The 55832-nt window shown below is 61.0% G+C and carries 55 protein-coding genes and 1 tRNA gene (2 of these 56 cut by a window edge); 20 read left to right on the forward strand and 36 right to left on the reverse strand.

Annotation, left to right across the window (positions count from 1 at the left end; translation table 11 throughout):
• Nucleotides 1-87 carry the start of an amidase gene (locus ACSOSP_RS17715; RefSeq protein WP_455308605.1) on the reverse strand. It extends 1290 nt beyond the left edge of the window, so only the first 87 of its 1377 coding nucleotides appear in the window; its start codon is at nt 85-87; the stop codon falls past the left edge of the window.
• Nucleotides 88-470: 383 nt separating this feature from the next.
• On the opposite strand from ACSOSP_RS17715, the gene ACSOSP_RS17720 reads away from it, so the two are divergent.
• Both ACSOSP_RS17720 and ACSOSP_RS17725 read left to right on the forward strand, forming a co-directional pair.
• Nucleotides 471-722, forward strand: coding sequence for a DUF4160 domain-containing protein (locus ACSOSP_RS17720; RefSeq protein WP_455308606.1), 252 nt, complete (start codon nt 471-473; stop codon nt 720-722).
• The gene (locus ACSOSP_RS17725) at nt 706-1173 is read left to right on the forward strand and encodes a DUF2442 domain-containing protein (protein WP_455308607.1); all 468 of its coding nucleotides are present in this window, start codon (nt 706-708) and stop codon (nt 1171-1173) included. Before ACSOSP_RS17720 ends, ACSOSP_RS17725 begins: the two co-directional genes overlap by 17 nt.
• A 73-nt stretch (nt 1174-1246) precedes the next feature.
• On the opposite strand, the gene ACSOSP_RS17730 is transcribed toward ACSOSP_RS17725, so the two are convergent.
• The 3 genes from ACSOSP_RS17730 to hemN form a co-directional block, all read right to left on the reverse strand.
• A complete protein-coding gene (locus tag ACSOSP_RS17730) occupies nt 1247-4462 on the reverse strand; it encodes an efflux RND transporter permease subunit (protein WP_455308608.1) in 3216 nt (1071 codons plus the stop codon).
• 14 nt (nt 4463-4476) lie between these two features.
• A complete protein-coding gene (locus ACSOSP_RS17735; protein ID WP_455308609.1) occupies nt 4477-5652 on the reverse strand; it encodes an efflux RND transporter periplasmic adaptor subunit in 1176 nt (391 codons plus the stop codon).
• Between the two features lie 115 nt (nt 5653-5767).
• Nucleotides 5768-7141 carry an oxygen-independent coproporphyrinogen III oxidase gene (hemN, locus tag ACSOSP_RS17740; protein WP_455308610.1) on the reverse strand — a complete coding sequence of 458 codons (1374 nt, stop codon included), beginning with the start codon at nt 7139-7141 and terminating at the stop codon, nt 5768-5770.
• 148 nt (nt 7142-7289) lie between these two features.
• On the opposite strand from hemN, the gene ACSOSP_RS17745 reads away from it, so the two are divergent.
• The 3 genes from ACSOSP_RS17745 (at nt 7290) to ACSOSP_RS17755 (ending at nt 9120) form a co-directional block, all read left to right on the forward strand.
• Nucleotides 7290-7583, forward strand: a complete 294-nt coding sequence (locus ACSOSP_RS17745; protein ID WP_455308611.1) for a YkgJ family cysteine cluster protein — start codon at nt 7290-7292, stop codon at nt 7581-7583.
• Between the two features lie 37 nt (nt 7584-7620).
• Complete coding sequence (locus tag ACSOSP_RS17750) at nt 7621-8208, forward strand: DUF1439 domain-containing protein (RefSeq protein ID WP_455308612.1); 588 nt, start codon at nt 7621-7623, stop codon at nt 8206-8208.
• Between the two features lie 78 nt (nt 8209-8286).
• Nucleotides 8287-9120, forward strand: a complete 834-nt coding sequence (locus ACSOSP_RS17755) for an undecaprenyl-diphosphate phosphatase (RefSeq protein WP_455308613.1) — start codon at nt 8287-8289, stop codon at nt 9118-9120.
• A gap of 147 nt (nt 9121-9267) precedes the next feature.
• Here the strand turns inward: ACSOSP_RS17755 and trmB are convergent, their stop codons facing one another.
• From trmB to ACSOSP_RS17780, 5 genes are all read right to left on the reverse strand, one after another.
• Nucleotides 9268-10008, reverse strand: a complete 741-nt coding sequence (gene trmB / locus ACSOSP_RS17760) for a tRNA (guanosine(46)-N7)-methyltransferase TrmB (protein WP_455308614.1) — start codon at nt 10006-10008, stop codon at nt 9268-9270.
• A gap of 116 nt (nt 10009-10124) precedes the next feature.
• Nucleotides 10125-10198, reverse strand: a tRNA-Gly gene (locus ACSOSP_RS17765).
• Nucleotides 10199-10298: 100 nt separating this feature from the next.
• Nucleotides 10299-10871 (reverse strand): YggT family protein, encoded by a 573-nt coding sequence (locus ACSOSP_RS17770; RefSeq protein ID WP_455308615.1) that lies wholly within the window; start codon nt 10869-10871, stop codon nt 10299-10301.
• A 108-nt stretch (nt 10872-10979) separates the two neighbouring features.
• Nucleotides 10980-11303: an EthD family reductase gene (locus ACSOSP_RS17775; RefSeq protein ID WP_455308616.1), complete on the reverse strand. Its 324-nt coding sequence runs from the start codon at nt 11301-11303 to the stop codon at nt 10980-10982.
• Nucleotides 11304-11613: 310 nt separating this feature from the next.
• Nucleotides 11614-12531 (reverse strand): Rossmann-like and DUF2520 domain-containing protein, encoded by a 918-nt coding sequence (locus tag ACSOSP_RS17780; RefSeq protein ID WP_455308617.1) that lies wholly within the window; start codon nt 12529-12531, stop codon nt 11614-11616.
• A gap of 217 nt (nt 12532-12748) precedes the next feature.
• Here ACSOSP_RS17780 and ACSOSP_RS17785 point away from each other — a divergent pair, with 217 nt between their 5' ends.
• The 3 genes from ACSOSP_RS17785 (at nt 12749) to ACSOSP_RS17795 (ending at nt 14812) form a co-directional block, all read left to right on the forward strand.
• A complete protein-coding gene (locus tag ACSOSP_RS17785; protein WP_455308618.1) occupies nt 12749-12910 on the forward strand; it encodes a hypothetical protein in 162 nt (53 codons plus the stop codon).
• Nucleotides 12911-13305: 395 nt separating this feature from the next.
• Entirely contained in the window at nt 13306-13626 is a 321-nt protein-coding gene (locus ACSOSP_RS17790) for a hypothetical protein (protein ID WP_455308619.1), read from the forward strand.
• Between the two features lie 220 nt (nt 13627-13846).
• A complete protein-coding gene (locus tag ACSOSP_RS17795) occupies nt 13847-14812 on the forward strand; it encodes a threo-3-hydroxy-L-aspartate ammonia-lyase (protein WP_455308620.1) in 966 nt (321 codons plus the stop codon).
• Between the two features lie 10 nt (nt 14813-14822).
• Here the strand turns inward: ACSOSP_RS17795 and ACSOSP_RS17800 are convergent, their stop codons facing one another.
• The 3 genes from ACSOSP_RS17800 to ACSOSP_RS17810 form a co-directional block, all read right to left on the reverse strand.
• Nucleotides 14823-15500: a LysE family translocator gene (locus tag ACSOSP_RS17800; protein ID WP_455311026.1), complete on the reverse strand. Its 678-nt coding sequence runs from the start codon at nt 15498-15500 to the stop codon at nt 14823-14825.
• 114 nt (nt 15501-15614) lie between these two features.
• Nucleotides 15615-16637, reverse strand: coding sequence for an asparaginase (locus tag ACSOSP_RS17805; RefSeq protein ID WP_455308621.1), 1023 nt, complete (start codon nt 16635-16637; stop codon nt 15615-15617).
• Nucleotides 16634-18241 carry a UbiD family decarboxylase gene (locus tag ACSOSP_RS17810; protein WP_455308622.1) on the reverse strand — a complete coding sequence of 536 codons (1608 nt, stop codon included), beginning with the start codon at nt 18239-18241 and terminating at the stop codon, nt 16634-16636. Before ACSOSP_RS17810 ends, ACSOSP_RS17805 begins: the two co-directional genes overlap by 4 nt.
• Nucleotides 18242-18881: 640 nt before the next feature.
• Between ACSOSP_RS17810 and ACSOSP_RS17815 the strand changes: the two genes are divergently transcribed.
• Nucleotides 18882-20039 (forward strand): transglycosylase SLT domain-containing protein, encoded by a 1158-nt coding sequence (locus ACSOSP_RS17815; protein WP_455308623.1) that lies wholly within the window; start codon nt 18882-18884, stop codon nt 20037-20039.
• 155 nt (nt 20040-20194) lie between these two features.
• Here the strand turns inward: ACSOSP_RS17815 and ACSOSP_RS17820 are convergent, their stop codons facing one another.
• The 4 genes from ACSOSP_RS17820 to ribBA are packed head-to-tail and all read right to left on the reverse strand — an operon-like array spanning nt 20195 to nt 23576.
• Nucleotides 20195-21397: a pyridoxal phosphate-dependent aminotransferase gene (locus ACSOSP_RS17820; RefSeq protein WP_455308624.1), complete on the reverse strand. Its 1203-nt coding sequence runs from the start codon at nt 21395-21397 to the stop codon at nt 20195-20197.
• A gap of 20 nt (nt 21398-21417) precedes the next feature.
• Nucleotides 21418-21855: a transcription antitermination factor NusB gene (gene nusB / locus ACSOSP_RS17825; RefSeq protein WP_097261694.1), complete on the reverse strand. Its 438-nt coding sequence runs from the start codon at nt 21853-21855 to the stop codon at nt 21418-21420.
• Nucleotides 21852-22355: a 6,7-dimethyl-8-ribityllumazine synthase gene (ribH, locus tag ACSOSP_RS17830; protein WP_031359198.1), complete on the reverse strand. Its 504-nt coding sequence runs from the start codon at nt 22353-22355 to the stop codon at nt 21852-21854. The genes nusB and ribH overlap by 4 nt, the downstream gene beginning before the upstream one ends.
• A gap of 48 nt (nt 22356-22403) precedes the next feature.
• Nucleotides 22404-23576: a bifunctional 3,4-dihydroxy-2-butanone-4-phosphate synthase/GTP cyclohydrolase II gene (gene ribBA / locus ACSOSP_RS17835; RefSeq protein WP_455308625.1), complete on the reverse strand. Its 1173-nt coding sequence runs from the start codon at nt 23574-23576 to the stop codon at nt 22404-22406.
• A gap of 462 nt (nt 23577-24038) precedes the next feature.
• Here ribBA and ACSOSP_RS17840 point away from each other — a divergent pair, with 462 nt between their 5' ends.
• Nucleotides 24039-24266, forward strand: coding sequence for an AbrB/MazE/SpoVT family DNA-binding domain-containing protein (locus ACSOSP_RS17840; protein WP_047896196.1), 228 nt, complete (start codon nt 24039-24041; stop codon nt 24264-24266).
• A complete protein-coding gene (locus tag ACSOSP_RS17845) occupies nt 24263-24646 on the forward strand; it encodes a type II toxin-antitoxin system death-on-curing family toxin (RefSeq protein ID WP_455308626.1) in 384 nt (127 codons plus the stop codon). The genes ACSOSP_RS17840 and ACSOSP_RS17845 overlap by 4 nt, the downstream gene beginning before the upstream one ends.
• Nucleotides 24647-24771: 125 nt before the next feature.
• Here ACSOSP_RS17845 and ACSOSP_RS17850 read toward each other — a convergent pair whose 3' ends face one another.
• The 9 genes from ACSOSP_RS17850 to hemL all read right to left on the reverse strand — a co-directional run bounded on the left by ACSOSP_RS17850 (nt 24772) and on the right by hemL (nt 32071).
• The gene (locus ACSOSP_RS17850; protein WP_455308627.1) at nt 24772-25533 is read right to left on the reverse strand and encodes an ATP-binding cassette domain-containing protein; all 762 of its coding nucleotides are present in this window, start codon (nt 25531-25533) and stop codon (nt 24772-24774) included.
• Nucleotides 25530-26504, reverse strand: coding sequence for an ABC transporter permease subunit (locus tag ACSOSP_RS17855; protein WP_455308628.1), 975 nt, complete (start codon nt 26502-26504; stop codon nt 25530-25532). Before ACSOSP_RS17855 ends, ACSOSP_RS17850 begins: the two co-directional genes overlap by 4 nt.
• Before the next feature lie 89 nt (nt 26505-26593).
• Nucleotides 26594-27574 (reverse strand): ABC transporter substrate-binding protein, encoded by a 981-nt coding sequence (locus ACSOSP_RS17860; RefSeq protein WP_455308629.1) that lies wholly within the window; start codon nt 27572-27574, stop codon nt 26594-26596.
• A 436-nt stretch (nt 27575-28010) separates the two neighbouring features.
• The gene (locus ACSOSP_RS17865; RefSeq protein ID WP_455311028.1) at nt 28011-28301 is read right to left on the reverse strand and encodes a GNAT family N-acetyltransferase; all 291 of its coding nucleotides are present in this window, start codon (nt 28299-28301) and stop codon (nt 28011-28013) included.
• A gap of 50 nt (nt 28302-28351) precedes the next feature.
• On the reverse strand, nt 28352-28519 hold the full coding sequence (locus ACSOSP_RS17870) for a hypothetical protein (protein WP_455308630.1): 168 nt from the start codon (nt 28517-28519) through the stop codon (nt 28352-28354).
• Nucleotides 28519-28794 (reverse strand): type II toxin-antitoxin system TacA family antitoxin, encoded by a 276-nt coding sequence (locus ACSOSP_RS17875; RefSeq protein WP_455308631.1) that lies wholly within the window; start codon nt 28792-28794, stop codon nt 28519-28521. Before ACSOSP_RS17875 ends, ACSOSP_RS17870 begins: the two co-directional genes overlap by 1 nt.
• A gap of 165 nt (nt 28795-28959) precedes the next feature.
• On the reverse strand, nt 28960-29601 hold the full coding sequence (locus tag ACSOSP_RS17880; protein ID WP_455308632.1) for a riboflavin synthase: 642 nt from the start codon (nt 29599-29601) through the stop codon (nt 28960-28962).
• A 38-nt stretch (nt 29602-29639) separates the two neighbouring features.
• The gene (gene ribD / locus ACSOSP_RS17885; RefSeq protein ID WP_455308633.1) at nt 29640-30776 is read right to left on the reverse strand and encodes a bifunctional diaminohydroxyphosphoribosylaminopyrimidine deaminase/5-amino-6-(5-phosphoribosylamino)uracil reductase RibD; all 1137 of its coding nucleotides are present in this window, start codon (nt 30774-30776) and stop codon (nt 29640-29642) included.
• 11 nt (nt 30777-30787) lie between these two features.
• Nucleotides 30788-32071: a glutamate-1-semialdehyde 2,1-aminomutase gene (gene hemL, locus ACSOSP_RS17890; RefSeq protein WP_455308634.1), complete on the reverse strand. Its 1284-nt coding sequence runs from the start codon at nt 32069-32071 to the stop codon at nt 30788-30790.
• Between the two features lie 368 nt (nt 32072-32439).
• Between hemL and ACSOSP_RS17895 the strand changes: the two genes are divergently transcribed.
• Nucleotides 32440-33663 (forward strand): Bcr/CflA family multidrug efflux MFS transporter, encoded by a 1224-nt coding sequence (locus ACSOSP_RS17895; protein WP_455308635.1) that lies wholly within the window; start codon nt 32440-32442, stop codon nt 33661-33663.
• 130 nt (nt 33664-33793) lie between these two features.
• Here ACSOSP_RS17895 and ACSOSP_RS17900 read toward each other — a convergent pair whose 3' ends face one another.
• Nucleotides 33794-35929, reverse strand: coding sequence for a prolyl oligopeptidase family serine peptidase (locus ACSOSP_RS17900; RefSeq protein ID WP_455308636.1), 2136 nt, complete (start codon nt 35927-35929; stop codon nt 33794-33796).
• 251 nt (nt 35930-36180) lie between these two features.
• Here ACSOSP_RS17900 and ACSOSP_RS17905 point away from each other — a divergent pair, with 251 nt between their 5' ends.
• Nucleotides 36181-37023: a hypothetical protein gene (locus ACSOSP_RS17905; RefSeq protein ID WP_455308637.1), complete on the forward strand. Its 843-nt coding sequence runs from the start codon at nt 36181-36183 to the stop codon at nt 37021-37023.
• 72 nt (nt 37024-37095) lie between these two features.
• Here the strand turns inward: ACSOSP_RS17905 and ACSOSP_RS17910 are convergent, their stop codons facing one another.
• The 4 genes from ACSOSP_RS17910 to ACSOSP_RS17925 all read right to left on the reverse strand — a co-directional run bounded on the left by ACSOSP_RS17910 (nt 37096) and on the right by ACSOSP_RS17925 (nt 41532).
• Nucleotides 37096-38214, reverse strand: a complete 1119-nt coding sequence (locus tag ACSOSP_RS17910) for an ABC transporter ATP-binding protein (RefSeq protein ID WP_455308638.1) — start codon at nt 38212-38214, stop codon at nt 37096-37098.
• 117 nt (nt 38215-38331) lie between these two features.
• The gene (locus ACSOSP_RS17915; RefSeq protein ID WP_062087516.1) at nt 38332-39189 is read right to left on the reverse strand and encodes a carbohydrate ABC transporter permease; all 858 of its coding nucleotides are present in this window, start codon (nt 39187-39189) and stop codon (nt 38332-38334) included.
• Nucleotides 39179-40102: a carbohydrate ABC transporter permease gene (locus tag ACSOSP_RS17920; protein ID WP_455311029.1), complete on the reverse strand. Its 924-nt coding sequence runs from the start codon at nt 40100-40102 to the stop codon at nt 39179-39181. Before ACSOSP_RS17920 ends, ACSOSP_RS17915 begins: the two co-directional genes overlap by 11 nt.
• A gap of 176 nt (nt 40103-40278) precedes the next feature.
• Complete coding sequence (locus ACSOSP_RS17925) at nt 40279-41532, reverse strand: ABC transporter substrate-binding protein (protein WP_031359217.1); 1254 nt, start codon at nt 41530-41532, stop codon at nt 40279-40281.
• Nucleotides 41533-42059: 527 nt separating this feature from the next.
• Between ACSOSP_RS17925 and zwf the strand changes: the two genes are divergently transcribed.
• From zwf to ACSOSP_RS17945, 4 genes are all read left to right on the forward strand, one after another.
• Entirely contained in the window at nt 42060-43520 is a 1461-nt protein-coding gene (gene zwf / locus ACSOSP_RS17930; protein ID WP_455308639.1) for a glucose-6-phosphate dehydrogenase, read from the forward strand.
• A 193-nt stretch (nt 43521-43713) separates the two neighbouring features.
• Nucleotides 43714-44436, forward strand: a complete 723-nt coding sequence (pgl, locus tag ACSOSP_RS17935) for a 6-phosphogluconolactonase (protein WP_455308640.1) — start codon at nt 43714-43716, stop codon at nt 44434-44436.
• Complete coding sequence (locus ACSOSP_RS17940; protein ID WP_455308641.1) at nt 44414-46339, forward strand: bifunctional transcriptional regulator/glucokinase; 1926 nt, start codon at nt 44414-44416, stop codon at nt 46337-46339. The genes pgl and ACSOSP_RS17940 overlap by 23 nt, the downstream gene beginning before the upstream one ends.
• 218 nt (nt 46340-46557) lie before the next feature.
• Nucleotides 46558-46851 carry a hypothetical protein gene (locus ACSOSP_RS17945; RefSeq protein WP_455308642.1) on the forward strand — a complete coding sequence of 98 codons (294 nt, stop codon included), beginning with the start codon at nt 46558-46560 and terminating at the stop codon, nt 46849-46851.
• A gap of 188 nt (nt 46852-47039) precedes the next feature.
• On the opposite strand, the gene ACSOSP_RS17950 is transcribed toward ACSOSP_RS17945, so the two are convergent.
• From ACSOSP_RS17950 to ACSOSP_RS17965, 4 genes are all read right to left on the reverse strand, one after another.
• Nucleotides 47040-48146, reverse strand: a complete 1107-nt coding sequence (locus ACSOSP_RS17950) for a porin (RefSeq protein ID WP_455311030.1) — start codon at nt 48144-48146, stop codon at nt 47040-47042.
• A 538-nt stretch (nt 48147-48684) separates the two neighbouring features.
• Complete coding sequence (locus tag ACSOSP_RS17955; RefSeq protein ID WP_455308643.1) at nt 48685-49464, reverse strand: ABC transporter ATP-binding protein; 780 nt, start codon at nt 49462-49464, stop codon at nt 48685-48687.
• A 32-nt stretch (nt 49465-49496) separates the two neighbouring features.
• On the reverse strand, nt 49497-50210 hold the full coding sequence (locus ACSOSP_RS17960) for an ABC transporter permease (protein ID WP_062087500.1): 714 nt from the start codon (nt 50208-50210) through the stop codon (nt 49497-49499).
• 128 nt (nt 50211-50338) lie between these two features.
• Nucleotides 50339-51028: an ABC transporter permease gene (locus ACSOSP_RS17965; RefSeq protein WP_455308644.1), complete on the reverse strand. Its 690-nt coding sequence runs from the start codon at nt 51026-51028 to the stop codon at nt 50339-50341.
• Between the two features lie 668 nt (nt 51029-51696).
• Here ACSOSP_RS17965 and ACSOSP_RS17970 point away from each other — a divergent pair.
• Nucleotides 51697-52395 carry a pirin family protein gene (locus tag ACSOSP_RS17970; protein ID WP_455308645.1) on the forward strand — a complete coding sequence of 233 codons (699 nt, stop codon included), beginning with the start codon at nt 51697-51699 and terminating at the stop codon, nt 52393-52395.
• Nucleotides 52396-52727: 332 nt separating this feature from the next.
• On the opposite strand, the gene ACSOSP_RS17975 is transcribed toward ACSOSP_RS17970, so the two are convergent.
• Nucleotides 52728-53309: a periplasmic heavy metal sensor gene (locus ACSOSP_RS17975; protein WP_455308646.1), complete on the reverse strand. Its 582-nt coding sequence runs from the start codon at nt 53307-53309 to the stop codon at nt 52728-52730.
• A 220-nt stretch (nt 53310-53529) separates the two neighbouring features.
• On the opposite strand from ACSOSP_RS17975, the gene ACSOSP_RS17980 reads away from it, so the two are divergent.
• Both ACSOSP_RS17980 and ACSOSP_RS17985 read left to right on the forward strand, forming a co-directional pair.
• Entirely contained in the window at nt 53530-54252 is a 723-nt protein-coding gene (locus ACSOSP_RS17980) for a response regulator (RefSeq protein WP_031362548.1), read from the forward strand.
• Nucleotides 54236-55588, forward strand: a complete 1353-nt coding sequence (locus tag ACSOSP_RS17985; RefSeq protein WP_455308647.1) for an ATP-binding protein — start codon at nt 54236-54238, stop codon at nt 55586-55588. Before ACSOSP_RS17980 ends, ACSOSP_RS17985 begins: the two co-directional genes overlap by 17 nt.
• A gap of 112 nt (nt 55589-55700) precedes the next feature.
• Here ACSOSP_RS17985 and ACSOSP_RS17990 read toward each other — a convergent pair whose 3' ends face one another.
• Nucleotides 55701-55832: the 3' portion of a double-stranded DNA-specific endonuclease gene (locus ACSOSP_RS17990; RefSeq protein WP_031362550.1), read on the reverse strand. The gene runs 132 nt beyond the window's last position; 132 of the gene's 264 nt are visible here — the last part of the coding sequence; its start codon lies beyond the right edge, outside the window — the gene reads right to left on this strand; it ends in the stop codon at nt 55701-55703.

Consider the following 55832-nt stretch of genomic DNA (forward strand, 5'->3'; position numbering starts at 1 on the left):
CAGCAACTCCCGGCTGGTCGTTTTACCGTCACGGAGCGCGGTGGCGAGTTGTGCGAGAGGCGCGAACTGAGGCGATGTGATGGGCATGATGTCGAGAGAAACCGGTGGCTTGACGGGCTGCAAAATGGGCAAGGACGGGCGTGCTGCACCGAGCGCGATGCGGCGCGGTGAGTGATCTTCGCACCGCGGCCTTGTGGCATTGCCGTACCAAAGGCCGATGAAACGCCTGATGTAACTTGCCCAAAAGTGGCTGTCATTCTAAGCCAGCCAAGTAATAAATACTCGACGCTGCACGCGTGGCCCTTGATAAACCGGGGTCCTCTCCCATTCGGCTGATAGCGCCATGAGTGCTTCCTGCCTAAGCTTGGCTGGTCCCTGCAGAGACGGTCTTTTGCGGTGGAAAACAACAGCCCTTCAAAAACCTAAGCGTTTGGGTTTACTTGCGCACAACTTACGGATAGAGTGACTGCATGCCAACGATTTTCCGCATCGGCGCTGCCCGCGTCGTGATTTATTTAAACGACCATCAACCTGCCCACGTGCATCTGCTTGATGGCAAGCAACACGCCATTTTCAACCTGCACTGTCCGGCGGGACCGCCGAGCTTGCAAAAGAATCACGGTTTCTCGCACGTTGATGTAAATACTTTCGCTCGCCGGATGCAAAACGTAGTCGGCTCGCTGTGCACTGAATGGAAAACACTTCATGACTGCTTTAGTTGATATCACCGAACACCAACTGCGCGAAGCCGAAGCGCGCATGAGCAAGCACGTTGCTGAAAATCCGGTCGCGACCTCTGCGTCGTTCAACCCGGTGGACGGCAGGGTGGCAATCGAACTGTCGAATGGCGCGTTGTTCGCGATTCCCGCACGGATTATTCAGGGTTTGGAAAATGCTTCGGACACCGACCTGATCACGATCGAAATCACGGCGTCCGGCACGGGTCTGTATTTTCCTGCCGTCGACGCCGACATTCTCGTGGCGCCACTACTTGCCGGCGTGCTGGGGTCGCGATCGTTCATGGCCAGGCGGCTGGGCAAGCAAGGAGGGGCCAGCCGCAGTGAATCCAAAGCGGCTGCGGCCCGCGCGAACGGCGCGCGTGGCGGGCGGCCCCGCAAGGTCAAGGTGGAAAGCGGGGAGAGTGGGGAAAGTGCGGCGCTCACAAAGAAATAGCCGGCGGTGAATGCGGCGACTTCGCCAACGCGACCTCGAACGTAAAGCGAATTCCCGCGGCGCCGCAATCGCGTCAAAGCACGCGGTCCACCTCGGCGGGAATATCGCGAGAACGTTCGGGAGGCGCAGGGTGTGTCTCCCCCTTCGCACCGCGCCGCCATTTTCTCGTCACCCATGCGCCGAAATCATCAAGGACCGTATAAGCCACCGGCACAACCACCAGCGTCAACAAAGACGAGGTGATTACGCCGCCAATCACCGTCTGGCCGAGCGGGCCGCGTTGTTCGCCGCCTTCGCCCAGGCCCAGCGCAAGGGGCAGCATGCCGAAGATCATCGCGAGCGTGGTCATCAGGATCGGTCGAAGCCTGACGCGTGCCGCTTCCAGCAACGCGTCGGTGCGGGTCATCGGGTGGCCTTTGCCCGTCGCGTCGAGCAGGCTGCCACGACGCGCCTGATTTGCGAAGTCGACAAGCAGGATCGCGTTTTTCGTGACAAGGCCCATCAGCATGATGAAACCGATGATCGAGAACATGTTGAGCGTGCTGCCGAACAGCAGCAACGCGAGCAGCACGCCCACCAGCGTGAGCGGCAGGGACGTCATGATCGCGAGCGGTTGCAGGAAACTGCCGAATTGCGACGCCAGGATCATGTAGATGAAGATCACCGCGAGCACCAACGCCTGGACCGCATAAATGAACGACTCGTTCATGCTTTTGGTCGAGCCGCCGAAACGGTATCGGTAGCCTGCGGGAAGGCGCATTTCGTCGAGGGTTTTCTTCACATCGGCGGCGACTTCGCCAGGCGATCGTCCCATGACGTTCGCCGAAATCTCGACTTCCCGCGACAAATCCCGCCGGCTGATCACATCGGGCCCGGTCGTCTCGGTGATCGCGGCGACCTGTCGCAAGGGCACGAGTATCGGCGCGCCGTTGGCGTCGGTGCGGCTGGTGGCAATCATGAGCTTTGACAGGTCGTCAACGTTGCGGCGTTGTGCTGAGGGCAAGCGCACGCTCACGTCGTAATCCTGATCGTCGGGCGCGCGCCATGTGCTGATGGCGTCTCCCGAAAGCAGCGGGCGCAGTGCCTGACCGACTTCGGCGACGCCCACGCCCAGGTCTGACGCGAGTTCGCGACGAACGTCGATGGCCACAACCGGTTTGTCGTCCTTCAGGCTCGCATCCAGATCGACGAGGCCGGGAATCTTCCGCAAGCGCTGTTGTGCTTCGGCGGACAAACGCCGGAGTTCGTCCAGGTTGTCGCCTTGCAGGCTGAACTGCACGGCTTTGGTGGACCCGGCGCCGTCGGGCATGCCGATCTCGGTCACCACGATCCCGGCAATGCGCTGCAGGCGCGTGCGGAACACCTGGTTCAATTCCTGCACGCCACGGGTACGTTCGCGCCGCTCTTTCAGGCGCACGGTGATCAGCGCGTTGTTCTTGCCTTGCGCGTTGCCGGAGTTGATGGTGGCGTAGCTATAACGCACTTCAGGGTATGACGCGAGCGCTGCTTCGACCTGCCGGACTTTGTCGGCGGTCGCTTCCAGCGACGTCCCCACGGGCGTGTTCAGGCCAATCTGCGTAGTGGAAAAATCGGCGGCCGGTACGAACTCGGTGCCGACCAGCGGAACGAGGAACAGACTGCCAAAAAAAGTCGCAGCCGCGACCGACAGCGTGGTGATGCGATGCCTGAGCGACCAGCCAAGCAGCCGCCGATAGAACTGCGCGAGCCGTTCCACGCCGCGTTCGAAGAAGGCCAGCAAGCGTGCGAGATGGCGTGTGCCACGCACGTGCAGCGCGGGATCGGGCCAGATCGACGAGAGCATGGGGTCGAGCGTGAACGAGACGAACATCGAGATCAGCACGGCGGCCGCAACCGTCACGCCGAACTGGTGAAAGAAGCGGCCGATGATGCCGCTCATAAAACCTACCGGCAGGAACACGGCAACGATCGAAAACGTCGTGGCGAGCACGGCGAGGGCAATTTCCTTCGTGCCATCGAGCGCGGCCGTGCGGTGATCCGCGCCAAGCCGCACATGACGGACAATGTTCTCGCGCACCACGATCGCGTCGTCGATCAGCAAGCCCACGCACAGCGACAACGCCATCAGCGTGATGACGTTGATCGTGAACCCGGCCGCGAACATGAACGCAAACGTGCCGATCAACGCGATCGGCAGCGTAAGGCCGGTGATGACGGTGCTGCGCCACGAGCCGAGGAACAGGAACACGATCGCGATGGTCAGCAGCGCGCCCTCGAGCAACGTGCCCTTGACTTCGTTCACGCTGTTTTCAATATTGAGTGACGAGTCGTCGGTGATATCGAGCTTGACGCCCGGTGGCAGCGACTTTTGCAGCGCCGCGACTTCGGCCCGGATGCCGTGCGCCACGTCCACTGTGTTCTCGCCCTGCGCCTTCACCACCGATAAAAACAGCGCACGATTACCGTTCAGCAGAGCCATGCTGTCGGGTTCTTCCTGGCCGTCGACCACTTGTGCCACCTGATCCAGCGTGACGGCATGCCCTGCATTCGACGCGCCGCGACGCGCGACAATAATCCGTTTGAAGTCATCGGGCGTCTGGAAGCGGCCCTTCACCTGCACCGTCTGCTCAATCCCCGCCGACGTCAGCGGCCCTGCCGGGATCTCCTGATTCTCGTTCTGCACGGCGCGAATCACCTGATCCACGCCTACAGAAAGCGCCTGCAGCCGATCCGGACTGACATCGATCCGAACCTGCCGTTTCACGCCGCCCACAATGCTCACCGAGCCCACGCCGCGCACCGTTTCCAGGCGCTTGCGCACGATCTGGTCGGCGGCGGTCGTGAGGTCGCGCGTGCTCAGCGCGGCGCCCGGCGCGTTGGAAACGGCAACTGTGACGATCGGCATGTCGGCCGGGTCATAGCGCAAAACGCGCGGTTCCTTCACGCCGTCGCGCAGATCCGGCCGGATCAGCGCCACCTTGTCGCGGACGTCCTGCGCGGCCTGCATGACGTTGACCGAGAGATCGAACTGGACGATCACGACCGACAACGCGTCGTAGGAGTGCGATGAAATTTCGTCGATGCCGCTAATCGTGTTGACCGCTTCCTCGATCTTGCGGGTGACGTCGGATTCGACCGATTCCGGCGATGCCCCCGGATACGCCGTCTGGACGACGACCACGGGAAAGGTTATATCCGGAAACTGGTCGACTTTCAGCCGCTCGTACGAGAACAGGCCGATCACGAGAAACGCCGCCATCATCATGGCGGCGAACACGGGGTTATTGATGCTGATGCGCGTGAACCACATGGCTTGCGGCTCCGCTATTGAGCAGCGGGCATGGAAGCCGCCGTGGCTTGCCCGACCATGCGCACCGTGCTGCCGATGCGTAGCGCGCCAAGGTTATTTTTCACGACCTGCTGGCCTTCCTTGAGCGGCGGATTGACGAGTTGGGTCCAGCTCGCGCCATCGGCGTCGCCGGTGGCGGCCGTGGCGACGGGAACTTCGACGAGCTTGCCGCCGGAGAGCGCGTAGACGCTGTGGTTCGCGCCGTCCGTGCGCACCGCCGATGCCGGCACCACCAGCGCGTTCGGGGTGCTGCCCACCGTCACGCTGCCCGTGCCGAACATGCCAACGCGCAACGTGGCAGTAGGATTGGCCACCTGGATATAGATCATGATCGAGCGCGAACCCGGCTGCGCGGCGGGATTGATGCGCGTGACGGCGGCGGCGACGGGTGCATCGACGCCATCGAAACGAATCGATACGGGCTGGCCGATCCGAACGCGGCCGATTTCGCCCACGGGCACGGGCGCTTCGAGTTCGAGCTGGGACAGGTCGACGACATCGAACAATTTGCTGTCGACGGCCACACGTTCGCCGGGTTCGACGCTGCGCGACGCAATCTGGCCGTTGAACGGTGCACGCACGACGGTGTCCGCCACCGACAAATTCGATGACGCCAGCGCGGCGCGGGCGGCTGCGAGATTGGCGGCGGCGATGGCGTACTGGCTTTGGGCGGTATCGAATGCGTTCTTCGATATGAAGCCTTTTTCGACCAGCACGCGATTGTTCTCGAGCGTTTGTTTCGCGATATCGAGCTGGCCGGCCATGGCCGCCATTTGCCCGCGGGATTGCTCGGCGCGCGCGGCGTAGTCGCGGGCGTCGATGGAGGCGAGTATTTGTCCTGCTTTGACTGTGTCACCTTCGCGGACGCGCACGTCGAGCGCCGAGCCGGCCACTTTCGCCTTGACGGCGGCTTGAGTGACGGCGCGTAGCGAGCCGGTGAGCGGCAGCATTTCTGATAGTGTGCGACGCGTGAGCACGCTCAGGTCACCGGGAGTGAATTCGATGACGGATTCGGCCGCCGAGGACGAAGCCGAAGTTGGCGAGGCGGTAACGCTCGCACGCTTCCTGAGCGTGTGAGTGATGCCAAGCGCCAGCACGATTATGACGACGATTACCGCGAGAACGAGGTTCCGTTTTTTCGATGGATGCATTGCTAGTCAGTGGAGCGTGAAGCACGCCGCACGATAGCGCATTTAAGGCTGGCGGGCGGCAAAGTTGTAGAGGGCCATTTTTTGCAAAGCCGGTCTCAACCTTGACGCCCCGCGATCAAATGGTCCGTGAAAACCGTCGAGTTGTGTTCCCGGCGAGATACCGGTCGAAGATCATGGCCACGTTACGAACAAGCAGGCGCCCGGCGGGGAGGACATCGATTCCATCGTGGTTCACCTTGACGAGCCCATCGGCTTCAAGCGATTTCAAGCGCTCCAGCTCACTGGCAAAAGCGGCTTTGAACCGAATCCCATAAGCCGCTTCGAACGCATCAAAGCGCAGAGAAAATTGACACATGATTTCAGTGATGATGTCGCGTCGCAGCCGATCATCCGCGCTTAGATGCACGCCTCGTGCAATGGCGAGCTCACCGCGATCGATCGCCGCGGCGTAACCGGCCATGTCCTTGGCGTTTTGCGCGTAGACATCACCGACCTTGCCAATGGAAGAAACGCCAAGGCCAATCAAATCGCAATCCGCCTGGGTGCTGTAACCCTGAAAATTCCGATGCAGCGTGCCCGCTCGCTGCGCGACAGCGAGTTCATCGTGTGGCAGCGCGAAATGATCCATCCCGATATACACGTACCCCGCCTGAGTCAGTTTCTCGATAACCCGTTCGAGAATCGCCAGACGCACGGCCGGCGAGGGCAACGTGGCTTCATCCATTTGCCGCTGCATCTTGAAAACAGTCGGCATATGGGCATAGCCGAACACCGAAAGCCGGTCGGGAGCGAGCGCGATGATCGTGTCGAGCGTCCGGCTAAAGCTCTCCACAGTTTGATATGGCAACCCGTAGATCAGGTCGACGCTTATCGATTTGAAACCCTCGGCCCGTGCTGCCGACATGACGGTCTGCGTCGTCTCGAACGGCTGAACGCGATTGATCGCTTGCTGCACGCGCAGATCAAAGTCCTGCACGCCGAAGCTCAGCCGGTTGAAACCCAGGTCGCGCAACACGCCGATTGTTTCCGCCGATGCCTCGCGCGGATCGACCTCGATCGAATACTCGGCCTGGGCATCGGGCAGCAAGCGGAACGAGTCAGCGGTCGCGGCCATGAGTTCGGCCATTTCGTCGTGCGACAAAAACGTCGGCGTGCCACCGCCCCAATGCAATTGCGAGACGGGGCGGGTGGTATCGAAACATTCGGCCTGCAGCACAATTTCGCGTTTCAGCCGATCAAGATACGGACGCGCGTGCGCACGATTTTTTGTAGCAATCTTGTTGCAGCCGCAATAGAAGCAGACGGTGTCGCAGAACGGAATATGGAAGTAGAGCGAAAGATCCGCCGATGCCGCTCCCGGGTCCGCCGCGGCCCGATGGTAATGGGCCGGATCGAAGGTGTCGGTGAATTGAACGGCGGTGGGATACGACGTGTAGCGCGGACCGGCCGCGTCGTATTTGGTGAGCAGATCGGGGCGGAAGAGGGACATTGCGGACGGACTTGGACCAAGGTGCGCCGAGTCTAGCGGACCCGTTTCCCTGTTTCTTGCGTGATAACGCCGCAGCCGCGCGCAGTGGCACAATGCCGGGTTGCCGCCCGTACTGCAGCCACTCGAAGTCATCAAACAGCCCGAAACGATGTCCACTGCCCAGCATTCGAATTCCGTTCACGCATGCCGCGAAAGTTGCGGTGCATGCTGTATCGCGCCGTCGATTTCGAGCGCGATTCCCGGCATGCCCGACGGCAAGCCGGCCGGTGTGCGCTGCGTCCAGCTTGGCGCGGATCTGCGCTGTGCGATTTTCGGCGATCCACGCAGGCCGGCCTGCTGCTCGGGCTTGCAGCCATCGGAGTCCATGTGCGGTGACACGCGTGCTTACGCGCTGGCCTGGCTCACGCAACTTGAAATCGATACGCAACCCGAGCGCGCCTAGCCGGTCGAATGCTCATCAAGTCACTGGAGAATTTCGCATGACTCAAGCCGTTGCGCCGAAGCGGCGCCGGTTCCTGCTCGCGGCCGTCGGCGGCGCGGGCGTGGTGGCGCTGGGAACCCAGGGATGCGCCGCCGCGATATTTCCGTTCATCCCCGATCACTATACGTTCAGCCAGTCGCAGGTCCAGGACGCGGTGCAGCGCAAGTTTCCGCTGCAACGCACGGCCTCGCAGATCTTCGATGTCACGCTGAGCAATCCGCTGGTGGGCCTCGCGCCCGATCGGAACCGAATAACCGTTCGGCTGGACGCGCGGCTTGCCACGCCGTTCATGCCCAATCCGGTCACCGGCGTGTTTACCCTTTCCAGTCAGCTTGCTTACGATGCCGCCAGCCACTCGGTCATCTTGGTGTCGCCGACGGTCGACGGCTCGCAGGTCGCAGGCGACGCTGCGCAATACAGCCAGCAGATCAACGCGGTCGGCGCGGTCATGGCGACCCAGTTCCTGGACCGTTACCCCATCTACACATTCAAGCCCGAACAATTACAATTTGCCGGAGTTAATTACGAACCCGGTACAATCACTGTCCTTACAAACGGCATACGCGTTCAGATCGTCGAGAAGTAGTTTTTCCGGCGCAATCCGGTATGCGCATGCCCGAACGATTGGCTGGTGACAGCCAGACTATGCCAAAAGGGCGGGGCGATGGACTGGATTCTGTTTTGCAAAGCGCTGATTCTGGGTGTGGTGGAGGGTTTGACCGAGTTTTTGCCGGTATCGAGCACGGGGCACCTGATTGTTGCCGGCAGTCTGCTGAATTTCACGAACGCACAGGCCAAGACCTTCGACGTCGTGATCCAGTTCGGCGCGATCCTCGCGATTGTCTGGGAATACCGGCGCAAGATCGGCTCGGTCGTGGCGGGGTTGCCGACCCAGCCCAAGGCGCGCCGCTTCACGTTGAACGTGATCATCGCGACCATTCCGGCGGTTGTGCTCGGCTTGCTGTTCGAAAAGCACATTAAAGCCGTTTTGTTCGCACCGGTGCCGGTGTCCGTGGCGCTGATCGTGGGTGGGGTCGTCATCTTGTGGGCGGAAGCGCGGCATCGCGAGCGCAATGTCGCGCCGAGGGTGACGTCGGTGGACGATCTCTCCTACGGCGATGCCTTCAAAGTCGGGCTCGCCCAATGTTTCGCGCTGATTCCGGGCACGTCCCGCTCGGGGTCGACGATTATTGGCGGGATGTTGTTCGGGCTGGAACGCAAGGTTGCCACCGAGTTTTCCTTCTTCCTCGCCATTCCAATTATTTTCGGCGCCACGCTTTACGAACTGGCGAAGGAGTGGCGCACGCTCTCCGTCGATTCGCTTGGCTTGTTTATCGTTGGGCTGGTGGCTGCGTTTGTCAGCGCATTTGTATGTATTCGATGGCTGTTGCGGTACGTTGCCACCCACGATTTCACCGCGTTCGCATGGTATCGGATAGGGTTCGGGCTGCTGATTTTGATTGTCGGGTATAGCGGTGGGTTGAGTTGGGCGGAGTGATAAGCCGCGGTTTTTGAAGCTGTTCGGAAAGGCTAGAGTTAAGACTCGACGTCCGGCTCGAAGTCCGCAAGCGCATACGAAACAGGCCGTTCCAACGTGAGTTGGAACGGCCTGTTTTTGTCTGGGCCGACGGATTTGATCTGTCGTTCAGCGGCGCCTGAACACCAGATCCCACACTCCGTGACCGAGCTTTAAGCCACGGCGTTCAAACTTGGTCACAGGCCGGTAATCGGGACGGGGAGCGTAATCCGAGCCGGCTGTGTTTTCCAGCGCGGATTCCGCCGACAGCACTTCGAGCATCTGTTCGGCATAGTTCTGCCAGTCAGTGGCGAGATGGATATACCCGCCCGGCCTGAGCCGCGAAACAAGCAGCGCAACGAATTTCGGCTGGATGAGCCGGCGTTTATGGTGGCGCGCCTTGTGCCACGGATCAGGGAAATAGATATGGACACCGTCAAGGCTGTCCGGCGCGATCATGTGTTCGAGCACTTCCACGGCGTCGTGCTGGACGACGCGAATGTTCGTCAGCTCCTGTTCGCCGATCAGTTTCAGCAACGCGCCCACGCCCGGTTCATGGACCTCGACGCCGAGAAAGTCGTCGGCAGGGCGTGCTGACGCAATTTCCGCAGTAGTCGCGCCCATGCCGAAGCCGATTTCCAGTATGCGCGGCGCCTGGCGGCCGAACGCGGTGTTCCAGTCGAGCGGCTGCGGCGCGTAGGGCACGACAAAGCGCGGTCCGAATTCATCGAGCGCGCGACGCTGTCCCGTCGATACCCGTCCCGCGCGCGTGACGAAGCTGCGAATCCGCCGATGACGAAGCGTGCCGGCCGGTTCCGTGGCTTCGCTTTCGTTGAACTCGTCTTGGTCGGGCGTGGGATCGTGGATCATCGAAAAAGGACGCGGGTTTTGGGGTTGAGCGGAGCTTGCGGCAAACGCGAGGCAAAGCTGGCGCTGCTGTAAATCAAAAAGCCGCCTTTCGAAGGCGGCTTTTTGCGCGAGAAAACTGGAGCGGGCGATGGGAATCGAACCCACGGCTCTAGCTTGGGAAGCTAGGGTATTGCCATTATACGACGCCCGCAGAGACCGCGATTTTACGCGGAATACCCCGTCCACCGCAACTTTACCCGGATCGACGGGGATTGAACCCCCGAATCACACCCTTGGGTCACACCTTTCGGTCACACCCCGAACATGGTCATGGTCACGGCCAGCCGCGTCACGACCATCAGCAGGACCTGAACGATCACGAACAGCAGGATAGGCGATAAATCGATACCGCCCATGCGCGGCAACACGCGCCGCAGCGGCTCGAGAAACGGCGCTGTAAGTTGATAAAGCAGCGGCATGGCCGGGGACTGCGGGTTCAGCCACGACAGCAGCGCCATCAGGATCGTCATCCAGATGATCAGATTCAGCGCCCATTTGATGACGGTGATCACCGCGACCAACAGCAACGTAGGCAGCATGGGCACGAGTCCGGCGGGATCGACGCCCGCGACCAGGACCAGCAGGATCACGAATACCACTGCAGCCAGGATCGCCGCGACAATGCTCGCCCAGTCGATGGTCTTTGCATTCGGCAGGATCTTGCGCAACGGCAGGACGAGCCAGTTCGTGGCTTGCATCACCGCGTTGGACACGGGGTTGTACGGCGGCATGCGGACGACCTGCATCCAGGCGCGCAGCAGCAGCGCAGCGCCGAACAGCGTGAAGATTGTGTTGAGTAGAAAACGGGCGATCTCGCCGAACATCTCAAATCCTTTTCAAGGCAAAAACGCGGCGCTCAAGGCCGCGCGGAGTCATACGAAGGCAAGCAAAGCCGCGACGCAAACCGCCCGGCTTCAGCATGTAACTGCTAGTCAACTGCCGGCGCGAACGTCGCTGATCTGCACAACCGGCGGAACACCGTCGGGGTAGTAATTAACGATGTCCGCGGAAAAAGCTTTCGCATGGGGCGAGACCGCGGCGGTGAAGGCATCGATGGAATCGAACAGCAGGTGGCCCGCTGCGATATACGTGGGCGAGGAACCCGGCGCGCCGCCCGCAAGACCTGCATCCGCCGACCAGCCCTTCAATGCGCCGCCAAGCAAGCCCGCCACCCAGGGCATATGGCTCGTGCAGTAGTAGTCGATATCGAAGGGCGCATTCTCGCGATACGGATAAAAAAAGCTCACCTTGATCATTGTTCGTTCTCGTAGCTGGAATGGGTTGGCGTCGAGGGCGGGGGCCGAAGCCGAAACCGAAACCTCGCGTGAGGTCAACGCTCGGGTCCGGGTTTTGAACCAGGCCCCAAACTGCGCGTTGGAGCGCTTGTCCCTCGCTTTTTCATCGCTTCCTGCCTGCGCCCGGCCGTGGCCGAACCCCTCGACGGCTTTGCCACATTGGCGTGCCGGGCATCACGATAGCATGGCTTGATGACGCCTTGTGCCGCTTGGCGTACGCCGGCGCACGGGTACCCCCAAACGGCCGGCTTTGCGTGTCGGATCAGGGCAATCAATCGCCGCTCGGCCCGGTCCCGTTCAACACCAGTTCGATGGCATGGGACATCGCGTCCAGTGCTGGTGCGGGCGGAGGCGACGCGCGCCGTTTCGCCAGCGCGACCGCGCGCCGCGAGAGCAGTGCATATAGCGCGGCGTGATCGCCGCCGAGGTCTTGCAGCAGCGCCAGCTGCTTGATCACAATACCCGCGTCGCCGCGCGACACAGGGCCGGCAAGTGCACCCGGCAAACCCTTTTCACGCGCGGTTTCGATGGTGCCGGCGAGCATCGGCAGGACTGCACGCAATGCGTCGTCTTCGGCGAATCCCAACTTTTTCCAGAGCATCACCGTCTCCGACAGCGAGCACAGTGCAAAGCTGGCCGCGTAGTGCGCCGCGGCGTGGTAGAGCAGACGGCCGCCGGGCGGGATGGACAGCGGATGGCAGCCCAGAGCCTCGACCAACGCGGTGAGCGTGTCGTGCAAGGGCCCGCTCGCTTCGATCGTGACCGAACAGCCTGCAATGCGCGTCTGGTCGCTCGGCAAACCGCCAAACAGGAACAACGGATGGAATCCGCCGATGTCCGCGCCCTGCGCCGCGACCGATGCGAGGACATCTACAGGCGTGGCGCCGCTGCAATGCACGATCGCCTTCGCGTCCCCGTGGGCATGATCCAGCCGCAATGCGTTCGCCGTCGCACCGATGGCGTCGTCAGGAACGGTTAAAAATACGACATCGGCGTGCTGTGTGACCGCGCTGGCGTCATCGGCGACCAGACACTCCGGCAATGCGTCTGCAAATTCGTGTGCCGATGCTGCCGAGCGGCTCGATATCGCGGTAACCGGGTAGCCCGCGTGCGACCAGACGGCCGCGAGACAGCGTGCGAGACGCCCCGCGCCGACGAAGCCCAAACGGGGCATCGTTGAAAAAGGCATAGTTGTTGCTCCATAGAAATGCTGCGATGCACGTTTCGCAATCGCGGCGCAGAATGAAGTATCGCGCAACCGCGTTGCGCCATATAAACGGCGTGGAACTCCGCCGCCAATGGGTTTTGCGAGGCTCGAGCAAACTTGCGTTCCGGGCCTGAACAGTCAGGGTTGGTCTTTTGGCCGATGTGTGCCAGTGCTTGTTTTGCAACGTTTGGGGGTCGCCATGAGTATTTTTGCGTATCGGAAACACCTGCGTTTTCTCAGCCAGACACATCGGCGCCAGTGGTGGGATCAGCGCAAGCGGCTGACGCCTCGGGTCATGATCAGCGGGGCATACGTGCCACCCAGCGTCACCCGCGAGTTCGCGTACGTGAAGGTGGGCTGAGCGGGTGATTCGAATCCCTTTCGCCTGAAAAAGCAGCACGCTTTGAAGATGCCCCGCTCGACGCTTTCCGGTCGGCGGGGCTTTCCATTTTTGGGCGCTAAAAGCAAATTGTAATGAATCATTACTTTGGTGACATTTGGAATGGCGTCCGGACATTGGCAGCCAAACGGCGGCTTTCTCAGCAAACCCTTAATCCATCTCGTTAAGCCCGTGCGCCAAGGCTGGCGCGGCTGTGCGCGTGCTTGAAATTCGACAGACAAAACGCACTTTTAGGACTGTAGATATTGCAATTTGCAACAAATGCTTAAGGTGGGATTCAGGGTTTTTAGCTACATTGAATGCATGTCGTTGCGGTAACCGGTCGTGTGTACAGGACCGCGGCGAGGAGAATAAAAGTGAAAAAGATAGTGCAGGTTCTGGCAGCTGCCGCGCTGGGCGTGGGCTTTGTGAGCGCCGCGCAGGCGCACGTTTCGGTGGGTATCGGCATTGGGGTGCCCGCTTATCCCGTGTACGCCGCTCCGCCTCCGCCGGTGTATTACGCGCCAGGTCCGGTTGTCTATGCGCCGCCGCCCGTGGTCTACGCGCCGGCGCCGGTTATAGTTGGCGGCTATTACGGCGGAGGTCCGTACTACCGTGGTCATTATCGCGGCTACGGGTACGGATATCATGGTGGATATCGCGGTTACCACGGTGGTTATGGCGGCTGGCGCCATTGAAATTCCAGACATGACTGGATCGGCTTGGCTGATCGTCTGACTATCGGACTGGCTGCAAAAAAGCGCAACGCTGGCGTCTAGTCAGGTTGCGCTTTTTTTGCGCCGGGTTTTTCAACCGCCATTCTGATCAAGGCGGCCGCGTTGGCCATATGGTCAGCTTTCCAAACGCGCCACGATGCTGGGACAATGGAGGCTCCTCAACCGCCGCCTTTGAGTCCCGATGTCAATCCTCCCCGCACCCACCTACGCCGACGTCGCCGACGCCGCAGAACGCATTGCCGGCGCTGCGCATCGCACGCCCGTGATGACTTCCCGCACCGCCGACGCGCTCACTGGCGCGAACCTGTTCTTCAAGTGCGAGAACTTCCAGCGCATGGGCGCTTTCAAGTTCCGCGGTGCGTTCAACGCCATCTCGCATTTCTCCGAGTCCCAGCGCCAGGCCGGCGTGCTGACGTATTCGTCGGGCAATCACGCGCAGGCAATTGCGCTGTCGGCGCGCATCGCCGGTATCAAGGCAACAATCATCATGCCGGAGGACGCGCCGGCCGCGAAGATGGAAGCCACAAGGGGGTACGGCGGCGAAGTGATCACGTACGACCGGTACACCCAGAATCGCGAGGAGATTGGCGCGAGGCTTGCGCAAGAGCGCGGCATGACGCTGATTCCGCCCTACGATCATCCGCATGTGATCGCGGGGCAGGGGACGTCGGCGAAAGAGCTTATCGAAGAAACCGGGCCGCTGGATTATCTGTTCGTGTGTCTGGGCGGCGGAGGTTTGATCGCCGGGTGCGCACTGGCGGCAGCGGAGCTGAGCCCGTCATGCACGGTGATCGGCGTGGAGCCGGAGGCGGGCAACGACGCGCAGCAGTCGCTCGAACGTGGTGAGATCGTTCACATAGACGTGCCGCGCACGATTGCCGACGGCGCCGCGTCCACGCATGTGGGTGAATACAATTTCCCGATCCTGAAGCGCCTCGTGGACCGGGTCGTGACCGTCAGCGACGACCAGCTCGTGCAGACCATGAAGTTCTTCGCGCAGCGCATGAAGATGGTGGTCGAGCCAACGGGTTGTCTGGCTGCGGCCGCCGTGCTGCAGAACATCGTGCCGGTGAAGGGCAAGCGGGTGGGCGTGCTGGTCAGCGGCGGCAATGTCGACCTCGCGCGGTACGCTCAATTCCTTGCATGATCCAGCGGCGTCATAACGTCTGCGCGCCCTTCAGGATCAGGTCGTGATAGCCGTTGACGATCACGCTGTAGGCGAAGTACGCAAACAACATCGCCGATAAAACGTGGCAAGCGCGCAGCAACGCCGTCCCTGCGCGTTTGCGGCCGTGGCTGGCGAGCGTGCAGATGAAGAGCGTCCAGGCGAGGCCGCCGCAAAAGAAGCCGATGAGAAACACCGATGCGCTTGCCGGACCCGTCGCCCCGGCTTTCGCGATCAACGCACCGCCCACGGCGGCGAACCAGAGGATGGCGCTTGGTGAAGACACGGCGAGCAGAGTGCCGCGCATGAAGCTGCGCAGGTTTGAGGGTCGTGGAGTGGGGACAAGATCCGGTTCTCCCTCTACCGGAGGCGCGGATGCCGGGAAAAGCGCTTCACGCGCCATTTTGAAGGTCAGCAATAGCAGTACGATCGCGCCGCCTATCCATACGACCCAGCGCACGGTATCGAACTGGAGTAGCGCAGCCATGCCCGCGAGCGCGAGCGCTGCGTAGACGAGATCGCCGAAACAGGTGCCGAGGCCGATCATCATGCCCGGCTTGAAGCCGTGGGAAAGCGTCAGTGAGATGATCGCGACGTTTGCGATACCAATATCCAGACACAGCGACAACGACAGAAAAAATCCATCAGACAGCAATGGCAACACGTGCATCCCGACTTCCTTCCTGATCTTTTTATATTGAGCGAAGCCGGTTGTCCGGCTTCGCGTTTTCATCCTGCTGCGGCGCGCGGGGTAATCGGTCGAACGCCTGTGTTCGTGCACTAACTAAACGCGTTCAAGCGGCGCCGACACCACCAGCCGTCCGGTCTCGATACCCATCGTGTTGCGCATTGTCGGGTTCCCAAAGGCGGCGAGTTTCGCGCGCTGCGTTTCGTGACCGATGTCGAGTTGCCCGAGCACATGCGTGACGATCGCGTAAAGCACCGTTGTGTTGCCGTCTTCCACCTTGACTGCGATGCCTAGCGACCCGCGCGCGCCGGTAGCACGCACGCCGATCGCATAGCTCGCATCGGCGCCTACTTTGCCGACCAGATTGCCGTCGAAGGCTTGCATCAACGCGGTACAGAATCGGCCTTCGCCCGCGACGAGTTCCGGGTACGTCGTCATCGCGCGATAGATGCGGGCCAGGGCTTTCGAGCGCGGGTTGGTTTCGGTATCAGCATCTGCATCCGCCATCTTCATGAAGAGCCGGGCGAGCCGATCCAGCGGGAACGCCGGCGTAGGTAAATTGCAGCCATCGATAGCCCATTGCACGCCGTCGTCCGGCAGATCGCAGAGTTCGGCAACGGTTCGTTTCACCTTGACCTGCAGCGGATGCTCAGGCAGGTGATAGTCAATCACAGTCGCGCCCAGCGCCTGGGCTCCCGCCAGCATGCCCGCATGTTTGCCGGAGCAATTGCTGCATACGCCCGTCGGCGTGAAGTCGCGCCTGATCCACTCCTTCAAGACCGCGTCCGACAAAGGCGCGTGGCCGCCGCATCGAAGATCGGCCTCGGTGACGTGGGCCTTCGCCAGCATGGCGCGCGTGCGCTCGATGTGACGCGGCTCGCTGTTGTGCGATGCGCACATCAACGCGAGATCGGCGTCGTCGAAACCGAAGCGGTCCAGCGCGCCCGTTTCCAGTACCGCGAGCGCTTGCGCCGGTTTCGCCGCCGAGCGCGCAAGCGTCATGCGTGACGGGTCCCCGAATGCGTAGATCAACCGGCCTTCGGCATCGACGACCGCCACATGCGCGGCGTGCGTGTTTTCAACCAGATTTCCTCGATAAACCGTCGCCGCAACGTTCATGAACGCTTCCCTCCGGAAAAGCCGATTTCGTCCCACAGCGCGTCGACGCGCCGTTTCACCGCATCATCCATTGTGATCGGCCGGCCCCATTCGCGGTCCGTTTCACCGGGCCATTTGTTGGTGGCGTCGAGCCCCATCTTCGATCCCAGCCCCGCCTTCGGCGACGCGAAATCGAGATAGTCGATCGGGGTGTTATCGACCAGCACCGTATCGCGCGATGGATCGATGCGTGTGGTGATCGCCCAGATCACTTCCTTCCAGTCGCGGATGTTCACGTCGTCGTCCACCACCACGATGAACTTCGTATACATGAACTGCCTGAGAAAGCTCCAGACGCCGAACATCACGCGCTTCGCGTGGCCCGGATAGCTCTTCTTGATCTGCACGATCGCCATTCGATAACTGCAGCCTTCGGGCGGCAGATAGAAGTCCGTGATCTCGGTGAACTGTTTTTGCAGCAGCGGCACGAACACTTCGTTGAGCGCGACGCCGAGCACGGCCGGTTCGTCGGGCGGTTTGCCTGTATAGGTAGAGTGATAGAGCGCGTCACGGCGCATGGTGATCTTCTCGACTGTGAAGACCGGGAACCACTCTTGTTCGTTGTAATAGCCGGTGTGGTCGCCGTACGGGCCTTCGAGCGAGTGTTCGTACTTCGACGACGGGGAATTTATCGGCCGCGGCGGCGCGCCGGCGGGCAGCGGCGGAACAGGACCATCCTGCGGATAGATGAAGCCTTCGAGGACGATCTCCGCGCGCGCGGGCACCTGCAACGTATCGACGCCCGGCGTAAGGCATTTCGCCAGCTCGGTCCTTGCGCCGCGCAACAACCCGGCAAATTGATATTCGGAAAGCGAGTCCGGCACGGGCGTCACGGCGCCGAGAATGGTGGCCGGATCGGCGCCGAGCACCACCGCTACCGGATACGGTTTGCCCGGATTGGCGAGTGCGAACTCGCGAAAATCCAGCGCGCCGCCCCGGTGCGCGAGCCAGCGCATGATCAACTTGTTACGCCCGATCAACTGCTGCCGATAGATACCCAGGTTCTGCCGCGTCTTGTTCGGGCCGCGCGTGACAGTGAGTCCCCACGTGATGAGCGGACCGGCGTCGCCGGGCCAGCAGGTCTGAATGGGCAGGCGCGCCAGATCGACATCTTGCCCTTCCCACACGATTTCCTGGCAGGGCGGCGAGCTGACGGTTTTCGGCGCCATGTCCCAGACGGCTTTCGCCAGCGACAGCAACTTGCCGGCATCCTTCAAACCCTTGGGCGGCTCGGGTTCCTTGAGCGCCGACAACAAGCGGCCAACGTCGCGCAGCGACTCGAGCGCGGCTTTATCGCTGAGAAGGCTGGGGTCGGCCGTCGCTTGCGCTTCGGTCTCGATACCCATGCCGAGCGCCACGCGCCGTGGCGTACCGAACAGGTTGGCCAGAACGGGCATGGTGTGTCCCGTCGGCGCCTGAAACAGCAGGGCGGGGCCGCCCGAGCGCAGCACGCGGTCCGAGAGTTCAGTCATTTCAAGGACGGGTGACACCGGCTGGCTGATGCGGCGCAATTCGCCGAGCGTTTCGAGGCGGGCGGTGAAGTCGCGCAGGTCTTTGTATTTCATCGGCTAAAGGGAAGGGGGCCTGCGGAAAGCGCGGTCTGCGCCAGGGAAGGACAGCAGCTGATGTGGTGGCTCGAGCCCCTTGCGAGGAACTTTCGCGCGCGGGCGATTGTCGATTTTACCTGTGTTGATGTCGGTACGTCAGAGCACACAACGACACAATTCGGACGTTTCCGCTGGAAAGTGGCTTGGCAGGCCGTTCTTGCCATCCTGAACAGTGTTTATAATTACTGAAAGTAATAGCTTTTACAATTACCAGCATTGACGGATCATTTGAGCCTGCTAGAATCCTTTGGCATTGACAACACCAATTGAAACTTTTTACCAGTGCCTCAGGTCTTTTGAAACGACGCGACGCGTCACCTGCACCGGATTAGTCCGGTGAATCAAGGCTTTGGTTTTCTCGCCGGCGCCCTTCTTCGCCGGTTTTTCGCGTGGTGACCTGTGTGCGCGCCCTGGCATGTCCTTCGTGCCGCGCGCACCCGGAAAACGTAATGTTCCGGTCAGGTCTCCCCAACGGTTTGTACCGTTTTCCCGATACCGCTCGTAGGTAACTAAGAGCTGGCGGTGTCGATTTCTGCGTGGTGGACCAGTTTTTCGGGTTTTCATCTGCGGAAATCATGAAATTTGGGAGATCCATCCAATGAATGCTTGGTTGTCGTGGCGTCCCGACGCTCGCCTGGCGCTTTATCTACGCGCTACGCTGCGTCGCGCCAAACACATGAGTCTCACGGTCTTCAGCCTGGTCGGCTGTGCCGCCGTGGTGACCGCGCTGGCCCTCTGGCTGCAGCCAGCCTGGCGCGGCTCCTTCGCCGCCAAACTCATGCCCCTCGTCTCGGCCGCGGTACAAGCCGGTCCGGCCCGGTTGCTCTCCGGACAACCCTTCCCCCCTTTCGCGATCGGGCATCAGCATGAAGAGGCGTTGCGCAACGGCGAGCCGGTCTCGCTCGGCGCATCAGCCAGCGACGACGACAGCGCGCGCAAGCTCACCGGCGGCCTGAGTCTCGCCGTGTCGCCAAACGGGCTCGATCCCCGCACATTGCCGACCGTTTCGACGCTCGCCAGCGCGATTTCCTCGCAGCGGGTGGTAGCCGATGCCCGCGACGACCGTGTACTCGTGTCGGATCGTGAGCAGAACCTGGTGGCGAACTTCATTGCGCGGCGTTATCACGTGGCGCAGGACCCGGTCAGTGAGCTTGTGAAAGCGGCTTTCGATACCGGCCGTGAGGTTGGCCTCGATCCTCTGCTGCTGCTGTCCGTCATGGCGATCGAATCGGGGTTCAATCCGTATGCTGAAAGCGGTGTGGGTGCTCAAGGGTTGATGCAGGTGATGTCGAAGGTTCACTCCGACAAGTTCCAGTATTTCGGCGGCTCGCAGGCGGCGCTCGAGCCCCTCGCGAATATCAAAGTCGGTGCGCTGGTGCTGAAGGATTGCATCGCGCGTGGCGGGTCGGTGGCGGGTGGATTGCGTTTTTACGTGGGTTCGACGGCACAGGACGATGGCGGTTACGGTGCAAAGGTGCTGGCCGAACGTGGACGCCTTCGCGATGTAGCTCGCGGCCGCAATGTGCCGATCATCACGCCGCCAGCGCCGGCGCCGTCTGCGCCCAAGCAAGTGGTGGCATCGGCTTCGCCGTCAAACACGGGAACGAGTGAAAAACGTGTGCGCGTGACACTTGCCGGTGCTCCGGCGATCACGGCTACGGCCAAGTCGTCTGCGCCGCAAGCCGGCGATCACAACGATACGGACGACGCGGACGCGCAAACAAAGCATGTGGCTTCGACGGAGTTTGGCGCTTAAACGCGTGCGTTAGTAACAGAAGCAGGGCGCCCGGGCTGTCAATCGCAAGCCAGGTAGGACAAAAAAAGCCGTTCCAACGTAAATTGGAACGGCTTTTTTGCTTCTGCTTCGCTTGGAGATCCGATGATAGATAGGGACCGCCTCGAATCCGTGGCTTAAACCCGAAACAGCATACCCAGGCGTTGCACAGCCTCTTCAAGCTGTGAGTACGCAGTCGCATAAGACACGCGAATATAGTCTTGCGGCGCATGGAAGCCGAAATCCGTGCCGGGTACCAGCACGACACCGGCGTCATGCAGCATGGAACGCGTCAACGCGTTGCTGTCGCCGGCAGCCGGATGCGCGACGTGGCGCGTGTCGGCATAAACGTAGAACGCGCCGTCCGGCACAACGGGCACTTCGAAACCAAGCGAACGCAACGCGGGTACGATGAAATCCCGTCTGCGCCCGAATTCAAGGCGTCGCGACTCGTAAATCGCGAGCGTGGCCGGCTCGAAACACGCCAGCGCCGCATGCTGCGCGAGCGCCGACGCGCAGATGAACAGGTTCTGCGAGAGTTTCTCCATGGTGGCGACCATCGCTGGCGGGACCACGAGCCAGCCGAGCCGCCAGCCGGTCATGTTGAAGTACTTCGAAAAACTGTTCACCGTGACCACGTCATCGCCTAGCGAAAGCGCCGACACGGGCTTCGCGTCGTAGCTCAGGCCTTGATAAATTTCATCGACGATCGTAAAACCGCCATGCGCGCGCACTACGTCGACAATTTTCGCCAGTTCGTCCGGTTCAATGGACGTACCTGTCGGATTGGACGGTGAAGCGAGCAGAACGCCGCGCGTAGCGGATGTCCAGTTAGCTTCGACTTGAGCAGCTGTCAGCTGGAAGCGCTCGGCCGGACCGCTCGGAATCAGGACCGGACGGCCTTCGGTAGCCGCCACGAAATGGCGATTACACGGGTAGCACGGGTCGGGCATCAGCACTTCGTCGTCGCGATCGACCAGCGCGGTGCACGCCAGCAGCAACGCGGCCGACGCACCCGCCGTCACCACAATGCGCGCCGGGTCAATACTGAGCCCGAACGTGTCTCGATAGTGGCCGGCAATAGCCTCGCGCAACGACGCCAGTCCGAGCGCATTCGTGTATTGCGTCACGCCGCGACGCAGGGCTTCCGTGGCGGCCGCGATCACCGGTTCCGGCGCCGTGAAATCCGGTTCGCCGATACCCATGTGAATGATGTTGCGGCCCGCGCGTTCGAGCGCCTGGGCTTCTTTCGCCAGTTCCATGACATAGAACGGCTCGATGGCGTCAACTCGGGCGGCGTATCGGATAGCTGCGTTCAACGGTTCTTTTGCGAAGTTCATGAAGGGGAAAGCCCGCTCGCTCAGCTGCGTTGCCCGCGGCCTTGCGCTTCCGTCGGCCGCAATTGCACGGCGAGTTTATCCAGCACGCCGTTCACGTATTTATAACCATCGGAGCCGCCGAACGTCTTGGTCAGCTCGACCGCTTCGTTGATCACCACGCGATACGGAATGTCCAGGTGATGCTTGAATTCGAAAGCCGCGACCATCAGCACCGCCCGTTCGACCGGCGAAAGCTGTTCAAGCGGACGGTCGAGGCACGGCTGCAATTCGGCGGAAATCGTGTCCGCTTCCTTGATCACGCCGTGCAGGATGGCGTCCAGATGTTCCTGGTCGGCTTTATCGAAGCCTTGCGCGCCGCGCAACTGCGCGTCGATCTCGCCGCCGGGCGCGCCCGACAGCAACCATTGGTAAAGCCCTTGTGTCGCGAGTTCGCGCGAGCGTCGTCGAGCGCTTTTCATGCACGGTCCTCGTCGTCTTCGTCTTCATCGTCGCCGCCGAGTTGTTCCAGCGCGACCGATAAATTCGCCATTTCCACCGCCACGCGTGCTGCGTCGCGGCCTTTTTCGGTCATGCGGGCAACGGCTTGTTCGTCGTTTTCTGTCGTCAGGATCGCATTGGCGACCGGCGTGCCGAAGTCGAGTGCGATACGGGAAATGCCCGCGCCGCTTTCATTCGAAACCAACTCGAAGTGATACGTTTCGCCACGGATCACTGCGCCGAGCGCGATCAACGCATCGAACTGACCCGATTCAGCCAGTTTTTGCAGTGCCAGCGGAATTTCAAGTGCGCCCGGAACGGTGACGAGCAGGACGTCTTCGCCAATCACGCCGAGCCGTTCGAGCTCTTCCGTGCAGGCGTCCACGAGGCCGTTGCAGACCGGCTCGTTGAAGCGCGATTGCACGATGCCGATGCGCAGTCCGTCGCCGTCGAGGTTCGGTTGATATTGTCCGATTTCCATTATTTATCCGTTTTCAGTGTGATGCAGTGTGGTTGGTTTGGCGCTTTTTTAAACCGAGCGTAAATGGGCGATGGAAGCAGGATCGGCCGGATCTGCCGAGGTCGTGGCGGGGCAGCCCGGCATGGGGATGAACCCGGTCACTTCGAGACCGTAACCCGACATGCTGCCGAGCTTGCGAGGATTCGACAGCACCTGCATCTTGCCCACGCCCAGTTCGCGCAAGATCTGCGCGCCGATGCCGTAGGTCTTGAAATCGATCGGGCGGCGTTTGAGTTCAGCCGCCTTGTCCTCGCGCTCGAACGCCTGGAATACATCGACGAGATGTTCTTTCGTGTCGCCGCAATTGAGCAGCACGATGGCGCCCAGGTCGCGGGCGGCAATTTCCTTCATCGCGGCGTCGAGGGTCCAGGAGTGTGTGGACGAGTCCACTTCGAGCAGATCCAGCACCGACAGCGGCTCGTGCACGCGTACCGGCGTTTCCCGTTCCGGCGACGGCTGGCCGCGCACCAGCGCGATATGCGGCGAACCGCTGGGCTGATCGCGATACAACACCGCGCGAAAGGCGCCATGCGCCGTCTGCATGGTGCGTTCGGCGACCCGTTCGACAATCGATTCCGTGCGCGAACGGTAGTGAATCAGGTCGGCGATCGTGCCAATCCGAATGCCGTGCAGTTCAGCGAATTCGATCAGGTCAGGCAGCCGGGCCATTTCGCCGTCGTCGCGGATCACTTCGCAGATCACCGATGACGGCGTCAGGCCGGCCATTGCCGTCAGGTCGCAGCCCGCTTCCGTATGCCCCGCGCGGACCAGCACGCCGCCCGGTTGCGCCATGATCGGAAACACGTGACCCGGCTGGACGATGTGCTCGGCTTTCGCGTCGTGCGCCACCGCTGCCTGGATGGTGCGTGCGCGGTCCGCGGCGGAGATGCCGGTGGTCACGCCTTCGGCCGCCTCGATACTGACCGTGAACGCCGTCCCGTACTGGGTGCCGTTTCGCTGCGTCATCAGCGGCAGGTTCAGCTGACGGCAGCGGTCTTGCGTGAGCGTCAGGCAGATCAGTCCACGGCCGTAGCGCGCCATGAAATTGATCGCTTCCGGCGTCACGAAATCGGCGGCGATGACGAGATCGCCCTCGTTTTCGCGGTCTTCTTCGTCGACGAGGATCACCATCCGGCCAGCCTTCAGCTCGGCGATGATCTCTGGGGTGGAGGCGAGCGTCATTGCGGTGTTCGTCCGGTGCGGGAAAGGGCGTATTTTACGCCACGGACGATGGCAACGCGGTGGATTTGCCGGTTTTGGCGATGCGTTGGCCATCCGGCCGGGTATTGGACGGATTTGAAGGACGGACTAAAGGCGGCCGATCGGGTCTTGGACGGGAGGGAAGCGAATCTGCGAGAAATGCGTCGCGCTCGATCCGATGTGTTACTTACGCAGCGCGGTCAAGTCGTCAACCATACGGCGCACGTCTAACTCGGGCAACTGCGGCATGGGCAGGTGAGCCTGGGCCATGAGGAGGAACAAATCTTCTTCGTGAACGACGCCCAGCGCTTGCATCGCTTAGTTGTCGCCAACGTTGCCGAGCGAAAAATCGAGCAGAGCTTGGAAATTGGGGTAGGCCATTTACTCCGTGTCCTCTTTGCGATCAACATCTATATAATCATTATTATATAGAACGGAGGTGCCATGCTTACATTCAAAGTCACAACGGTTGGGGCTTCGGCCGGGTTCATTCTTACCAAGGAAGCGATGGCGCGGCTCAAGGTACAGAAGGGAGATACGGTGTATCTGACTGAAGCACCTGAAGGGGGTTATCGGATTACGCCGTACAACCCGGATTTTGAACGCCAAATGAAACTTGCAGAAGAGATCATGCACGATGATCGAAATATCCTGCGTGCGCTGGCCAAATGACAGCATGGCGATGGGTTCGCGCGGATCTCACCTATGCCGTGCATGATCGCCAGCTTGCCGAGCACGGCGGGCTCGATGGCGTTCGGGACAAGGGTGCGGTGGAATCGGCACTGGCGCGGCCTCAAAACCTCGAGGTGTATGCAAGTGCGGACGTGGCTGCGCTTGCTGCCGCGTACGCCTATGGACTAGCACGAAATCATGGTTTTGCGGACGGCAACAAGCGCACCGCTTGGGTGATCGCGCGTCTCTTTCTCGCAGACAACGGCTACCGGTTAAAGTTTGAGCCCGCTGACGCAGTCAGGACCATGGAAATGGTTGCTGCTGGCTCGCTAGAAGAGGCTGTGCTGGCGGAGTGGTTCCGGCAGCGGATCGTCGAGTAAATTGCTGGCGACAAAGCCCGAGCTCGAGACGGCTCATCGAGTGACAGGCGTCCCATAGGCGTCCCTTTCGATACCATCCGCTTTACATACGGGTTATCGATGGCTGCCGCTTCCCAACGTCGCCCCTATCCCGGGCTCACGAAAGTATCGCCGACCATCAGGTGCACGATTTCATCGCCATTGGTTTGCTGGACCTGCCGCTCGCCCGCCACCTCGCCGCGCCGCAGCACGACAATGCGATCGGCGATTGCAAAGATGTCGTGCAGATTGTGCGAGATCAGGAGCACGGAGACGCCCTGGGCCTTCAACGCCGAGATCAACTCCATCACCTTGCGCTGTTCGGGCACGCCCAGCGCGGCGGTGGGCTCATCCATGATGAGCACCCGGGCGTTCCAGTAAATGGCCCGGCCAATGGCAATCGCTTGCCGCTGCCCGCCTGAAAGCATCTTCACCGGACCACCGAGCTTGCGCTCGGGAATCACGATGTCGAGGCGCTTGAGCACATCGCGCGCGACCTGCGCCATGCGCGGCCGGTCGATGACCTGGAAGCCCAGTTGCCGGCGCAGCGGTTCGCGTCCCAGGAAGATATTGCTGCCGACGTCCAGGTTGTCGGCGAGCGCAAGGTCCTGGTAGATCGTCTCGATCCCGCGGGCTCGAGCGTCTTGCGGATCGCGCAATTGCAACGGCGCGCCGTCGAAGAGCAGTTCGCCCTGGTCGGCCCGGTAGACGCCTGAAATGATCTTGATCAACGTCGACTTGCCCGCACCGTTGTCGCCGGCGAGCGCCAGCACCTCGCCCGGCAGCAACTGCAAGGACACATGCTTGAGCGCCTCCACGCCGCCAAAGCGGATCGAGATGTCGCGTACCTCCAGGATCGGCGTGGTCATTGGGCGCCTCCAAGACGATCCTTGTATTGATCGATCAGCACCGACAGGATGATGACAATACCCACCACAATGAATTGCCAGAACGCGTTCACATCCACGAACACCAGTCCGAACTGGATCACGGCGATGATCAGCGCGCCGATCAGCGTCCCGATGACATTGCCGGTCCCGCCGAACAGGCTCGCGCCACCGATCACCACGGCGGCGATCGAATCGAGCAGCATCGGCTCACCGGCATTCGCGGCGCCTGCTGCAAAACGCGCTGTGTAGATGATCCCGCCGACCGCGGCGAACGCGGCGGCGATCAGGTACACCAGTAGCAGGTGGCGTTTGACGTTGATCCCGGCTCGCACTGCGGACTGCGGGTTGCCGCCGATTGCATAGGTGTACTGGCCGAACCGCGTCTTCGATAGCAGCAAATGCATGATCACAAGCAATACTCCGGTCAGCACCACTGGCTTCCAGCCGGCGCCGAGCCACGCAAGACCAGCGTTGTCGACCGAGACAGTCATGCCGCTTCCGGCCGCAAGAAAGCCCGCGCCGCGCGCCACGCCGTACATGCCGAGCGTGCCGATAAAAGCCGGCACGCCAAGCCACGCGATCAGCACGCCGTTGACCAGCCCGGGAATCAGGCAGACCACAACCGTGAGCGGGATCGACACGATCAGGATCCACGGCGAGCCGCTGCCGAACAGCGTGAACTGCGCGACGCAAACGGCGGCCAGTCCCATCACGAAGCCCGCGGACAGATCGATGCCGGCCGTGATGATCACGAAGGTCTGGCCGATTGCCAGCAGCAGCGGAGCGGCGGCGGCAAGACCAATCGATTGCAGGTTGTAGGCGTTGAAAAGAAACGACCGATGAGCCGAGATCTGCGCGTACACCTCGAAAAAGGCGAGCAGGGCGGCCAGGAACAGCCACGGCCATAACTTGGTAATCAGCGCGATCTTGTCTAGACGCGAGCTATCCATTGAGTCATCCGCGTTGTCATGAGCAGAACCCGCGTGCGCGGCGGCGCACGCGGTGGAGACGATCTATCGCTTGAACCGGCCTGCTTTGGCTAGTTCGAATAGATGTATTGCTGCATGTCGGGCTTGTCGATATTGTTTTTATCGAGAACCTCGAAACCCGTGCTCTTGAGGGTGGGAATCTTCTTGCCGTGAATGACGTCGGCGGCGAACTTGACGCCGTAGTAGCCGATTTCGTCCGGGCGCTGTGCAATCGCGATATCGACCAGGCCGCTCTTGATTTGCTTGTCGATGCCTGGCACCGCATCGAATACGACCACCTTCACGATGCCCTGTTTGCCCGCCGCCTTCACGCCCTGGGCCGCGCCGCTGCCGGAGAAGGTGTTGGCGCCGAACACGCCCGCGAGATCCGGATTGCGCGCCAATACCGCAGCCACGTGTGCGGCGGCCTGGTTGGCGTCGTCTTCGTTGTAGAGCGTCTGCAGCACGGTGATGTTCGGGTGCTTCTTCATCTCCTCGGCGAAGCCTTCAGCGCGGGCGTCCGTGCTCGATATGCCCGGCTTGTTGTTCTCGCAATAGACCGTGCCCTTGTCGCCTATGGCTTTGGCAAGCGCGCGTGCCGCGACCCGGCCGCCTTCGAGATTGTCAGACGCGATATAAGAAAGCGGGAAATCGGCATCGCCTTTGCCCGTTTGATAATGTCCATCGCCGATATAGGTGTCGACGGTAATGACCTTGATGCCGGCATCGGCGGCTTCCTTCAGCGGTCCAATCAGTTGTTGCTTATCTACGGGCGAAATCAGCAGCACGTCTGGATGTTTAGCGATGAACGCCTTGAGGATCGGCACTTGCTCACTGGTGTTCCACGCTTTGGGAACCTGGAACAGCAACTCGACCTTCTCTTCCTTGGCGGCCCGTTCCGCGCCGCGATGCATTGTGAAGTAGAACGGATCAACCACACCAGGCAGGAGTGCGACCACCGGATGGGCGGCATCCGCACGTGCAAGGCCCGACAGAGAAAAAACGATGATCGTTGAGGCGGCAAGCACACAGCGGGAAACGAAACGCTTCATTTTGTCTTCCTCCAGTTTTTGAGTCCGACCTGGCGCCGCCCTATTTGTTTTGCACGCTCCGTGGCGATCGCAATCGGCTGTTCGGCAGTATAGGCGCGAGCGGTGTCGCTAGCCATGGGAATGACAACGCTTGTTTGCGGGTGCAAGTGATGACCCGCGGGCAGTATGGTGTTTAGTGACTTCGAGAAAAATTCGGGCGGCTCAGATATGGGCGCGTGGCTTTTCCAATCAGGTCAGCGGCGAGTGAAAGGCACTCGTTCGTGGTTACGTGTTGTATGAGGCGGTCGATGTCGATTGTGGACACTGGCGTCGGTGACCTTACATCGGCAGGAGCTTTAGTCAGCACTGTGCGAGCTTGCGCGAGGGTGCCATGGCTCAAAAAGCCAGCGTGTGTTTGCGCATCCAGCTAGCCGCTTCAAAGAACAGCAAACGGTCTTTACTTAGGTTTGCCGGCAGCAGGCATTAGTAGTCGACGTGCGTCTTTCAGCAACAGAAGCAGTTGCTGTCCTTGTACCGGAGAAGCTTCAAACCCAAAACGCAGATAGAAGCGCGCCGCATCCTCGTCGAGTGGGTGTGCCAGCAAGGCACGAACACCAGCCTGTTCGGCAATGGCCACCGTACGCCGAATCGCATCTTGCAGCATTCCAATTCCGATGCCACGTCCGTGATCCTGCGCTGATACCGCGAGCCGAGCCAGGATGACCACAGGGATTGGATATGCTCCCATCCCTTTGCGTATCCGGTCAGGCACTTCCAATGTGTCGATCTGCCCTACGGTCAGGCTGTAGTACCCGCCAAGCGCTGCTCTTTGGCAACGACGTAGGTTTTAGCCGAGCCGCTTGCCTGCGCTTGGCGCAGGAGCCAGTCGTTCAGGCTAGTCTTGCCGCAATCAAATCCATCCAGCACATGGCTGGCATCCAGCGCTTGCGGTGCAGACAACGGCATCACTTCTCCCAAGGCGTCGCTCGGGAGAACAACTCTTTCAACCCCGCATTGTCTTGCGCAGGCCGGTCGAGCATGTCCAGCAGCGCTTGTGATTGGCTTTCGGTAACAAGAAACAGGCGCTGGTCAAGCAAGGTCCGTTCGGCAACCTGGCAGGCACTGTCTAAAATGAAATCGGTCATCGATTTGTGCGCAATCTCGGCTGCGCGGCGCAGCACCGCTTCCTGCTGCGGCGTGGCCCGCAAACCCAGACGGGCGGAACGGGTAGTCGTGCTCATAGCGAGCCTCCTTCAAATGTACGTCATGTTGGCACATTAGGCGTACATTGATTCGGTGCTTGGCTCGCGGGCCGAATCGAAACAATTGTCATGTGGCCAGCATCAATCCCGCTCCTTTGCGGAAGGGGTCAACGCCGCATTTCGACCTGATTCAGGAAAAACAAATCATTTCAACGGCTTATCGCCGTCGGGAGACGCACTGAGAATCCGCTCCACGTACCGCGCAATCAAATCGATCTCCAGATTAACCTTCGCGCCAGCCGTCAAATGCCGCAACGTGGTCACTTCCACCGTATGCGGAATCAGGTTGATCGAAAACTCGCAGCCATCGGGGCGATCGTTCACGGTATTCACTGTCAGGCTCACGCCGTTCACCGTCACCGAGCCTTTATAAGCCAGATATTTACCGATATCGCGCGACGCAAGAATCCGCAGCTCATGCGACTCGCCGACCGGTGCGAAATGCGTCACTTCACCCAGACCATCCACATGTCCCGATACCAGGTGCCCGCCCAGCCGGTCATGCGCACGCAGCGCCTTTTCCAGGTTCACATCGCCGGGTTCGGACAATCCTGCGGTCTTGTTCAGGCTCTCGCGCGACACATCGACGTCAAATGATCCCGCCGACTTCTCGATCACGGTCATGCACGCGCCCTGAATCGAGATGCTGTCGCCAAGTTCGACATCCGCGAGATCCAGCCCGCCGGACGCCACCGTGAGACGCACGCCGGTATCGGCATCGGTGGCTGAACCCAGCGGCGTGACCGCTTCTATGCGGCCAACCGCCGCGACAATTCCTGTGAACATCGTCGAGATTCCTTAGGTTGTGCGTGTTGTGTTGTGCGTTAAATAATCGGCTTCGCGTCGGTTGGCGCATCGGTTTTCACCACCGCAAAGCGCGCCAGGATGCGCAGGTCATCACCCAGCCGGTCGATTCGATGAAACCGCAAATGCGGCCGGGCATTGAGTGTATCGGGCGGCGCGAAATCGAACATGCCCGGCGCATTGCCCAGCAAACTCGGCGCGAGATAAACCAGCAATTCGTCGACGCATCCCTCGCGCAGCAGCGAGCCATTCAGCTTGTGGCCCGCTTCAACGTGCAACTCGTTGATGCCGCGATCAGCAAGGATCCCCAGCATGGCCGGCAGATCGACCTTGCCTTGCTCGTTCGTCAGCGGAGTGAATTCGATACCCCGTTCTCGCAGCGCATCGGCTTTCGCGGTGTCGGGCTCAGCGCCGCAAAACACCCACGGCGGTGCACCTTCCAGAATCCGGGCGGTGAGCGGCACGTCCAGACGGCTATCAATCAGCACGCGTTGCGGCTGGCGCGGCGTATCGATCGCACGCACGGTCAGTTGCGGATCGTCCTCGCGCACCGTGCCAATGCCCGTCAGGATCGCGCAGGCGCGAGCACGCCACGCGTGGCCATCGGCTCGCGCCGCTTCGCCGGTGATCCACTGGCTTTCGCCGCTCGGCAGACCCGTGCGGCCATCCAGCGTGGCCGCGACCTTCATGCGTACCCACGGACGGCGGCGCGTCATGCGCGACACGAAGCCGATGTTCATCTCGTACGCTTCGTTGGCCAGGAGGCCGCAGCGCACATCGATACCCGCATCGCGGAGAATCGCCAGTCCGCGCCCGGACACCGCCGGATTCGGGTCCTCCATTGCCGCGATGACCTTCGAGACCCGCGCGTCGATCAACGCGTGCACGCACGGCGGCGTGCGGCCGAAATGACTGCACGGCTCGAGCGTGACGTAGGCGGTGGCGCCCCGCGGATCGTGGCCGCGTGCCCGTGCGTCCTTCAACGCGCGAACCTCGGCGTGATCCTGACCGGCGGGCTGCGTGAAACCTTCGCCGATCACATCGCCGTCCTTCACCAACACGCAGCCGACGCGCGGATTCGGCGTCGTCGTGTACATGCCGCGCGCGGCCAGCGCCAGCGCGCGCTCCATGTGCGAGAAATCGGTCTGCGAGAACATGGCGGCGGCTCTTAAGCGGCAAGGCGCGCGAACGCGCCGCGGGCGGCGTCGAGCGTGGCGTCGATGACGGCGTCGTCGTGGGCGATCGATACGAACCCCGCTTCATACGCCGATGGCGCGAAGTACACGCCTGCATCAAGCATCTCGTGGAAAAACGCGTTGAAGCGTTTTGTGTCGCCTTGCGTGACTTCGGCGAAGCTCCCCGGGACACGCTCGGCGAAATACAGCCCGAACATGCCGCCGATAGCGTCCGCCGAGAACGGCACCTTGGCTTGGCTTGCAACGGCTGCGAGGCCATCGGCGAGACGGCGGGTTTGCTTCGTAAGCGTCTCGTAGAACCCCGGCGCCTGGATCAGTTGCAGCGTCTTCAATCCGGCCGCGACCGCGATTGGATTCCCCGATAGCGTGCCCGCCTGGTACACGCCGCCGAGCGGCGCGAGGTGCGCCATGATGTCCCGTCGGCCGCCGAACGCCGCCGCCGGCATGCCGCCACCGATCACCTTGCCAAGACACGTAAGGTCCGCCGTGATGCCATAGACCTGCTGCGCGCCGCCGAGCGCCACGCGAAAGCCGCACATCACTTCATCGAAAATAAGCACCGAGCCGTACTCGTCGCAGCGGTCCCGCAGCGCTTGCAGGAACTCGGGCGTGGCCTTCACGAGGTTCATGTTGCCCGCCACCGGCTCCACGATAATCGACGCGATTTCCGCACCGAACGCGGCAAACGCTTCGTTAAGCTGCTCGACGTTGTTGTATTCGAGCACGGTCGTGTGCTTGGCGATATCGGCGGGAACGCCTGCCGACGTGGGGTTGCCGAACGTCAGCAAACCCGAGCCCGCTTTCACGAGCAGGCTGTCCGCGTGACCGTGATAGCACCCTTCGAACTTGATGATCCGGTCACGCTTCGTAAACCCACGCGCGAGGCGCAGAGCGCTCATGGTCGCTTCCGTGCCACTCGATACCATGCGAACCTGTTCTATCGACGGCACCAGCTTGCAGATCTCTTCCGCGATCTCGATCTCGGATTCGGTCGGCGCGCCGAATGAAAACCCGTTCACGAGCACGCGCTGCACGGCCTCAAGCACGTCGGGATGAACGTGACCCAGGATCATCGGTCCCCACGAACCGATGTAGTCGATGTACTGCTTGCCGTCGGCGTCCCAGAAATACGGACCTTGCGCGCGTTCGATGAACCGCGGCGTGCCGCCGACCGAGCGAAACGCGCGCACCGGCGAGTTCACGCCGCCGGGAATGGTTTTCTGGGCGCGTTCGAAGAGAGCTTCATTTCTGGACATGACGGGGGCCTGCACTGGATGACGGGTTCGGCTGGAGAGGCTGCGGCCGCTGGCTTTGGTAAAGCGTGGAACAGCGCCGGGACCTGGTCCGGCGGGGTCCGGCGCATCGCTCGCGGCTGCAGGAAATCAAGATGAAATTGTACCGGAGTCGCCTGGCTTCAGCCCGCGACGCTGCGTCCTCGCACCGCGTTCAAAATGACGGCCCGTGAGATTCATGAAAGCAGGGCGCGTACAATGCTTACTCTTTTAAGGTGCTGTTTAAGCCGTTTGCTTGCACGCCGGACGTGGCCCTTGCCAGGTTTTTCGCTACTCTCGTTACTGGCAAGTCCCGAGAACCGCGCCTTCTCATCAAGCTTCCTTTCGCCCTCATGCCCGAAATCATCAAGCGCCGTTCCGATCGCCGACTGATCCTGTTGCTCGGCGCGCTGGCGGCGTGCGGCCCGCTTTCCATCGATATGTATCTGCCGAGCCTGCCCGCGCTCGCCGCCTCGTTCGGCGTGACCGCCGCCGCTGCGCAGATTACGCTGACCAGTTTCATGCTGGGTTTTTCGCTCGGCATGCTCGTGTACGGCCCGCTCTCCGACGCCTACGGCCGCCGGCCAGTGCTGCTTGGCGGCATCGTGTTGTACACGCTTGCCAGCGTGGGATGCGCGCTGTCGTTTTCCATCCATTCGCTGGTTATCCTGCGCTTTCTGCAAGCGCTCGGCGCGGGCTCGGCTTCGGTGCTGGCGCGCGCGATTGCACGCGATGCACACGCACCGTCGGACGCGGCCCGGGTGTTGTCGATGCTGGCCATTGTCACATCGATAGGCCCGCTGCTCGCGCCGTTGATAGGCGGCCAGTTGCTGCTGCTGGGCGGCTGGCGCGCGGTATTCATCACGCTCACGCTGTTCGGCACGATTTGCGCGGTGACCACGTTTTTGCGGGTGCCGGAAACCTGGCCGCGCGAGAAACGCGCGACATCGGCGCTGGGGCGCTCATTCGCCGCCTACGGCCGTCTTCTCACCGATCCCGTCACATGGGGCCACACGCTGTGCGGCGGCATGGCGTTCGCTTCGATGTTCGCGTACATCACCGCGACGCCGTTTGTGTATATCGACTACTTTCATGTGAAGCCGCAGCACTACGGGTTTTTCTTTGGGCTGAACATTATCGGGATCATCGGCTGGAACGTGGTGAACACACGGCTGGTCGGGCCGCTGGGATCGCTGAAACTGATTTCGATAGCTTCGTTCGTCAGCGTGATCGCGGCGCTGGCGACGGCATTTGTTTGCATCACCGGCTTTGGCGGATTGTGGTCGATCGTCGGCACCCTGTTCTTCGTGGTGGGCGTCGTGGGGTTGTTGTCGGCCAACTGCACGACCGACCTGATGCATCGATACCCGCACAACGCCGGCGCCGCGGCCGCGGTGTTCGGCGCGGTGCAGTTGGCGCTCGGCGCGCTGGCAAGCGTGGCGGTCGGCATGTTCCACGACGGCACGCCGCAAGGGATGGGAATCGTGATCGGGGTGACGGGCGTGCTGACGTTCGTCGGCCGGACGCTCGTGCTGCGCTGGCATGGCACGCCGGTGCGGGCGAGCCGGGCGGGGTGATGTATTCGGCCTTGTTCGGTTTTCCTGATGTATCGCGCGGCGCATTTTGAACAACCCGGCGCGGACAAGATATTCGCACCGGGTTGATGCAACCGCTTGCTCACAAGCTGAGACCGCGTTGCCGTCACCGTCACTTGTCGCCCACCATCCGCTGCAAGAACGTGAACGCAGTCGCTTCCACCCGGGCGATGCTTTCCGCCTCCACGCCCGCGCCGTGACCGCCGTCGCGGTTCTCCAGATACCACACGCGGTCATGTCCCTGCGCCTGCATCCGTGCAGCCATCTTGCGGGCGTGGCCGGGATGCACGCGGTCATCGGTCGCCGATGATGTGAACAGCGCCGGCGGATAGACCGCATCGGTTTTCACGTTTTGATAAGGCGAATAGGTCAGCAGGAAACGCAGGTCGTCTGCCTCCTCGGGGTCGCCGTATTCATCGATCCACGACGCGCCTTGCAGCAGCAAGTGAAAGCGCGCCATATCGAGTAAAGGCACTTCGGACAACACCGCGCCGAACAATTCCGGCCGCTGGACCAGCATGACGCCGGTCAGCAAGCCGCCATTACTTCCGCCTCGAATGGCGAGTTGTTTCGATGTCGTCACGCCCGATGCCACCAGCGCTTGCGCAACCGCGATGAAGTCATCGAAGGCGACCTGGCGCTTCCCGCGCTGCGCCGCCTGATGCCACTCCGGCCCGAACTCGCCGCCGCCGCGAATGTTCGCGACTGCGTACAGCCCGCCGCTTTCGAGCCACGCGATACCCGTGGTTGCATCGTAATGCGGGTCGAGCGCGACTTCGAAGCCGCCGTAGCCGTAGAGCAGGCAGGGCGCAGCTTCCCGACCCTTCACGTTCGCTTCACGGCCGATCAACCAATAGGGGATGGCGACGCCATCGGTCGAAATCGCGTGCCGACGCTCAGCAACAAGACCACTCGCATCGAACTGAGCGGGAAGGCGTGCAAGCAGTTGCCATTCGCGCTCCGGCCGCGCGAAATCGGCGTAGTAAAGCGACGGCGGCGTGAGGAAATGTTCGACGTGAACGAGCACGGTGTCGTCGCGTTCGCTGTCGATGGAATCCACATACGATTGGCTCGCGGCCGGCAGTACGAAATCGCGGCGGGTCCATTCGCCTTCGAGATCGGCCGGGGGACTGAGCAACTCGACGCGCGGTGAACCATCGTCCATTTGCGACACCACCAGCCAGTGCTTAGTGAAGTCGATATCTGCGAGGACATTGCGGCCTGACGGCGTGAACAGCACGGTGAAATTGCGCGCGCCTTTCAGGAAGGCGTCGCGGCGAATGACGAGCAGCGAACCGCTCGCGTAGGTTGTATCGCCCGATTCGTAGGACTCGCGTGGCGTGACAAACAGCCAGCCGTTCCAATGCTCCAGTTCCGCGTGCAGCGGGACATCGTACTGTTGCCATTCGCCGGTGGTTTCATCGAGCCAGTATTGCAGCGTCTCGAAGAACGACGTCGCGCGCGAAGCCAGATGCAGCTTTTCGAGCTGATCGTAATCCGCGCCCGCCGAGACATCGCGACGCTTGCCTTCGAAGACCACGGGGGCATCAGCGAGCTTCGTGCCGCGCTTCCATTTGCGCGCCTGGCGTGGAAAACCGGACGTGGTCAGCGCGGGTTTCTTGTTGTGCGCGCTGTCGTCCCAGCCAACGTAGACCGTGTCGCGATCGATCCACGAAATACCGTGCTTGCCGACATCAGGAAGCGTGAAACCGTCTTCCATGAAGCGCTGCGATTCGATATCGAACTCGCGCACGAGGCATGCGTCCGAGCCGCCCGGCGACAAGCTCACCAACGCCCGGTCCCAGGTCGGATAGAGCATGTCGAAGTCGTGCAGCGCCCAGCGGATGCCGTCTTTGGCGGCGCTCGTGTTCAGGTCGATCTGGTCGACATCCAGGATGGTTTGCCACTCGGGCGTGCCAGCCAGCCACGATGACCAGGGCGTGCGCCTGACGATTCCGAGCGGATGTGTCTCGTCCTGCCACGTGTTGTAGCCCCAGTCGTTATAACGCGTGCACGAAACAATCCGCTCCTGCGATGTATAGGCCGTTTTCAGGCGCGCGCTCAGCGCATCGGTTTCCGGCGTCTTACCGAAAGCCGTTGTCGTACGGGCGTTTTGCGCATCGACCCAGGTGTCGACGCGGTCGTCATCGAGCGTTTCGAGTTCGATGAAAGGATCCTCGGAATCAGACTTTTCCGGCGCAGAAGTCCATGCAAGGTCGGGATGGTCAGCGAGGAAGGTTCGGGTCATGTCGGGAGAGTTGGCTCAGAGGCGAACGCAACTGGGCGCTGCCGCCGATAGTGTCGGTGAACAGAGATTGTGCCTGTTCGACGTGGAGAACGTGCGGCGATGTCGATGACGCCAGGCTGCAACACAAGCCTTGGCGGTCGTCGGACGCACAGTTTTTCGAGATGATTTATTCGGTTAACATGCCGTTCCCGCTCGGTTCGACAGGTGTCGAACCGAGCGGGAACCGGCCCAAAAGGCCGGCACGCAGGGCCATGGATTTCACCGCTTCCGGAGCAACCTTGATTACCGATGTAAAAATTCCTGCCAATGTATTTGTGGCCACACCCAGCTATGGCGGGGTCGTTACAACCAGCTATGTTCAAGGGCTTCTTGATCTTTACGACACTGCCGACCAGCATGGTTTCGGTCTCATGGCGAGTTTCAACAGCTTTGACAGCCTGATCACGCGTGCTCGTAACACCATGGTGGCGGAGTTTCTCGCGGACGAACGATTCACGCATTTGATGTGGATCGATGGCGATATCGGCTTCAACGGTTCGGACGTCGTTCGCCTGCTCCTGGCGGATCGTCCCGTGGTGGCGGGCGTCTATCCGCTGAAAACTGACGGCTGGCCATCGGAGGGTCTGCCGCAAGCGTTGCCGGCCGGGACGACAAAAGCCGATTTCCGGGAACGTTTCGCCCGCTACCCGGCAAACGCGTTTTCCGGCGCGCTGGAGCCGGATGAAAACGGCTTTCTCGATGTCATCGACGCGCCTACGGGATTCATGCTGATCAGACGCGAGGTCTTCCTGAAACTCGCGAGCAGTTTTCCCGAGCTTCAATACCGCCCGGACCTGGTTGATCGACCGGACCATAACGTCCGGAAAACGGGCAAAATCCACCACGCATTCTTCGATACGATGATCGATCCGCAAGGGATTTATCTCTCGGAGGACTATGCATTCTGCCGACGGATCGCGGCGATCGGCATCACGCCGGCCATCGATACGAGATCGAACCTGACCCATCAAGGGGGCGCCATGTTCGAGGGTGATCTGAGCCGCAGTCTTGCGCGCCAACGTGCTGCGCTTCAAGCGAGCGGGGCAGGGGCGTAGAGCGGCAAAATAAGAACAAAAAAGCCGCACACCCTTTCGGGTACGCGGCTTTCTCAGGCAGAACGCTTAACTTCAAGCCAACCGTTCTTCCGTCTTCGAATCGAACAGCACGGCCTTCGATACATCGAACAACAGCGTCATGTTCGTCAACGGTTGCGGGTTGCTCGCCGGGTGCACGCGGCTCACCACGCGCTTGCCGTTCACCTGCGTGAACACCAGCGTATCCGGACCCGTAGGTTCGATCACATCGATCTTCACTTCAATAGGCTGCAAGCGCGCGTCTTCCACGTTATGCGCGCTGCGCGCATCCGTAATCCGCTCCGGACGCAGACCAAGAATCACGTTCTGACCGATCTTGCCGCGAACCGCCGCAGCATCGAACGGCAGGTTCAACACGTTACGCGACACGCCCGTATCGATCTCCAGCCCGACACCGGAGCCGGCCTCGACCAGCTTTCCATCAATGAAATTCATCGGCGGCGCGCCAATGAAACCCGCCACGAACAAGTTCGCCGGCGAATCATAGATATCCTGCGGCGCGCCGAACTGCTGCACCACGCCGTCCTTCATCACCGCGATGCGATCGCCCAGCGTCATGGCTTCGATCTGATCGTGCGTCACATACACAATGGTCGTACCGAGGCGCTGATGCAGCAGCTTGATCTCCGAACGCATTTCGATCCGCAGCTTTGCATCGAGATTCGACAGCGGTTCGTCGAACAGGAACATCACCGGATCGCGTGCCAGCGCACGGCCCATGGCCACGCGCTGACGCTGGCCGCCTGACAACTGGCCGGGCTTGCGATCGAGCAAATGCTGGATCTGCAGCGTGTCCGAGACGCGCGTCACAATTGCCTGCTGCTCGTCCTTCGGCACCTTGCGGATGTTCAGCCCGAACGAGATGTTCTCGCGCACGGTCATGGACGGATACAGCGCGTACGACTGGAACACCATCGCAATGTCGCGATCCTTCGGCGAGAGGTTGTTCACCGTCTTGCCGTCGATCATGATGTCGCCCTTGGTGACCGTTTCCAGGCCGGCGATCATATTGAGCAACGTGGACTTGCCGCAGCCCGAACCGCCCACGAGGATCAGGAACTGACCGTCCTCGATGTCGATGTTCACGCCCTTCAGAACGGGAACGCCGTTCGCATAAGTCTTGTATACGTCACGGATTGAAAGGCTTGCCATGCTATGAATCCTTTAATGTCTCTGCGCTGGATTATCGCCGCGCACATTAGTTGATCTTCTACCGGAAGCGCCGTTCAGTAACTGAATAGCGCTCCACAGGAATCAGCCGTCACTGCATCAGCCCTTCACCGCGCCTGCTGTCAGGCCGCGCACGAAGAACCGGCCGGCGACCATGTAGACGAGCAGGGTGGGCAGGGCGGCAATGATTGCGGCAGCCATGTCGACGTTGTATTCCTTCACGCCCGTCGACGTGTTGACCAGGTTGTTCAGGGCGACGGTGATCGGCATCGAATCAACGCCGGAGAACACGATACCGAACAGGAAGTCGTTCCAGATCTGCGTGAATTGCCAGATCAGGCACACCATGAAAATAGGCAGCGACACCGGCAGCAGGATTTTCGTGAAGATGGTGAAGAAACCCGCACCGTCAATACGCGCGGCCTTCACCAATTCCGCCGGAATGCTCACGTAGAAGTTGCGGAAGAACATGGTGGTGAACGCAATCCCGTAGACCACGTGCACGAGCACAAGGCCGGTCGTGGTGTTAGCCAGTCCCAACATGCCTTGCAAACGCGCCATCGGCAAAAGGATGGCCTGGAACGGGATGAAACAACCGACCAGCAACATGGTGAACACGGCGTCCGCGCCACGGAAGCGCCAGTGCGTGAGCACATAACCGTTGAACGCGCCGATGATCGACGAGAGCAGCACAGCCGGGATCACCATGCGAACCGAGTTCATGAAGAACGGTTCCATGCCGTCGCAACGCACGCCAGTACACGATTGCGACCAGGCCTTGACCCACGGCGCGAACGTGAAGTGCGTCGGCGGCGTGAGCAGGTTGCCGGTGCGCAGCTGGTCGAGGTCCTTGAAGGACGTCGAGAGCATCACGTAGATCGGGAACAGGAAATACAGGGCAAACAGGATCAGCGCCGCATAGATGACGGCGCGGCTGATCGTCATCTTAGATTCCATTGCGCGTGCTCCTCGATTCCAGATACATGAGCGGCACCAGCACGGCGACGACGGTGGCGAGCATCATCATTGACGACGCAGCGCCCAGGCCCAGTTGCCCGCGATTGAACGAAAACGTGTACATGAACATGGCTGGCAGCGACGACGACGTGCCCGGACCGCCCGCGGTCAACGCCACCACGAGGTCGAAGGTCTTGATGGTGATGTGGCAGAGAATCAGCAGCACGGAGAAGAACACCGGCCGCATGCTCGGGATCACGATCTTGCGATAGATCCGCGGCAACGACGCGCCGTCCATTTGCGCCGCCTTGAAGATTTCCGCGTCCACGCCGCGCAATCCGGCAAGGAACAAGGCCATCACGAAACCGGTGGATTGCCACACGGCCGCGATCACCACGCAGAAGATCGCCTTGTCGGGGTTGCCGAGCCAGTCGAACGAAAAGCTGGTCCAGCCCCAGTCGTGGAAGATCTTTTCCAGCCCGAGGCCTGGATTCAAGATCCATTGCCACGCGGTGCCCGTCACGATGAACGACAACGCCATCGGATACAGGAAAATCGCGCGCAATGCGCCTTCATTACGGATCTTCTGGTCGAGCAGGATGGCCAGGAACAGCCCAAGCCCGACGCAGATTCCGATGAACGGAATGCCGAACCAGCCGAGGTTCGCAGCAGACGTCCACCAGACGTCGTTCGAGAACAGTTCGGTGTATCGCTGGAAGCCGGTAAATTCATAGCGTGGCATCAATCGCGAATTCGTCAGCGAAAGCCAGCCGGTGATCAGGATAAAGCCGTACACGAACACGAGCGCGATCAATACGCTGGGTGCGAGGACGAGCTTCGGAATGTATGTATCGGCAAGCGCCGCCAGAGGCGACGTGCGGCGGGGCGGGGTGCGCGAAGTCTTGCTCGCGATACCGCTAGGGGAGGCAGCCACTTCTCGACTCCTGAAAATTTGCCGGCAAGAGTCTCAGGCCGGAACAGGGATGCAGCAGTTATGCAGCAGTATTTGAAGCCAACTCATGCTTGGGTTTTGCCCGGGCGCGCGGCTCGTTAAATAAACCGCGCGCCCGGTGTTACTGAACCAGATGCTTACTTCGTCTTCGCGGCATTCGCGAGAGCGGCAACTGCGCTCTTCGAATCCTGCGTCGAGTTCATGAACTTCGTCACGACGTCGGTGATCGCGCCTGCCGTTGCGTCACCTTGAGCCATGCCGTGCGCCAGCGACGGCACATAACCGCCAGCCTTGATGGCCGTTTGTTCATCAGCGTACGACTGCTTGCCGCACGCATCAAACTTGGCCATCGAGACACCCAGACGAACCGGGATCGAGCCCTTGTACAGGCTGAACTGTTCCTGGAATGCCGGCGACATGATGGTCTTCGCGAGCGCCAGTTGACCCGGCGTTGCTTCCTTCGAACCCTTCTGCTGGAAGAACACGAACGAGTCGACGTTGAACGTGTACTGCTTGGCGGTGCCCGGCACCGGTGCGCAGACATAGTCCGTGCCGGCGGTCTTGTTCGCGCCTGCGAACTCGCCCTTGGCCCAGTCGCCCATGAACTGCATGCCGGCCTTGCCGTTGATGACCATGGCGGTCGCCAGGTTCCAGTCGCGGCCGGTGCGGCCGTTATCGAAATACGTTTCGATCTTGCGCACCGTGTCGAACACGCCAACCATCTGGTCCGACGTCAGCGTCTTCTGGTCCAGGTCGACAATTGCCTTCTTGTAGAAGTCCGCGCCTTGCGACAGCACGACGTCTTCCCACAAGGTCAGGTCTTGCCACGGCTGGCCGCCTGCTGCCACCGGAACGATGCCCTGGGCCTTCATCTTGTCAGCCAGCTCGAAGAATTCCGGCCACGTGGTCGGAACCTTGCCGCCTGCCTTGTCCAGTGCTGCCTTGTTGATCCACAGCCAGTTCACGCGGTGCACCGAGAACGGGGCAGCGACATAGTGACCGTCGGCGTGGATAACCTTGTCGATTTCAGGCGGGAGGTTCTTCTTCCAGTCGCCGGCAACCGAATCGATCGGCACGAGCACGCCTTGCTCAGCCCATTCCTGGATCAGCGGACCCTTGATCTGCGCGGCCGACGGGGCGTTGCCCGAGATGACCTGGGTCTTCAGCGCCGTCATGGCCGCAGCACCCGCGCCGCCTGCAACGGCGAAGTCTTTCCAGGTGTAGCCCTGCTTGGTCATGTCGTCTTTCAACACGCCAACGGCCTTCGACTCACCGCCGGAAGTCCACCAGTGCAGTACCGACACGGATTCAGCTGCCTGAACCGCTTGCGCCGACACGCCGCACAACAGACCTGCGGCGCCGAGCGCGCCGATGAGCTTGCGAAATTTCATTGTTTATCTCCTCCGAACACCTGAACAAAAAACGATTGGCCCCTGATGCCGCCAGGAAGCGATGGCTGGAACATGAACAAACTGAAGTGGCCGGTATCGGCTGTGTCGGCGGGAAGCTCAAGCGTTCTCCAGGGCAAGGAACCTTGGGCACGCCAGCCTGGCCGGCAGACCGAACCACGGCCGCACGGCTCTCAAGAGATGAGTGTGTCGAATCGCAACTTGTGTCTCCTCTTTTGATTTTTGCCCGTTCACACTGGCGTCGACCAGTGCGGCGTGCGTCCGGGGTTTTGCATTAGCTCGGTGTTTTCCCTTGCCCCGCCGATGCCTATCTGGCAAAAGCGTCATCGGCTCAGGTCAATTACCATGCAACTAGACGTGAAACTCCGGGAAAACACGCATGTTCTGGTTGACTAAGTGTTTTTTTCCGGGATCACGTTACCCCTTGATTTGAATTGTAGTTAAACTACAATTCAGTGTCAAAAAAAATTTTATCGGACTACGGTCCTTCTGAATCCCAGCGGAGACACATGCAAAACGACTCGAATTTCACCTTTGTTCTGTTCGGTGGAACTGGCGATCTTTCGATGCGCAAGATCCTGCCGGCGTTGTTTGAAGCGCACCGTGGCGGGATGCTCGCTGAAGGCGGCAAGATCGTCGCGGTAGCGCGCGCCGCCGAAGATCGCGAGGCGTATTTGAATTGGGTCGATGAACACGTCAAGCCGCACGTGTCGAAGAATGGCGTCGACGAAAACGTGTGGAAGGGTTTCCTGGCGCGCTTCGTCTACGTTCGCCTCGACCTCGGCAAGCCCGAAGACTTCAAGCTGCTGCGCGATGCCGTGAACGAACACGCCGGCACGCGGGTGTTTTATCTGGCTACCGGGCCGTCGCTGTTCGTGCCGATCTGCCGTGCGCTCGCCGATGTCGGCCTGAACGAAAATGCGCGCATCGTGCTGGAAAAGCCGCTGGGCTACGACCTGAAGTCGTCGCAGGCGATCAACGACGCGGTCGGCGAGATTTTCGCGGAAGAGCAGATCTACCGGATCGACCACTATCTCGGTAAGGAGCCGGTGCAGAACCTGCTCGCGCTGCGCTTTGGCAATGCGCTGTTCGAACCGCTGTGGCGCCGTGAGTGGGTGGAGAGCATCCAGATCACGATTGCGGAAGAGCTCGGCGTGGAAGCGCGCGGCGATTTCTACGACAACACCGGCGCATTGCGCGACATGGTGCAGAACCACTTGCTGCAACTGCTTTCCATCGTGACGATGGAGCCGCCGCATTCCATGGATTCCGATTCCGTGCGGGACGAAAAGCTGCGCGTGCTGCGCGCGCTAAAACCTGTCGATCCGCGCGACATCAGCAAGGTGGCCGTGCGCGGCCAATATCACGCGGGCGTGATCAAGGGAACGTCGGTACCGGCGTACGCTACCGAAAAGGGTGTGCGGCCGGACAGCAGCACTGAAACGTTTGTTGCGTTGAAGGTGGAAATCGAAAACTGGCGCTGGGCCGGCGTGCCGTTTTTCCTGCGCACCGGCAAGCGGCTGGCGGATCGCACGGCCGAGATTGTCGTGAATTTCCGGCCTGTGCCGCATTCGGCGCTTGGTGCGAACGCGTTGCGCGCGGGCGCGAACCGGTTGGTGATTCGCTTGCAGCCGAACGAGACCATTCGTCTGTACTGCCTTGCGAAACAGCCTGGCGAGGGCATGAATCTCGCCAGCGTCCACCTGGATCTCGCGTTCGACAAGTTCTTCAAGGAAGGGCAGATGGAGGCCTATCAGCGCCTGCTGCTCGACGTGATCAACGGCCGTCTCGCGTTGTTCGTGCGGCGTGACGAGCAGGAAGCGGCGTGGCGTTATGTGGAGCCGATCCTGGATGAGTGGGCAGCATCGGGGAAACCGCCGAAGCCTTATGCATCGGGCACCTGGGGACCGGCGGCCGCGAGCGCGATGCTGGCGCAGCATGGAACATGCTGGCTGGAAGAAGAGAATTAAGCTGTGCATCAGGACTGGTATTGAGACCGTTGTAATGGGTCGGTGGAACGTGTTCAGGACGTACGTGCTGTAGACATGTTGCAATTAAAGCCGAGACAAATCCCGTTGCGCGACGCTGAAAGTGGTTCAAGCTGTGCTCAGGCGTTGTCGCAATGGGCGAAATGAAACCAAAACAAGGCAGCATGGAGGAGCAGTGATCGAGCTTCATACTTTTGATGAGCCAGGCGTCCAATCCGACGCGTTGGCAGAAGCGGTGGGCGACGCGCTTACCGCAATGCTCGCCGCTCGCGCAGCGGCGTCGGCTGATGCCGCTGTGGCAGGAAACGTCACCCAGCACGCCACGCTCGCCGTATCCGGCGGCACGAGCCCGAAGCCGTTCTTGCAGACCCTGTCGACCCATGCGCTCGACTGGGCGCATATCGATGTCACCCTGGTCGATGACCGTTGGGTGCCGGAGACGGACAGCGCAAGCAATGCGCGCCTCGCGCGCGAAACGCTGTTGCAGAACGCAGCGAGCGGCGCGCATTTCCTGCCGCTCGTGGACACGGCGCGGCCGCTGGATGCACACATTGCGGACCTGAACGCCGATCCGCAGCGCCGGGTGCCTGACGTGGCCGTGCTCGGCATGGGCGAGGACGGCCATACGGCGTCCATTTTCGCCGATGCGCCTGAGTGGGACTTCGCCATATCGACGGCTGACCGCTTCGTCTCGGTCCATCCGGGCAGTGCGCCGCATGCGCGGGTGTCGTTGTCCATGTCTGCGCTCAAGGACGTCAAGCAACTCTTCCTGTTCATCAGTGGGCAGAAGAAGCTGGATGTACTCAACGCTGCGCTTGCCGCACCGCAAAAAAACGCCATCTCCACGTTGGCACATGCTCAGGGAGTCAGGCTCGATGTCTACTGGTGTGCAAAGTAAGGCCGTAACGGTAGCGGCCGGAAGTCAGCACGCCGACGGACCCAGGCTTTTGGCCGATGTTGGCGGCACCAACGCGCGCTTTGCGCTTGAGACGGCGCCGGGCGTGATTGGCGATATACGTGTGTATCCGGGCCGGGACTATCCGGGCATTGCTGAGGCAATGCAGCAGTATCTGAAGGACATCAAGGTGAGCCGCGTGAACCACGCGGCCGTGGCGATCGCGAATCCGGTGGATGGCGATCATGTCTCCATGACGAATCACGACTGGAGCTTTTCGATCGAGGCCACGCGCCGCGCGCTGGGCTTCGACACACTCCTGGTCGTGAACGACTTCACCGCGCTTGCCATGGCGTTGCCCGGCCTGACCGATGCGCAGCGCGTGCAGGTAGGCGGCGGTTCGCGCCGGCAAAACAGTGTGATTGGCTTGCTTGGACCGGGTACGGGTCTGGGCGTGTCCGGCCTGATTCCCGCCGATGACCGCTGGATTGCGCTGGGCAGTGAAGGTGGCCATGCGAGCTTCGCGCCGTCGAATGAACGTGAAGATTTGGTGATGCGTTTTGCGCGCACAAAGTTTCCGCATGTGTCGTTCGAACGCGTGTCGGCGGGGCCGGGATTGTTGCTGATTTACCAGGCGCTTGCGGAACGTGATGGCGTGAGTGTGGCGGACGATCTCGAGTCGGCCAGCATTACGCAGCGCGCTCACGATGGTGAGGCGCTGGCGCTTGAAGCCGTGAATTGTTTCTGCGGCATTCTCGGCACGTTTGCCGGGAATATCGCGGTGACGCTGGGCGCTTTGGGCGGGATTTTCATCGGCGGCGGGGTGGTGTTGAAGTTGGGCGAGTTGTTCACGAAGTCGCCGTTTCGCGAGCGGTTCGAGGCGAAGGGGCGGTTCCAGCAGTATTTGTCGAGCGTGCCCACGTTCATCATCACGGCGGAATATCCGGCGTTTCTCGGGGTATCGGCCATTTTGTCGGAGCAGCTGTCGAATCGTGCGAACGGCGGTTCGTCCGCAGTGTTCGAGCGGATTCGCCAGATGCGTGATGCGCTGACGCCTGCTGAGCGCCGGGTGGCGGATCTTGCGTTGAACCATCCGCGTTCGATCATCAATGATCCGATCATCGATATTGCGCGCAAGGCTGACGTGAGCCAACCGACGGTGATTCGCTTCTGCCGCTCGCTGGGTTGCCAGGGGTTATCGGATTTCAAGCTGAAGCTGGCGACGGGGTTGACCGGTACGATTCCGGTGAGCCATAGCCAGGTTCACCTGGGCGACACCGCCACGGATTTTGGTGCGAAGGTGTTGGACAACACGGTGTCGGCAATCCTGCAACTGCGTGAGCATTTGAACTTCGATCATGTGGAACGTGCGATCGACATTTTGAATGGCGCGCGGCGAATCGAGTTCTACGGCTTGGGCAATTCGAACATCGTGGCGCAGGACGCGCACTACAAGTTCTTCCGTTTCGGCATCCCGACCATTGCTTATGGCGACTTGTATATGCAGGCTGCGTCGGCGGCGTTGTTGGGCAAGGGCGATGTGATTGTGGCGGTATCGAAGTCGGGGCGTGCGCCAGAGTTGTTGCGTGTGCTTGAGATAGCGATGCAGCAGGGCGCGACGGTGGTGGCGATTACGTCGAGCAACACGCCGTTGGCCAAGCGGGCGACGGTGGCGTTGGAGACGGATCACATTGAGATCCGTGAATCGCAGATGTCGATGATCTCGCGCATTTTGCATTTAGTGATGATCGACATTCTGGCGGTTGGCGTGGCGATCCGCCGTGCGGTGCCGGCGAGTGCTGACGTGAGTGATGCGATGGCGAAGGTGCGGGAAGCGGGCGATGACGAGACGGGTGCGGTGCTGGATTGGCTGAGCCATGGCGCGGCGGGCATAGCACGCGATTAACGGCGCGCGAGCGAGGAAAATCACGGTGGTAGTCAGAAGCCGTCGATGCGAGGTTCGCATCGACGGCTTCTGTGTATTTGGGGGATACACAAGACCGACAACGATAACTTGGGGCTGTGTTGATCCGAGGGCGATGGTGCTTGCCCGAGAGCGTACGGGGCGAAGCGTGTTCGTGTAAGAATTCGCGAGAAGGAGGGTTTCACACATCGGTGGTTCTGGTGAGCACCGTGCTTTTGGGGTGCCAAAAACATGGAAAGTGCACGCTGGGTCAACTTATGAGCCCGCGTTTTGAAAGCGTTTTCTTTGCTTCGTTTCTTTGTCGCTTTGGACAAAGAAATGACGCGCCGCCACGCGCAGTGGCTAATAGTGATAAAGAAATGAGCCAACTCAAGCAGGCCGCTAAGCCCGAAAGCAGCAACCCGGCAATGACTAAGACCGCTAACGCAGGAACCTGGCAACCCGGCAACCCGGCAACCCGGCAACCCGGCAACAACCCAATCCAGACGACCTAAAATAATCCGCAATCCTAAACAATAGACCACCCAAAAAAAACCCCAGAAACCCGTCCACCGGTGCGAACGAACAAATAAAAAACGGTGCGATGCCCTTTCGGACACCGCACCGATACGCGCCTCTCGCAGCAGCGTGAAAACCTTATGACTCTCTCTCTGTCGTACTTGCTCCGGCTGATTCGTTCGGCTTAGAACGAGTGCTGGATGCCTGCGTACACGCCTGTCTGGTTGTGACCAGGCAGTGGGTTATCGGTCGAAACCGTGTCACCCGCGCTGTTCGCGTTCAGGCCAAAATTTGCTGCCTTGCTGTTACGTGCCGATGCGACCTGGATATCCAGCAACGTACGCTTCGACAGGTTGTACGAACCGCCGATCGTGTAGATGTTGGCATTGCCGCCGCCGTTGTTCGCATTGACGTGATAGACCGCTGCGATCAAAGCTGCAGCCGGCGTAGCTTGCCACGTCACGCCGCCCCATTCCTGATCGGTCGTCGTCGGCGTGCCAGTCGGCGTGTTCGTCATGCCCGACGTGCGTGAAGCCTGATAGACGGCCTGGATCTTGAACTGACCGAGGAAGACGTTGACACCTGCGAAGTACTCACGCGAAGCCGTGAACGGGTTGTCCAGCTGACCGTTGGCTGCATCGCGAATTTCGTCGTACAGGCCGCGCACCTGGAACAGTGACGTGGTGTAGGTGACCTGGAGACCACCTTCACGGCCTTGCGCCGCACCGGGGCCGCCGTTGAAGTGCGTCGAGTTCGAGAAAGCGTACTGACCGTAGACGTCAAAGCCTGCGATCTTCGGCGATTGCCACGACACGTTGTTGCTCGACTGCGGCCAGTTGCGGCCACGTACCAGCGACGCCGACGACCAGTTCGACTGACCGAACGGATCAAAGTCCCACACGCCGTTCGAGATGAACAGTTCGCGACCCAGCAAGAAGGTACCGAACTGGTCGTTGGCGATACCGACTGTCGCCCAACGATTGAAGAGACCGCCACCGCCCGGGCCCGCGCCGGTCATGGTGTTAAAGCTGCCTTCCAACTGGAACACGGCCTTGTTGCCGCCACCCAGATCTTCCACACCCTTCATGCCCCACAGACTCGTACCCCAGTCACCGCTTTCCGCACGGAAACGATTTGCGCTGCCAGTGGTCACGCCATTCGCGCCACCTGTAGGTGCGCCAGACATATATTCGAGACCGGCATCGAGCCGGCCGTAGAGCGTCACGCTACTTTGAGCGTGAGCCGCAACGCCGACCGTCAGCAGCGAAGCCGCGAGCAAAGCTTTCTTCATCATCTCCTCCAACCCTGTCAAAAAATAGAAGCCCAAGTGCGGCGGTAGTGGTTCGGCGCCAGCGCACCGAACCGGAAACTATTTAGAGGGATGACACGCAAAGGGGTGGCGTGCGTAACATTTGGCGGCCTGTTGACTGACCACAAATGTCACAACCAACCCTGGGGATTGGTGTCTCCTCAGTTCTTTTTGAAGTAAAACTACTTTTAATGAACTTCGTTTCCGTACTTTGATTACTAATTTAGCAAATTACCTTTGTGCCGCCAAGAAAATTGTTGGCAACCCACTTTCTGTCTCGAAAATGCAATGAACGTTGTGTTGCATATGTGAGAAAAGTATTGCTAAATTCGCGCAAAGCCTTACTGGATAAGGACATTGGGGATTTGGGACCCCGGCGCTATGGATTGCCTCTATTGACGGACGATGCGCGTGGGGCTAATGCACTGAAGACTTAAAAACGTTTGCATGTTTAGAAATATTAACTAAAAAAGCGCCCCTCGGAGCGCTTTCAGATTTGCCACAAGCCCGGTCTGTAGTTTTACTTCAGGCTGCCCGACAGGAATTGCCTGAGCCGCTCGCTGCGGGCATTGCCGAAAACGTCGTCGGGATGTCCTTCTTCCTCAATTCGCCCCTGATGCAGAAACACCACGTGATTCGACACGTTGCGTGCGAATGCCATTTCGTGCGTCACCACGATCATCGTGCGGCCTTCCTCGGCGAGCGTCTGCATCACCTTCAGCACTTCGCCGACCAGTTCGGGGTCGAGCGCAGAGGTGGGTTCATCGAAGAGCATGACGTCTGGGTGCATGGCCAGCGCCCGCGCGATCGCCACGCGCTGCTGCTGGCCGCCCGACAGATGCGATGGGTATTGCTGTTCGAGCCGCGGCGCGAGCCCCACCTTTTCCAGATAGGTGCGCGCCCGCTCGAGCGCTTCCTGTCTCGACAATCCCAGGACCTTCAGCGGCGCCTCGATCACGTTTTCCAGCACGCTCAGGTGCGACCAGAGGTTGAAATGCTGGAACACCATGGACAGGCGCGTACGCATGCGCTGCAGCTGCTTGGGTTCAGCCGCCTTCAGCGCGCCGTACTTGTCCTTGAGCGTGCGGATTTCCTCGCCATCGACAAAAATCCGGCCCTGGTTCGGCTGCTCGAGGAAGTTGATGCAGCGGAGCATCGTGCTCTTGCCCGACCCGGACGAGCCGATGACGCTGATCACATCGCCGGCTTTCGCCCTTAGCGAGACGCCCTTGAGGACTTCGTTGTCGCCGTACTGCTTGTGCAGGTCATCGACGAAAAGCTTGGTTGCCAGTGTGTTCATGATGTGCCGATCCTGTTCCCGTTTTTTTAGGCTTATTTACCCTGCGGCCGCAAGTAGGCGAGCCAGCGGTATTCGGCACGGCGAAACAGCCAGACGAGCGCAAACGAAATGCACAGATAAAGCAGGGCGGCAATGCCGAACGCCTGGAACGACTGATACGTGGCGGAATTCACGTCGCGGGCAATCTTGAGGATGTCCGGCACGGTGGCGGTGAACGCGACGGTCGTCGCATGCAGCATCAGGATCACTTCGTTGCTGTAGTAGGGGAGCGCCCGGCGCAGCGCCGAGGGCAGGATCACACGCCGGTAAAGCGTGAACGACGACATTCCGTACGCACGCGCGGCTTCAATCTCCCCGTAAGGCGTCGCCCGGATCGCGCCGGCGAAGATTTCCGTGGTGTACGCGCAGGTATTGAGCGTGAACGCGAGTAGCGTGCAGTGCATGCCGTCGCGGAAAAACTGGTTCAGCAGAACGTGGTCGCGGACCACTTGCAGGCTGTAGAGGCCCGTGTAGCAGAGCAGCAGTTGCACGTAGAGCGGCGTGCCGCGGAAGATATACGTGTAGACCCAGACGCCGCGCGAGAGAAACTTGTTCTTCGATACCCGCGCCACCGATAACGGGATCGACAGGCAGAAGCCGAGCACGATCGATACAACCAGCAGCCACATGGTGATGGCCAGACCGGTGATGCGATAACCGTCGGTGAACAAATAGTTGCGCCAGTATTCCTGGATGATTTCGAGCATGGATTCCGCCGCGTGGGGGTTACCTGGGGTTTGCTGTGCTTTTCTTTAAGCGAGGGCACGTGGCGCATATGCGCCAGGTGCCGGCTACGACTGCTTTCGGCTTCTCATGTTTCTCATGGTTGTCATGGCTACAGGTCAGCCTTGCGCACGCCAGACGAGTACCGCCGCTCAAGCCAGATCAGCACGAGATTCGATACCGTGGTGATCACGAGATAGACCGCGCCCGCGAGCAGCGTGAAAAAGAAGAACCGCAACGTGCCCTTGCCGGCGTCTTGCGCGGCCTTGACCACGTCCGCCAGACCGATGATGGATACCAGCGCGGTCGCTTTCACCATCACCTGCCAGTTGTTGCCGATGCCCGGCAGCGCGAAACGCATCATCTGCGGGAACATGATTCGCGAGAAGGTTTGCCATGGCGTCATGCCGTAAGCCGCGCCTGCTTCAAGCTGGCCGCGCGGCACGGAGAGGAATGCGCCGCGGAAAGTCTCGGTGAAATATGCGCCGTAGATGAACCCGAGCACGATGACACCGGCCACGAACGGATCGATATCGATCTGATCCCAGCCCAGGAAATCGGTGAGGTGATTCAACCAGATCTGGATGCTGTAGAACAGGAGCAGCATCAGCACGAGGTCGGGAACGCCGCGCACGAGCGTGGTGTAGACCGTACCGACGCCCGACGAAACCCGGTTTCTCGACAGTTTCGCCGCCGCCCCGAGGAGGCCGATCACGAATGCGAACACGAGCGACAAGACCGCCAGCTTGACGGTTTGCCATGTGCCCGAGAGGATAAGCGGCCCGTAGCCTTGCAGAAACATGGTGATTCCTTGATGACGTGCGCGTGTGCCGTGGCCTTCGCTCTTGCCGCTGTGGCCTGTTCAGCCGCGCTTTTTTTGCCTGAATTCGCGTAACCGCTGTCTGGCGGCCTGCTTCGGGTGTTCGGTGAACCTGGGCCTCTCGAGTTGCTTGGTTCCTGGTTTATCTTCCCCCGCCGTCAGCTGCCGCGCGCTTCTATCTGCCTTTATCCCTGTTTCTGTTCCTCTTCGTCGACAAACCGCTGACTTGTCCGGATGCATCGCCGTCAACCGACCGTCTTCGGCGGAGCTTATTCTAGGCGTCCAAAATTGGTGCGTTTTGTCGACAAAGACCTTTCACCCGAAAAAATGCGACACCGGCTGAAGTCCGCGAACGCGCCATGCGGCTATGCGGGCGCGGTTTTCCGGCAGGGCCGTTCGGCGAGGCCCCAAGATGTCCGGCACCCGCTGACCGTAGAAAAGGCCGGTATTCTACCCGAACCCGACAGGCGAGCCCGAGGGGCAGACTATGCTTCCCATTGCCCCGCCGCTTGGCGCGAATGTCTCGACAAAGCCCGTGCATTGTCGCGATTGCATGCATTTTCAGAACGGTGTGGTGTCTGCGCGGGCGATTGTTTAGCGCGCTGCGCGCCCTTACATTCTCTCCATCGCAATATCACCGGGAGTTCGAAATGTTTGAAATCCGACGCGCCAATGAACGTGGCCACGCTAATCATGGCTGGCTTGATTCGTATCACAGCTTTTCTTTCGCCGGCTACGACGACCCGAAGCACGTGCATTTCGGCGCGCTGCGGGTCATCAACGAGGATCGTGTGGCGGGTGGCCAGGGTTTCGGGACGCACGGCCATCGCGACATGGAAATCATCAGTTACGTGCTCGAAGGTGCACTGTCGCACAAGGACAGCATGGGCAACGGCTCGACCATCCGTCCCGGCGATGTCCAGCGCATGAGCGCCGGCACCGGCGTGCGCCATAGCGAGTTCAACGGCTCGGACACGGAAACCGCGCATTTCCTGCAGATCTGGATCATCCCGGACGCAGCGGGCGATGCGCCGGGCTACGAGGAAAAGCGTTTCGACGACGCTGAAAAGCGTGGCCGGCTGCGGGTGATCGCGTCACCGCAGGGTCGGGACGGCGCGGTGAAGCTGGGTGCGGATGCCGAAGTCTACGCAGGTCTTTTCGACGGCGATGAACGCGCAGAATTCGACGTGCCTTCAGGGCGCCGCGTGTATGTGCATGTGGCGCGGGGCGCGATTTCGGTGAACGGCAAAGCGCTCGCCACCGGCGACGCTGCGAAGCTGGAAGGGGTGTCGAAGGTCACGCTGGATCAAGGCGCCGGCGCTGAAGTGATCCTGTTCGACCTGGCGTAAAGCGGGGTAGAACGGCTACCGGCCGGGTTTTACCGCCTTCGGCCGATAGAACGCAAAAGGGCCGCGGAAGCAATTTCGCGGCCCTTTTTCGTTGTTTACTGCACCTCGGATTTCCCGGCAAAGCCTGGATGACGCGTTGTCGCGTGTCCGCCGGATCATCACGTGGCAGTCTGTATCGGCCGTAGTTGGCACGCGAAACGCAGCGTCAAATTGAGCCAACGCAAAAAAAGCCGTTCCAATGTTGGTTGGAACGGCTTGGGGCAGGGGCCATGCGATGAAACCCACGGCTCGCGCCGCTTCCATCACCGGCCCCAGGCCACATCAAACGGCGCTTACGGATTAGCGGCCGATGCTCCAGCGGGCGCGCCGTGCATGCCCCCATGCTGACTCCAGCCCTCATGCATCTTTTCCCGGTGCGCTTCCATTCTCGCGAAGCGCTGCTTGAGCGCCGTGCTGACCGTGGTTTTCTGCTGGTCGTTCAGCGTGTTATAGAAGTTCAGCCACGCGGCGCTCGTCTGGTCGCGCAACTGGGCATTCTGCTGCTCGATTTTCTGATGCGCCGCGTACATGGCGTTCAGGTCGAGAATGGGCTGCTGCTTCATCGACGCCAATTGTGCGTGCATCTGCTTGTGGCTCTCACGCATGGCCTCGTGATTCTGCTTCATGGTGCCGAGCGCGGCCTGCCACGCTTTTTCCTGGTCCGCGTTGAGATTGAGCTGGCTATGCAACTTGTCCAGCTCTTTCTTCATGCGCATTTCCCCATGATGCCCGCCCGGGCCTCCAGGACCGCCCATCATGCCCGAAGCGCCGGGCGGCGGAGCGTCGGGCGTGGCGGCGCTGGCGGCGTTGAGCGCGCCGATCGACAGGGCGAGCGCAGCGACGGCGGTGGCGAGGAATCGGGACTGCTTCAACATGGTCTACTCCTTTTTTGATTTCCAGAGCCGATCTGGCGGCGCCGTTTCTGTGGTCGCGCCTTCGGTAAGACACAGCGTAGACAGTCACGGCCAAGCGCGTGTTACGAGCAGGGGCCGCGTTATTACGCGGGTTTACTTTCGCCTTTCGCAGTAACACCCAGTAAACGTTTCCGCTGTGTTCGCAACATGGAGGCCCCGCGCAGGCGTTAAACTGCGTCGCATGGCTACTCAAATACTTGTCGTCGACGACGACTCAGAACTGCGCGATCTCCTGCGCGACTACCTGGTCCGGCAAGGCATCGAGGTATCGGTGCTGCATGACGCGGGCACACTCGAACGGCGCCTCGAACGCGAGCGCCCGGACCTGATCGTGCTCGACCTGATGATGCCGGGTGTAGATGGACTGACCGCGTTGCGCAAGCTCCGCGCGTCGGGTGACGACATCCCGGTGATCATGCTGACGGCGCGCGCGGACGATGTGGATCGCATTGTCGGATTGGAACTCGGCGCTGACGACTATCTCGGCAAACCGTTCAATCCGCGCGAACTGCTGGCGCGCGTGCAGGCGGTGTTGCGCCGGCGCCGGACGATTCCGTCGGCCGCGCCCGAGCAGCGCGAACCGTTTTCATTCGGGCGTTTCCGGCTCGACTTCCAGTCGCGCACGCTTCATCAGGACGAAACCCCGCTCACGCTGTCGGGCAGCGAGTTCGCATTGCTGAAGATTTTCGTCAATCACCCCATGCGCACGCTGACGCGTGAGCGCCTGCTCGAACTGCTGCACGGCCCGGAATACGACGGCACCGACCGGGGTATCGACGTGCAGGTGTGGCGTCTGCGCCGGATTCTCGAAACCGATCCGTCCACGCCGCGCTTCATCCAGACGGTGCGCGGACGCGGTTATGTGTTCGTGCCGGACGGCGAGCAAAATGCGTCGGCCCATTGATTCATTGTTCGGCCGGCTGGTTGTCCTGGTCATTGGCGTGCTCGTGCTGTCGCACGTCGCCTGGTTCACGGTCATCCGGCTCGAACGTGACCAGACGCAAACCCGGTACGCGGTAGAAGAGGCCGCGTTCCTGGTCGACGCCGTGCGCCAGCACATCGCGAATTCGCCCGATCAGCCGCTGCCGTCGAGCGTGCGCGTCGTCGAGGCCAACAGTCCCGACGTTCCCAAACCCTTCACCGACGCCGATTCCAGCCGCGTGCCGCCGCCGTTCAGCCGGTTTATCGACGACTTGCGGGATCGGCTGCCGGACGGCACCGACGTTCGCATCGGCGAGCCGGGCGGCCCGCCGCGCCTGTGGGTGCGAAGCGCGAAGGACGCGAACTGGATCGTGGTGCCGGTGCAGCCCCTGCGTCCGCCGCGTTCGCGCGACCGCATGCTGCTTTGGCTGGCGATCATTTTCTCGACCGCCGTGATGGCGGCTCTGTTTGCCGCGTGGCAATTACAGACGCCGTTGCGTTCGCTGGCGCAAGCGGTCGGACGTTTTGGCCGGGGTGAACCGACTCCGCCGGTACCGGAACGGGGTCCGCGCGAGCTGCGGCAATTGACCCACGGGTTCAACCAGATGGTGCGCGAAGTGGAGCAGACGGAAAGCGATCGTGCGGTCATGCTCGCAGGGGTCGCCCATGATCTGAAGACGCCGCTTGCGCGTTTGCGCCTGCGTGCTGAAATGATGGACGAAGCGAAAGTTCGGGATGGCGTGGTGCGTGACGTGGACTCCATGGCGCATATCGTCGACCAGTTCCTGGTGTTCGCACACGACGGCGCCGATCGCAGCGAGCCCGCCGAAGTCGATCAGCAGTGCGAGCGCATCGCGCGCAGTTATCGCGCCGTTACCGTAGGAGCGCCGTCCGTACAGACGCGGCTAACTGCCGGGCGGGATTTCGCGTTGCCCGCGGCGACGCTTGACCGCTTGCTGTCGAACCTGCTCGATAACGCTCACGCGTACGGCGCACCGCCGGTCGTCATCGAAACGTTGCGCGGCACGAATGGCTGGATCTTGCGTGTCATGGACAACGGCAGTGGGATCGCGGCACACGATCTGGTGAAGGCGAGCCGGCCGTTCGTCAGGCTCGATCCGGCGCGCGGCGGCAGCGGCCACAGCGGGCTGGGCCTGGCGATTGTCGAGCGGCTGGTGCGGCGGGCTGGCGGTGAATGTGACATTGGCAATCGCCCCGAAGGCGGCCTGCAGGTCGTGATGACCTTTCCTTTCGATGTGGTGGCGCGCTCGGCCGAGATGCTCCATGGCGACGTGCTGCATGAAGCGCGCATGATGTGATTGACCAGCCCGGGGCTTGGCGTCCTCGGGCTGACGGTTCGAGGGAGTGGTCAAGACCTCGCGGCCAACACTCCCGCGCCAGCAAACCCAAGCCTGGCGCGAACCGAAACCATTAGTCGAACAAGGTGTTGAGCGCGGAAGCGGCTTCGCTGTCGACCGTGTTGTACGTCACGGTCGCTGCTTCGAAAATATAGTGCGTGGTGTATTTGCCGAACCGCGCCAGGATTTCCTCCTGGATCACTTC

The organism is Caballeronia sp. KNU42, assembly GCF_053760385.1.

Excerpts from the sequence above, each read along its gene's own strand:
- ACSOSP_RS17720 (WP_455308606.1), top strand. The coding sequence starts at position 471 with ATGCCAACGATTTTCCGCATCGGCGCTGCCCGCGTCGTGATTTATTTA.
- ACSOSP_RS17725 (WP_455308607.1), top strand. The coding sequence starts at position 706 with ATGACTGCTTTAGTTGATATCACCGAACACCAACTGCGCGAAGCCGAA.
- ACSOSP_RS17730 (WP_455308608.1), bottom strand. The coding sequence starts at position 4,462 with ATGTGGTTCACGCGCATCAGCATCAATAACCCCGTGTTCGCCGCCATG.
- ACSOSP_RS17735 (WP_455308609.1), bottom strand. The coding sequence starts at position 5,652 with ATGCATCCATCGAAAAAACGGAACCTCGTTCTCGCGGTAATCGTCGTC.
- hemN (WP_455308610.1), bottom strand. The coding sequence starts at position 7,141 with ATGTCCCTCTTCCGCCCCGATCTGCTCACCAAATACGACGCGGCCGGT.
- ACSOSP_RS17745 (WP_455308611.1), top strand. The coding sequence starts at position 7,290 with ATGTCCACTGCCCAGCATTCGAATTCCGTTCACGCATGCCGCGAAAGT.
- ACSOSP_RS17750 (WP_455308612.1), top strand. The coding sequence starts at position 7,621 with ATGACTCAAGCCGTTGCGCCGAAGCGGCGCCGGTTCCTGCTCGCGGCC.
- ACSOSP_RS17755 (WP_455308613.1), top strand. The coding sequence starts at position 8,287 with ATGGACTGGATTCTGTTTTGCAAAGCGCTGATTCTGGGTGTGGTGGAG.
- trmB (WP_455308614.1), bottom strand. The coding sequence starts at position 10,008 with ATGATCCACGATCCCACGCCCGACCAAGACGAGTTCAACGAAAGCGAA.
- ACSOSP_RS17770 (WP_455308615.1), bottom strand. The coding sequence starts at position 10,871 with ATGTTCGGCGAGATCGCCCGTTTTCTACTCAACACAATCTTCACGCTG.
- ACSOSP_RS17775 (WP_455308616.1), bottom strand. The coding sequence starts at position 11,303 with ATGATCAAGGTGAGCTTTTTTTATCCGTATCGCGAGAATGCGCCCTTC.
- ACSOSP_RS17780 (WP_455308617.1), bottom strand. The coding sequence starts at position 12,531 with ATGCCTTTTTCAACGATGCCCCGTTTGGGCTTCGTCGGCGCGGGGCGT.
- ACSOSP_RS17785 (WP_455308618.1), top strand. The coding sequence starts at position 12,749 with ATGAGTATTTTTGCGTATCGGAAACACCTGCGTTTTCTCAGCCAGACA.
- ACSOSP_RS17795 (WP_455308620.1), top strand. The coding sequence starts at position 13,847 with ATGTCAATCCTCCCCGCACCCACCTACGCCGACGTCGCCGACGCCGCA.
- ACSOSP_RS17800 (WP_455311026.1), bottom strand. The coding sequence starts at position 15,500 with ATGCACGTGTTGCCATTGCTGTCTGATGGATTTTTTCTGTCGTTGTCG.
- ACSOSP_RS17805 (WP_455308621.1), bottom strand. The coding sequence starts at position 16,637 with ATGAACGTTGCGGCGACGGTTTATCGAGGAAATCTGGTTGAAAACACG.
- ACSOSP_RS17810 (WP_455308622.1), bottom strand. The coding sequence starts at position 18,241 with ATGAAATACAAAGACCTGCGCGACTTCACCGCCCGCCTCGAAACGCTC.
- ACSOSP_RS17815 (WP_455308623.1), top strand. The coding sequence starts at position 18,882 with ATGAATGCTTGGTTGTCGTGGCGTCCCGACGCTCGCCTGGCGCTTTAT.
- ACSOSP_RS17820 (WP_455308624.1), bottom strand. The coding sequence starts at position 21,397 with ATGAACTTCGCAAAAGAACCGTTGAACGCAGCTATCCGATACGCCGCC.
- nusB (WP_097261694.1), bottom strand. The coding sequence starts at position 21,855 with ATGAAAAGCGCTCGACGACGCTCGCGCGAACTCGCGACACAAGGGCTT.
- ribH (WP_031359198.1), bottom strand. The coding sequence starts at position 22,355 with ATGGAAATCGGACAATATCAACCGAACCTCGACGGCGACGGACTGCGC.
- ribBA (WP_455308625.1), bottom strand. The coding sequence starts at position 23,576 with ATGACGCTCGCCTCCACCCCAGAGATCATCGCCGAGCTGAAGGCTGGC.
- ACSOSP_RS17840 (WP_047896196.1), top strand. The coding sequence starts at position 24,039 with ATGCTTACATTCAAAGTCACAACGGTTGGGGCTTCGGCCGGGTTCATT.
- ACSOSP_RS17845 (WP_455308626.1), top strand. The coding sequence starts at position 24,263 with ATGACAGCATGGCGATGGGTTCGCGCGGATCTCACCTATGCCGTGCAT.
- ACSOSP_RS17850 (WP_455308627.1), bottom strand. The coding sequence starts at position 25,533 with ATGACCACGCCGATCCTGGAGGTACGCGACATCTCGATCCGCTTTGGC.
- ACSOSP_RS17855 (WP_455308628.1), bottom strand. The coding sequence starts at position 26,504 with ATGGATAGCTCGCGTCTAGACAAGATCGCGCTGATTACCAAGTTATGG.
- ACSOSP_RS17860 (WP_455308629.1), bottom strand. The coding sequence starts at position 27,574 with ATGAAGCGTTTCGTTTCCCGCTGTGTGCTTGCCGCCTCAACGATCATC.
- ACSOSP_RS17865 (WP_455311028.1), bottom strand. The coding sequence starts at position 28,301 with ATGGGAGCATATCCAATCCCTGTGGTCATCCTGGCTCGGCTCGCGGTA.
- ACSOSP_RS17870 (WP_455308630.1), bottom strand. The coding sequence starts at position 28,519 with ATGCCGTTGTCTGCACCGCAAGCGCTGGATGCCAGCCATGTGCTGGAT.
- ACSOSP_RS17875 (WP_455308631.1), bottom strand. The coding sequence starts at position 28,794 with ATGAGCACGACTACCCGTTCCGCCCGTCTGGGTTTGCGGGCCACGCCG.
- ACSOSP_RS17880 (WP_455308632.1), bottom strand. The coding sequence starts at position 29,601 with ATGTTCACAGGAATTGTCGCGGCGGTTGGCCGCATAGAAGCGGTCACG.
- ribD (WP_455308633.1), bottom strand. The coding sequence starts at position 30,776 with ATGTTCTCGCAGACCGATTTCTCGCACATGGAGCGCGCGCTGGCGCTG.
- hemL (WP_455308634.1), bottom strand. The coding sequence starts at position 32,071 with ATGTCCAGAAATGAAGCTCTCTTCGAACGCGCCCAGAAAACCATTCCC.
- ACSOSP_RS17895 (WP_455308635.1), top strand. The coding sequence starts at position 32,440 with ATGCCCGAAATCATCAAGCGCCGTTCCGATCGCCGACTGATCCTGTTG.
- ACSOSP_RS17900 (WP_455308636.1), bottom strand. The coding sequence starts at position 35,929 with ATGACCCGAACCTTCCTCGCTGACCATCCCGACCTTGCATGGACTTCT.
- ACSOSP_RS17905 (WP_455308637.1), top strand. The coding sequence starts at position 36,181 with ATGGATTTCACCGCTTCCGGAGCAACCTTGATTACCGATGTAAAAATT.
- ACSOSP_RS17910 (WP_455308638.1), bottom strand. The coding sequence starts at position 38,214 with ATGGCAAGCCTTTCAATCCGTGACGTATACAAGACTTATGCGAACGGC.
- ACSOSP_RS17915 (WP_062087516.1), bottom strand. The coding sequence starts at position 39,189 with ATGGAATCTAAGATGACGATCAGCCGCGCCGTCATCTATGCGGCGCTG.
- ACSOSP_RS17925 (WP_031359217.1), bottom strand. The coding sequence starts at position 41,532 with ATGAAATTTCGCAAGCTCATCGGCGCGCTCGGCGCCGCAGGTCTGTTG.
- zwf (WP_455308639.1), top strand. The coding sequence starts at position 42,060 with ATGCAAAACGACTCGAATTTCACCTTTGTTCTGTTCGGTGGAACTGGC.
- ACSOSP_RS17940 (WP_455308641.1), top strand. The coding sequence starts at position 44,414 with ATGTCTACTGGTGTGCAAAGTAAGGCCGTAACGGTAGCGGCCGGAAGT.
- ACSOSP_RS17950 (WP_455311030.1), bottom strand. The coding sequence starts at position 48,146 with ATGAAGAAAGCTTTGCTCGCGGCTTCGCTGCTGACGGTCGGCGTTGCG.
- ACSOSP_RS17955 (WP_455308643.1), bottom strand. The coding sequence starts at position 49,464 with ATGAACACACTGGCAACCAAGCTTTTCGTCGATGACCTGCACAAGCAG.
- ACSOSP_RS17960 (WP_062087500.1), bottom strand. The coding sequence starts at position 50,210 with ATGCTCGAAATCATCCAGGAATACTGGCGCAACTATTTGTTCACCGAC.
- ACSOSP_RS17965 (WP_455308644.1), bottom strand. The coding sequence starts at position 51,028 with ATGTTTCTGCAAGGCTACGGGCCGCTTATCCTCTCGGGCACATGGCAA.
- ACSOSP_RS17970 (WP_455308645.1), top strand. The coding sequence starts at position 51,697 with ATGTTTGAAATCCGACGCGCCAATGAACGTGGCCACGCTAATCATGGC.
- ACSOSP_RS17975 (WP_455308646.1), bottom strand. The coding sequence starts at position 53,309 with ATGTTGAAGCAGTCCCGATTCCTCGCCACCGCCGTCGCTGCGCTCGCC.
- ACSOSP_RS17980 (WP_031362548.1), top strand. The coding sequence starts at position 53,530 with ATGGCTACTCAAATACTTGTCGTCGACGACGACTCAGAACTGCGCGAT.
- ACSOSP_RS17985 (WP_455308647.1), top strand. The coding sequence starts at position 54,236 with ATGCGTCGGCCCATTGATTCATTGTTCGGCCGGCTGGTTGTCCTGGTC.